This window comes from Streptomyces sp. NPDC012508, assembly GCF_042902595.1.
In the GTDB taxonomy this organism is placed as follows: Bacteria; Actinomycetota; Actinomycetes; order Streptomycetales; family Streptomycetaceae; genus Streptomyces.
Window position 1 is genome coordinate 112,992 of the sequence record NZ_JBIBEO010000011.1, and the last position, 56,695, is coordinate 169,686.

49 protein-coding genes, 1 tRNA gene and 1 pseudogene (1 of these 51 running past the window's edge) are annotated in these 56,695 nt (G+C 72.1%); 14 read left to right on the plus strand and 37 right to left on the minus strand.

Annotation, left to right across the window (positions count from 1 at the left end; all coding sequences use genetic code 11):
• Positions 1–153 precede the first annotated feature (153 nt).
• Positions 154–1,863 (plus strand): FG-GAP repeat domain-containing protein, encoded by a 1,710-nt coding sequence (locus tag ACFY8U_RS32580; RefSeq protein ID WP_389575792.1) that lies wholly within the window; start codon positions 154–156, stop codon positions 1,861–1,863.
• 95 nt (positions 1,864–1,958) lie between these two features.
• Here ACFY8U_RS32580 and ACFY8U_RS32585 read toward each other — a convergent pair whose 3' ends face one another.
• Positions 1,959–2,801 (minus strand): trans-aconitate 2-methyltransferase, encoded by an 843-nt coding sequence (locus tag ACFY8U_RS32585; RefSeq protein WP_361438531.1) that lies wholly within the window; start codon positions 2,799–2,801, stop codon positions 1,959–1,961.
• A 131-nt stretch (positions 2,802–2,932) separates the two neighbouring features.
• On the opposite strand from ACFY8U_RS32585, the gene ACFY8U_RS32590 reads away from it, so the two are divergent.
• Positions 2,933–3,430 carry a MarR family transcriptional regulator gene (locus tag ACFY8U_RS32590; protein WP_361438529.1) on the plus strand — a complete coding sequence of 166 codons (498 nt, stop codon included), beginning with the start codon at positions 2,933–2,935 and terminating at the stop codon, positions 3,428–3,430.
• On the opposite strand, the gene ACFY8U_RS32595 is transcribed toward ACFY8U_RS32590, so the two are convergent.
• The 11 genes from ACFY8U_RS32595 to ACFY8U_RS32645 form a co-directional block, all read right to left on the minus strand.
• A complete protein-coding gene (locus tag ACFY8U_RS32595) occupies positions 3,389–4,162 on the minus strand; it encodes a response regulator transcription factor (RefSeq protein ID WP_361601008.1) in 774 nt (257 codons plus the stop codon). The genes ACFY8U_RS32590 and ACFY8U_RS32595 overlap by 42 nt on opposite strands.
• 311 nt (positions 4,163–4,473) lie before the next feature.
• A complete protein-coding gene (galK, locus tag ACFY8U_RS32600; protein ID WP_389575793.1) occupies positions 4,474–5,634 on the minus strand; it encodes a galactokinase in 1,161 nt (386 codons plus the stop codon).
• Positions 5,631–6,611, minus strand: coding sequence for a UDP-glucose 4-epimerase GalE (gene galE / locus ACFY8U_RS32605; protein WP_389575794.1), 981 nt, complete (start codon positions 6,609–6,611; stop codon positions 5,631–5,633). Before galE ends, galK begins: the two co-directional genes overlap by 4 nt.
• The gene (gene galT / locus ACFY8U_RS32610; RefSeq protein ID WP_389575795.1) at positions 6,608–7,651 is read right to left on the minus strand and encodes a galactose-1-phosphate uridylyltransferase; all 1,044 of its coding nucleotides are present in this window, start codon (positions 7,649–7,651) and stop codon (positions 6,608–6,610) included. Before galT ends, galE begins: the two co-directional genes overlap by 4 nt.
• Before the next feature lie 161 nt (positions 7,652–7,812).
• Entirely contained in the window at positions 7,813–8,502 is a 690-nt protein-coding gene (locus ACFY8U_RS32615) for a LuxR C-terminal-related transcriptional regulator (protein WP_260230064.1), read from the minus strand.
• A gap of 177 nt (positions 8,503–8,679) precedes the next feature.
• Positions 8,680–10,500 carry a PQQ-binding-like beta-propeller repeat protein gene (locus ACFY8U_RS32620; protein ID WP_389575796.1) on the minus strand — a complete coding sequence of 607 codons (1,821 nt, stop codon included), beginning with the start codon at positions 10,498–10,500 and terminating at the stop codon, positions 8,680–8,682.
• Between the two features lie 45 nt (positions 10,501–10,545).
• Entirely contained in the window at positions 10,546–12,120 is a 1,575-nt protein-coding gene (locus ACFY8U_RS32625; protein ID WP_389575797.1) for a PQQ-binding-like beta-propeller repeat protein, read from the minus strand.
• Between the two features lie 16 nt (positions 12,121–12,136).
• Entirely contained in the window at positions 12,137–14,002 is a 1,866-nt protein-coding gene (locus ACFY8U_RS32630; protein ID WP_389575798.1) for a PQQ-binding-like beta-propeller repeat protein, read from the minus strand.
• 135 nt (positions 14,003–14,137) lie between these two features.
• Complete coding sequence (locus tag ACFY8U_RS32635) at positions 14,138–15,946, minus strand: ABC-F family ATP-binding cassette domain-containing protein (protein WP_389575799.1); 1,809 nt, start codon at positions 15,944–15,946, stop codon at positions 14,138–14,140.
• 84 nt (positions 15,947–16,030) lie between these two features.
• Entirely contained in the window at positions 16,031–17,887 is a 1,857-nt protein-coding gene (locus tag ACFY8U_RS32640) for a protein kinase (protein WP_389575800.1), read from the minus strand.
• Positions 17,888–18,045: 158 nt separating this feature from the next.
• Complete coding sequence (locus tag ACFY8U_RS32645) at positions 18,046–19,359, minus strand: acyltransferase (RefSeq protein ID WP_389575801.1); 1,314 nt, start codon at positions 19,357–19,359, stop codon at positions 18,046–18,048.
• Between the two features lie 214 nt (positions 19,360–19,573).
• Between ACFY8U_RS32645 and ACFY8U_RS32650 the strand changes: the two genes are divergently transcribed.
• Positions 19,574–20,545 carry an SMP-30/gluconolactonase/LRE family protein gene (locus ACFY8U_RS32650; RefSeq protein ID WP_389575802.1) on the plus strand — a complete coding sequence of 324 codons (972 nt, stop codon included), beginning with the start codon at positions 19,574–19,576 and terminating at the stop codon, positions 20,543–20,545.
• Positions 20,546–20,564: 19 nt separating this feature from the next.
• Here the strand turns inward: ACFY8U_RS32650 and ACFY8U_RS32655 are convergent, their stop codons facing one another.
• From ACFY8U_RS32655 to rsmI, 6 genes are all read right to left on the minus strand, one after another.
• Positions 20,565–21,533, minus strand: a complete 969-nt coding sequence (locus tag ACFY8U_RS32655; RefSeq protein WP_389575982.1) for a 4-(cytidine 5'-diphospho)-2-C-methyl-D-erythritol kinase — start codon at positions 21,531–21,533, stop codon at positions 20,565–20,567.
• 32 nt (positions 21,534–21,565) lie between these two features.
• A complete protein-coding gene (gene rsmA / locus ACFY8U_RS32660) occupies positions 21,566–22,438 on the minus strand; it encodes a 16S rRNA (adenine(1518)-N(6)/adenine(1519)-N(6))-dimethyltransferase RsmA (RefSeq protein ID WP_389575803.1) in 873 nt (290 codons plus the stop codon).
• Between the two features lie 16 nt (positions 22,439–22,454).
• Positions 22,455–23,717 (minus strand): ubiquitin-like domain-containing protein, encoded by a 1,263-nt coding sequence (locus ACFY8U_RS32665; RefSeq protein ID WP_389575804.1) that lies wholly within the window; start codon positions 23,715–23,717, stop codon positions 22,455–22,457.
• Positions 23,718–23,802: 85 nt separating this feature from the next.
• Positions 23,803–24,672 (minus strand): TatD family hydrolase, encoded by an 870-nt coding sequence (locus tag ACFY8U_RS32670; protein ID WP_361438499.1) that lies wholly within the window; start codon positions 24,670–24,672, stop codon positions 23,803–23,805.
• 51 nt (positions 24,673–24,723) lie between these two features.
• Positions 24,724–25,191, minus strand: coding sequence for a hypothetical protein (locus ACFY8U_RS32675; RefSeq protein ID WP_389575805.1), 468 nt, complete (start codon positions 25,189–25,191; stop codon positions 24,724–24,726).
• A 139-nt stretch (positions 25,192–25,330) separates the two neighbouring features.
• Complete coding sequence (rsmI, locus tag ACFY8U_RS32680) at positions 25,331–26,218, minus strand: 16S rRNA (cytidine(1402)-2'-O)-methyltransferase (RefSeq protein ID WP_389575806.1); 888 nt, start codon at positions 26,216–26,218, stop codon at positions 25,331–25,333.
• Between the two features lie 52 nt (positions 26,219–26,270).
• On the opposite strand from rsmI, the gene ACFY8U_RS32685 reads away from it, so the two are divergent.
• On the plus strand, positions 26,271–28,013 hold the full coding sequence (locus ACFY8U_RS32685) for a dolichyl-phosphate-mannose--protein mannosyltransferase (RefSeq protein ID WP_389575807.1): 1,743 nt from the start codon (positions 26,271–26,273) through the stop codon (positions 28,011–28,013).
• Between the two features lie 72 nt (positions 28,014–28,085).
• Here the strand turns inward: ACFY8U_RS32685 and ACFY8U_RS32690 are convergent, their stop codons facing one another.
• Both ACFY8U_RS32690 and ACFY8U_RS32695 read right to left on the minus strand, forming a co-directional pair.
• Positions 28,086–28,556 (minus strand): hemerythrin domain-containing protein, encoded by a 471-nt coding sequence (locus tag ACFY8U_RS32690; protein ID WP_389575808.1) that lies wholly within the window; start codon positions 28,554–28,556, stop codon positions 28,086–28,088.
• A gap of 126 nt (positions 28,557–28,682) precedes the next feature.
• Positions 28,683–28,976 (minus strand): hypothetical protein, encoded by a 294-nt coding sequence (locus tag ACFY8U_RS32695; RefSeq protein WP_389575809.1) that lies wholly within the window; start codon positions 28,974–28,976, stop codon positions 28,683–28,685.
• Between the two features lie 123 nt (positions 28,977–29,099).
• Between ACFY8U_RS32695 and ACFY8U_RS32700 the strand changes: the two genes are divergently transcribed.
• From ACFY8U_RS32700 to ACFY8U_RS32710, 3 genes are all read left to right on the plus strand, one after another.
• Positions 29,100–30,734: a penicillin-binding transpeptidase domain-containing protein gene (locus ACFY8U_RS32700; protein ID WP_389575810.1), complete on the plus strand. Its 1,635-nt coding sequence runs from the start codon at positions 29,100–29,102 to the stop codon at positions 30,732–30,734.
• A gap of 203 nt (positions 30,735–30,937) precedes the next feature.
• A complete protein-coding gene (locus tag ACFY8U_RS32705) occupies positions 30,938–31,447 on the plus strand; it encodes a YbaK/EbsC family protein (protein ID WP_389575811.1) in 510 nt (169 codons plus the stop codon).
• Positions 31,444–32,295: an EamA family transporter gene (locus ACFY8U_RS32710; protein ID WP_389575812.1), complete on the plus strand. Its 852-nt coding sequence runs from the start codon at positions 31,444–31,446 to the stop codon at positions 32,293–32,295. The genes ACFY8U_RS32705 and ACFY8U_RS32710 overlap by 4 nt, the downstream gene beginning before the upstream one ends.
• A gap of 56 nt (positions 32,296–32,351) precedes the next feature.
• Here the strand turns inward: ACFY8U_RS32710 and ACFY8U_RS32715 are convergent.
• The 6 genes and pseudogenes from ACFY8U_RS32715 to ACFY8U_RS32740 form a co-directional block, all read right to left on the minus strand.
• Positions 32,352–32,923, minus strand: a pseudogene (locus ACFY8U_RS32715) (GNAT family N-acetyltransferase).
• A 126-nt stretch (positions 32,924–33,049) separates the two neighbouring features.
• On the minus strand, positions 33,050–33,820 hold the full coding sequence (locus tag ACFY8U_RS32720) for an SDR family NAD(P)-dependent oxidoreductase (RefSeq protein ID WP_389575813.1): 771 nt from the start codon (positions 33,818–33,820) through the stop codon (positions 33,050–33,052).
• 71 nt (positions 33,821–33,891) lie between these two features.
• Complete coding sequence (locus tag ACFY8U_RS32725) at positions 33,892–35,067, minus strand: serine hydrolase domain-containing protein (RefSeq protein ID WP_389575814.1); 1,176 nt, start codon at positions 35,065–35,067, stop codon at positions 33,892–33,894.
• A gap of 75 nt (positions 35,068–35,142) precedes the next feature.
• Positions 35,143–35,886: an energy-coupling factor ABC transporter ATP-binding protein gene (locus tag ACFY8U_RS32730; protein ID WP_389575815.1), complete on the minus strand. Its 744-nt coding sequence runs from the start codon at positions 35,884–35,886 to the stop codon at positions 35,143–35,145.
• Positions 35,883–36,647 (minus strand): cobalt ECF transporter T component CbiQ, encoded by a 765-nt coding sequence (gene cbiQ / locus ACFY8U_RS32735; protein WP_389575816.1) that lies wholly within the window; start codon positions 36,645–36,647, stop codon positions 35,883–35,885. Before cbiQ ends, ACFY8U_RS32730 begins: the two co-directional genes overlap by 4 nt.
• 1 nt (position 36,648) lies before the next feature.
• Positions 36,649–37,686 (minus strand): energy-coupling factor ABC transporter permease, encoded by a 1,038-nt coding sequence (locus ACFY8U_RS32740; RefSeq protein WP_389575817.1) that lies wholly within the window; start codon positions 37,684–37,686, stop codon positions 36,649–36,651.
• A 132-nt stretch (positions 37,687–37,818) separates the two neighbouring features.
• Here ACFY8U_RS32740 and ACFY8U_RS32745 point away from each other — a divergent pair, with 132 nt between their 5' ends.
• Positions 37,819–38,178 (plus strand): SsgA family sporulation/cell division regulator, encoded by a 360-nt coding sequence (locus ACFY8U_RS32745; RefSeq protein ID WP_389575818.1) that lies wholly within the window; start codon positions 37,819–37,821, stop codon positions 38,176–38,178.
• A gap of 87 nt (positions 38,179–38,265) precedes the next feature.
• Positions 38,266–39,231: an endonuclease/exonuclease/phosphatase family protein gene (locus ACFY8U_RS32750; protein WP_389575819.1), complete on the plus strand. Its 966-nt coding sequence runs from the start codon at positions 38,266–38,268 to the stop codon at positions 39,229–39,231.
• 183 nt (positions 39,232–39,414) lie between these two features.
• Here the strand turns inward: ACFY8U_RS32750 and ACFY8U_RS32755 are convergent, their stop codons facing one another.
• Positions 39,415–41,586, minus strand: coding sequence for an MMPL family transporter (locus ACFY8U_RS32755; RefSeq protein WP_389575820.1), 2,172 nt, complete (start codon positions 41,584–41,586; stop codon positions 39,415–39,417).
• 127 nt (positions 41,587–41,713) lie between these two features.
• Complete coding sequence (locus ACFY8U_RS32760; protein ID WP_389575821.1) at positions 41,714–42,286, minus strand: TetR/AcrR family transcriptional regulator; 573 nt, start codon at positions 42,284–42,286, stop codon at positions 41,714–41,716.
• A gap of 175 nt (positions 42,287–42,461) precedes the next feature.
• Here ACFY8U_RS32760 and ACFY8U_RS32765 point away from each other — a divergent pair, with 175 nt between their 5' ends.
• The gene (locus ACFY8U_RS32765) at positions 42,462–45,740 is read left to right on the plus strand and encodes a S41 family peptidase (protein WP_389575822.1); all 3,279 of its coding nucleotides are present in this window, start codon (positions 42,462–42,464) and stop codon (positions 45,738–45,740) included.
• Positions 45,741–45,992: 252 nt separating this feature from the next.
• Here the strand turns inward: ACFY8U_RS32765 and ACFY8U_RS32770 are convergent, their stop codons facing one another.
• The 4 genes from ACFY8U_RS32770 to ACFY8U_RS32785 all read right to left on the minus strand — a co-directional run bounded on the left by ACFY8U_RS32770 (position 45,993) and on the right by ACFY8U_RS32785 (position 49,660).
• On the minus strand, positions 45,993–46,184 hold the full coding sequence (locus tag ACFY8U_RS32770) for a hypothetical protein (protein WP_389575823.1): 192 nt from the start codon (positions 46,182–46,184) through the stop codon (positions 45,993–45,995).
• A 109-nt stretch (positions 46,185–46,293) separates the two neighbouring features.
• Positions 46,294–47,175 (minus strand): SDR family oxidoreductase, encoded by an 882-nt coding sequence (locus tag ACFY8U_RS32775; protein WP_389575824.1) that lies wholly within the window; start codon positions 47,173–47,175, stop codon positions 46,294–46,296.
• Positions 47,172–48,122, minus strand: a complete 951-nt coding sequence (locus tag ACFY8U_RS32780) for an alpha/beta fold hydrolase (protein WP_389575825.1) — start codon at positions 48,120–48,122, stop codon at positions 47,172–47,174. The genes ACFY8U_RS32775 and ACFY8U_RS32780 overlap by 4 nt, the downstream gene beginning before the upstream one ends.
• On the minus strand, positions 48,119–49,660 hold the full coding sequence (locus tag ACFY8U_RS32785; protein WP_389575826.1) for a flavin-containing monooxygenase: 1,542 nt from the start codon (positions 49,658–49,660) through the stop codon (positions 48,119–48,121). The genes ACFY8U_RS32780 and ACFY8U_RS32785 overlap by 4 nt, the downstream gene beginning before the upstream one ends.
• A gap of 173 nt (positions 49,661–49,833) precedes the next feature.
• Between ACFY8U_RS32785 and ACFY8U_RS32790 the strand changes: the two genes are divergently transcribed.
• The gene (locus tag ACFY8U_RS32790) at positions 49,834–50,454 is read left to right on the plus strand and encodes a MerR family transcriptional regulator (RefSeq protein ID WP_389575983.1); all 621 of its coding nucleotides are present in this window, start codon (positions 49,834–49,836) and stop codon (positions 50,452–50,454) included.
• A gap of 134 nt (positions 50,455–50,588) precedes the next feature.
• On the opposite strand, the gene ACFY8U_RS32795 is transcribed toward ACFY8U_RS32790, so the two are convergent.
• Positions 50,589–51,386, minus strand: coding sequence for an exodeoxyribonuclease III (locus ACFY8U_RS32795; RefSeq protein ID WP_389575827.1), 798 nt, complete (start codon positions 51,384–51,386; stop codon positions 50,589–50,591).
• Positions 51,387–51,437: 51 nt separating this feature from the next.
• On the opposite strand from ACFY8U_RS32795, the gene ACFY8U_RS32800 reads away from it, so the two are divergent.
• The 3 genes from ACFY8U_RS32800 (at position 51,438) to ACFY8U_RS32810 (ending at position 53,438) form a co-directional block, all read left to right on the plus strand.
• Positions 51,438–51,923, plus strand: coding sequence for a GNAT family N-acetyltransferase (locus tag ACFY8U_RS32800; protein ID WP_389575828.1), 486 nt, complete (start codon positions 51,438–51,440; stop codon positions 51,921–51,923).
• Positions 51,924–52,021: 98 nt separating this feature from the next.
• Positions 52,022–52,927, plus strand: coding sequence for a trypsin-like serine peptidase (locus ACFY8U_RS32805; protein WP_389575829.1), 906 nt, complete (start codon positions 52,022–52,024; stop codon positions 52,925–52,927).
• A 172-nt stretch (positions 52,928–53,099) separates the two neighbouring features.
• A complete protein-coding gene (locus tag ACFY8U_RS32810) occupies positions 53,100–53,438 on the plus strand; it encodes a hypothetical protein (protein WP_389575830.1) in 339 nt (112 codons plus the stop codon).
• A gap of 899 nt (positions 53,439–54,337) precedes the next feature.
• Here ACFY8U_RS32810 and ACFY8U_RS32815 read toward each other — a convergent pair.
• The 4 genes from ACFY8U_RS32815 to ACFY8U_RS32830 all read right to left on the minus strand — a co-directional run.
• Positions 54,338–54,411 (minus strand) — tRNA-Ala (locus ACFY8U_RS32815).
• Between the two features lie 96 nt (positions 54,412–54,507).
• Entirely contained in the window at positions 54,508–55,563 is a 1,056-nt protein-coding gene (gene glpR, locus ACFY8U_RS32820) for a gephyrin-like molybdotransferase receptor GlpR (RefSeq protein WP_389575831.1), read from the minus strand.
• 142 nt (positions 55,564–55,705) lie between these two features.
• Positions 55,706–56,329, minus strand: a complete 624-nt coding sequence (locus tag ACFY8U_RS32825) for a GNAT family N-acetyltransferase (RefSeq protein ID WP_389575832.1) — start codon at positions 56,327–56,329, stop codon at positions 55,706–55,708.
• Positions 56,326–56,695, minus strand: the 3' portion of a protein-coding gene (locus tag ACFY8U_RS32830) for a molybdenum cofactor biosynthesis protein B (RefSeq protein WP_389575984.1). It continues 155 nt past the right edge of the window; the window shows 370 of its 525 coding nt (coding positions 156–525); its start codon lies beyond the right edge, outside the window; it ends in the stop codon at positions 56,326–56,328. Before ACFY8U_RS32830 ends, ACFY8U_RS32825 begins: the two co-directional genes overlap by 4 nt.

Sequence of the window (56,695 nt, forward strand, 5' to 3'; positions counted from 1 at the left end):
GGTCCCGTTGTCGGTGATCGGCGGTATGCTCCCCTCCACATCCGGGGGGGTGTTCGCCCTTCGTACGCGCGTGCGCGTCGTACGAAGGCGTCGCGGACCCCTGCGCCCGGTCCATGCGTTTTTCTGATCCCTGGGGGGGATCCCTTGCGTTCTGTGCACTCCACGCGTGCGCGCCTCGCGGCCTGCACCGCTCTCGTCCTCTCCGCGGGCATGCTGCTCGCGACCCCGGCGTCGGCCGATCAGCCCACGCCGCACACCGCCGTCGAGAAGCCGGCCCCCGCCTTCACCCCGCCGACGCTGACGCGTCCCTCGTCCGACGCCGCCCGCGCGGGCGCCGCGGCCGCCGACGGGGCCACCGCCGCCGCACCCCAGCTGTCGGACTTCGACGGCGACGGCATCAGCGACCTGATCTACCGCGCCTGGAGCGGCGACGTCTACACCGCCACGTCCACGGGCGCGGGCGGCCTCGTCACCCTCCACGAGGGGGAGCTGACGAAGGACATCGTCCCGATCGGCAACCAGGGCGGGGACACCAGCGGTCCCGAGGTCCTGATGCTGTCGGAGCAGGGCGTGCTCTCCCTGTACCGGGACATGACGCCCAGCGGTCCGGCGGACGTGCCGTGGCGGGGCACCGGCTGGCAGACGTACAACAAGATCGTCTCGCCCGGTGACGTGAACGCCGACGGCCGCGCCGACCTGCTCGGCCGCGACCACGGCGGCAGCCTGTACCTCTACCTGGGCACCGGCGACGTCACCGCGCCGTTCACCGCGCGCGTCCGGGTCGGCGGCGGCTGGAGCATCTACGACCAGCTCGTCGGCGTCTCCGACAACAACGGCGACGGCAACGCCGACCTGTACGGCCGTGACACGGCGGGCACGCTGTGGTTCTACCCCGGTACGGGCGACCCGGCCGCGCCGTTCGGCTCGCGCGTGAAGGTCGGCAGCGGCTGGAGCATCTACAACCAGATCTTCGCCGTGGGCGACGACAACGGCGACGGCCACACCGAGCTGATCGCCCGCGACACGGCCGGCACCCTCTGGTACTACCTGGGCAGGGGCGACGGCACGCTGGGGGCCCGCTCGCAGTCCAGCGACCCCGGCGGCTGGGACGGCGTCCCCCAGTTCGGCGGCGCGGGCAACATCCCGGTCACGGGCAACAAGGAAGGCGTCCTGGCGCGGGACAAGGCCGGGACGATGTTCTGGTACGGCAGCAGGACCACCGGCAAGCTCGCCTCACGCAGCCAGTTCGGTGACCCGGGCGGCTGGGCGGGCGTCAACTTCACGCACCTGTCATCCCTGAACCCGGACGGCTCGTCCGACATCGCGGAGGTCTTCCAGGGCGACCTCTACATCCAGGGCGACTACATCGGCTCCGGCTGGGGTGTGTACAACACGCTCGTCGGCGCGGGTGACCTCAGCGGCGACGGCAAGGGCGACCTGCTGGCCCGTGACGGCTCCGGCACGCTCTACCTGTACCGGGGCAACGGCCAGGGCACGGCGTTCTCGTCCCGCGTGAAGGTCGGCAGCGGCTGGGGCGTCTACAACAAGATCATCGGCGCGGGCGACTACACCAACGACGGCCGCACGGACATCGTGGCCCGCACCTCGGGCGGCGACCTGTACGTGTACCCGGGCACGGGTGTCGCGGCCACGCCGTTCAAGGCGCGGGTCAAGGTCGGCACCGGCTGGAACACGTACAACAAGCTGGTCGCGCCCGGTGACCTGAACGCCGACGGCAAGGGCGACCTGCTGGGTGTGACGTCGGCGGGCGACCTGTACAGCTACCTGAACACCTCCGCGAGCAAGTTCACCGCGCGGGCCAAGATCGGCCACGGCTTCGGCATCTACAACACGATGTCCTGACGCCCCGAGGGCGGACACGGCACACGAAGGCGCCCCGCACCGGTCTTCCGGTGCGGGGCGCCCGTGCGTCACGACGCCGTTTCACCGCGCCGCCGTCACAACGGCTTCGTCGCCATCGCGAAGATCCGCCGGAACGGAAAGACCGTGCCGCGCGGGCCCGGCGGATAGGCGGCGCGCAGCAGGTCGCGGTACTGGGCGAGGAAGGCGTCCGTCGCCTTCTGGTCGCCCTCCAGGGCCGTCAGGACGGGCCGGAGCGCCGTGCCCTTCACCCAGTCGAGGACGGGGTCCTCGCCCTGGAGGAGTTGTGAGTAGGTGGTCTCCCAGACCTCGGTCACGCAGCCGAGGTCGGTCAGGCGCAGGAGATAGTCGGCCGGGTCGAGGATGTGGACGAAGCGGCGCCCCTCGCCGGCGAGACGGGCGCGCCACTGGGGCATGTCGCAGAGTTCGCCGAGCAGTGCGTGGCTGGGCGCGGTGAAGTTGCCGGGGACCTGGAAGGCGAGCGTTCCGCCGGGCTTGAGGGCGTCGATCCAGGCGGCGAAGGACTCGGGATGGTTGGGGACCCATTGCAGGGCGGCGTTGGAGACGATCAGGTCGTAGGGCTCTTCCGGGGTCCAGTGCGCCGCGTCGGTCGGACGGAAGTCCAGCCAGCCGCCGCCGGCCGTGGTGCCCGCCCAGTCCTTCTCGGCCCGTTCCAGCATGTCGGGAGAGAGGTCGAATCCGGTGATGTGGGCGTCGGGCCAACGGTCGGCGAGGAGCACGGTCACATTGCCGGGACCGCAGCCGAGGTCGGCGATCCTGGCCGGGCTGCCCACGGAGGGAAGACGCGGTATTCGGGAGAGCAAGTCGAGAAACGGACGGGTGCGGTGGCCGGAATGCCGCAGGTACTGCTGCGGATCCCACGTTGGCGCGGCGGAAGCGGAAGATGGTGCGGAATGCATGTTCGAGCCCCCTTGCTGGAACGAGCTGCCGAAGCGGAACTAGGTCCCGGCCCGGTCCTTCCCCATAGTCCATCCGAATATATCTTGACGTCAAGAGACTTTATGTCAACAGACCCTCTACACTGATCGTCATGGAGGACGAGGTCGACCGGTTGGTCGCTGCATGGCGCCGCGAGCGCCCGGACCTCGACGTGGAACCGCTCGAGGTGCTCAGCCGCGTCTCGCGGCTCGCCCGCCATCTCGACCGGGCCCGTCGGCTCGCCTTCGCCGAGCACCAGCTGGAGCCCTGGGAGTTCGACGTCCTCACCTCGCTGCGCCGCGCGGGAGCTCCGTATCAGCTCTCCCCCGGCCAGCTCCTCACCCAGACGCTGGTCACGTCGGGCACCATGACCAACCGCATCGACCGGCTCACCAAGAAGGGCCTCGTGGAGCGGCTTCCCGACCCCAGCGACCGGCGCGGGGTGCTCGTCCGTCTGACGCCCGAGGGGCGCGACCGGGCCGACCAGGCGCTCGCCGGGCTGCTCGCCCAGGAGCGGGCCATCCTCGCGCAGCTCTCCCGCGGCGAGCGCGGCGAACTGGCGGGGCTGCTACGCCAGCTGACCGCCCCGTTCGACAACATCCCCGGATAGCTCGGCGGGCCCGACCCCGGCGCGGCGCGCCAGCGCCACCGCGGCGAGCGTGGAGTGCACGCCCAGCTTCCCGAGCACGTTCTGCATATGCGTACGGACGGTGTGCGGGGAGAGGAAGAGGCGCTCGGCGACCGCCTTGCGGCCCAGCCCGGCCACCATGCAGCGCAGCACCTCGCGCTCGCGCGGGGTCAGCGACTCCACGAGCTGCTCGCTCTCGGTGCGGTGCTTACGGGCCGCCGTCAGCTCCCGCAGCACGCCGGTCAGCAGCGCCGGCGGCAGATGCGTCTCGTCGCGCAGGACCCCGCGGATCACGGCGAGGAGCCGTTGCAGCGAACAGTCCTTGGCCACCCAGCCCGAGGCCCCGGCCTGCAGCGCGAGCGCGGCCCGGTGCGGGTCGTCCTTCTCGGCGAGGACGACCGTGCGGACGGACGGCTGCGTCGAACGGACCCCGGCGACCAGCGAGATGCCGTCGACGACACCCCCGCCGTCGTCCGGTACGGCCTGGGCGACCGTCAGGGAGGCGGCAGGTCCTGCGACCGTGCCCAGGTCGGCGTCGACCAGCATCACGTCGTACCGGCGCCCCTCGGCGACCGCGCGGTCCAGACAGCGCACGGCGGCCGGACCGCTGCCCGCGGCGGACACGTCGACGTCGGGCTCCGCGGCGAGCGCGGCGGCCAGCGACTCGGCGAAGATGCGGTGATCGTCCACCACCAGGACCCGGATACGAGCCACGGACACCCCCAAGTGTCGAGGAACGGACCGGCGCGGGTACGGCTCCGGGGACGAGGGTCCGTCGATCGCGCGGCCGCCGCCGTGCAGTGACAGTTACCCCGTCCCGGGCGCCGTACCCGACTGGTCTCGCCCCCTGATCAGCACCGGCCCCCACCGGCGCTGTGCATCAGAGTACGGGTGGGGGGCCACCGGGGAAGCCGATTGCGAGAAGTGGCCGAACACGATGGGACTGCTGTGCCACTAGGACACCGTCGCGACAGAAGTCGACAATTCCGAAGACGTTCTCACCGTGCGGCTGCCGGTCTCCCTCCCTACGACTCCCGGCGGGCCCCCTCGGAGGGCACGGCGGGGAAGACGCGCGGCGCGGTGAACCCGGCCTCGGCGAAGGCCTTCCCGACCGCCGCGGCCACGGTGTCCGCCCGCTCCTGCGCCACAAGGACGACCGCCGAGCCACCGAAACCGCCGCCCGTCATCCGCGCCCCCAGCGCGCCGGCCGCGTTCGCCGCCTCGACCACGAGGTCCAACTCCGGACAGGAGACGCGCAGATCGTCCCGGAGCGAGACATGGCCCTCGGTGAGGACGGGACCGACGGCCGCCGCGTCCCCGGCGTCGAGGAGGGCGATCGTCCGCTCGACCCGGTGATTGTCCGAAACCACATGCCTGACATAGCGGCGAACCGATTCCTCGCTCAAACGCGCGAGGGCGTCGGGCAGTTGCACGTACGGGACTTCGCGCAGCGCGCGCACGCCGAGCGCCCGCGCGCCTGCTTCACACCCGGCGCGCCGCTCCGCGTACGCGCCGTCCCCGAGCGCGTGCTTCACCCGGGTGTCCACCACGAGGAGCCGCAGTCCCCGCTCGGCGAGGTCGAAGGGCACCTGCCGGTACGAGAGGTCCCGGGTGTCCAGGAAGAGGGCGTGGCCCTCGATCGCGCACGCGGACGCCATCTGGTCCATCACCCCGCACGGGACGCCGACGAAGGCGTTCTCCGCGCGCTGGGCCACGACGGCGAGCTCGGGGCGGGAGAGCCCCAGACCGAAGAGGTCGTTCAGGGCGAGCACGGTCACGACCTCCAGGGCGGCGGAGGACGACAGGCCCGCCCCGGTCGGCACGGTCGACGCGAGGTGGATGTCCGCCCCGGTGACCGGGTGCCCGGCCTCGCGCAGGGCCCACAGAACACCGGCCGGGTAGGCGGCCCAGCTCGCGCCGGAACCGCCCGCGAGCGGGGCGAGCGGTTCCAGCGCGTCCAGGTCGAGCCGGGTGATCCCGCCCTCGACGTCGGCGGAGTGGACCCGCAGCACCCCGTCGTGGCGACGGGAGACGGCGGCGACCGCGGTGTGCGGCAGGGCCAGCGGCATCACGAAGCCGCCGTTGAAGTCGGTGTACTCACCGATCAGGTTGACGCGCCCGGGGGCGGCCCAGACCCCCTCGGGCGCCGCCCCGTACAGCGCTTCGAACTCGCCCGCCACGCTCATCCGCGCTCCCGCTCCCGCTCTCTGGCGAACGCCCAGGCGTCCGAGACGATGTCCGCCAGGTCCGGGCGGGACGGAGTCCAGCCGAGCCGCTCGCGCGCGGCCTCGGCCGAGGCGACGAGGACGGCGGGGTCGCCGGCCCGGCGCGCGGCCATGATCTCGGGCACCGGGTGGCCGGTCACCTTGCGGACGGTCTCGACGACCTCGCGCACGGAGAAGCCGTTGCCGTTGCCGAGGTTGCAGATCAGGTGCTCGCCCGCGGTCATGGCGTCGAGGGCGAGGAGGTGGGCCTCGGCGAGGTCGGCGACGTGGATGTAGTCGCGGACGCAGGTGCCGTCACCGGTCGGATAGTCGTCGCCGTACACGCTGATCGCCTCGCGCCGGCCGAGTGCCACCTCGAGGACGAGCGGGATCAGGTGCGACTCGGGGTCGTGCCGCTCGCCGCAGGCGCCGTACGCTCCGGCCACGTTGAAGTAGCGCAGCGAGACCGCGGCAAGGCCGTGGGCGGCGCACTCGCCGCCGATCATGTGGTCGACGGCCAGCTTGGAGGCGCCGTAGGGGCTCGTCGGGGCGGTCGGCGCGGACTCCGTGATCGGGACGGACTCCGGCTCGCCGTAGGTGGCGGCCGTGGAGGAGAAGACCAGCTTGCCCACCCCCGCGGTGCGCATGGCGGCGAGCAGGGCCATCGTTCCGCCGACGTTGTTCTCCCAGTACTTCTCGGGCCTGGCGACCGATTCGCCCACCTGGGAGAAGGCGGCGAAGTGCAGCACGCCGTCGTAGGAGCCGTCCAGCCACTTCGCGGCGTCCTGGATGCGGCCCTCGACGAACTCCGCGCCGGCCGGGACGCCTTCGGCGAAGCCGGTGGAGAGGTCGTCGAGGACGGTCACCTCGTGGCCCGCCTCGATCAGATGACGCGCGACCGTGCTCCCGACGTATCCCGCGCCGCCGGTCACCAGGTATTTCGATGTCGCAGCCTTCACTTGCCTGCCACCTCTCGGAGTCGTTCGGCCGCCGCCTCCGGCGGTACGTCGTTCATGAACGCGCCCATGCCGGACTCGGTGCCCGCGAGGTACTTCAGTCTGCCGGGCGCCCTGCGGACGGTGAAAAGCTCCAGGTGCAGCCCGAACTCTTCACGGTCCGCGCCGGTGAACGGCGCCTGGTGCCAGGCGGCGATGTACGGCGTGGGCGGCTCGCCGGGTCCGAAGATCCGGTCGAAGCGCCTCAAGAGTTCCAGATAGATCTGTGGGAAGGCTGTGCGGGCCCCCTCGTCGAGCGCCCGCAGGTCGGGCACCCGGCGGGTGGGGTGGAGGTGGACCTCGTACGGCCAGTGCGCGGCGTACGGCACGAAGGCGATCCAGTGCTCGCTCTCCAGGACCACGCGGACCTCGTCCGCCCGCTCACGGGCGACGACGTCGTCGAAGAGGTTGCGTCCGGTGCGGGTGCGGTGTTCGGCGGCCCGGCGCCGCATCAGGGCCGTACGGGGGGTGACGTACGGGAACGCGTAGATCTGGCCGTGGGGGTGGCCGAGGGTGACGCCGATCTCGGCGCCGCGGTTCTCGAAGCAGTAGACCTGCTCGACGCCGGGCCGCTCGGCGAGTTCGGCCGTCCGGTCGGTCCAGGCGTCGAGGACGAGCGCCACCCGCTCGGGGGTGAGGTCGGCGAAGGAGGCGTCGTGGTCGGAGGTGAAGCAGACGACCTCGCACCGGCCGTTCTCGCCGGCGAGCGAGGGGAAGCGGTTCTCGAAGACGGCGACGTCGTAGTCAGGGGCCGGGATCTCGCTCTGCCGGCCGTCGCGGGACGGGCAGAGCGGGCACTCGTCGGCCGGCGGATGGTAGGTCCGGCCCTGGCGGTGCGAGGCGATGGCGACGGAGTCCCCGAGGAGCGCGTCGTACCGGATCTCGGAGGCGGAGGAGACGGGGTCGAGCGGCCGGGAGTCGACGGCGTCCCGGACGGCGTCGTCCCGCGCGTCGTAGTAGATGAGCTCGCGCCCGTCGGCGAGGGTGGTGACGGTCTTCTTCACGGGGTGTCCTCAGCGGGGAACCAAACAGAACCACGCACAAGGAACCACAATCAAACATCACGAGTCAACGGTGAGCGCACATCGCGCAGGTTGACGCGGATGCGTTCAGGCCGCGGACGCGGCAACGGGCAAGGGTGACGGATCCGCGTTACGGATCGTCGTCACGGGTACTCGCTGCGGGCTCCCGGCACCGGGGCGCGGTCCAGCAGCCCCGTGCGTGCGGCCAGCGCCGCCGCCTCGAGACGCGACCCCACACCCAGCTTCATCAGCACCCGCTGCACATGGGTGCGCGCCGTGCTCGGCGCGATCCCCATCCCGGCGGCGATCAGCCGGGTGTCCTCGCCCTCGGCTACCCGGACCAGGACCTCGACCTCGCGCGGCGTCAGCATCCGCAGCAGCCGCTGCCCCTCGTCGTCGGGCTGCGCCGCCGGGTTGAGCAGCTCCGTGAAGGCCCCCTGGAGGAGCTGCGGCGCCACCGCCGACTCCCCCGCCCGCGCCTTGATCAGCGCCCGCTCGACGCCCTCGATGCGCTCGTCGTGCCGTACGTATCCGGAGGCGCCGGCCGCGAAGGCCGCGGCGATCCCGCGCGGCGAGGGCACAGGGCCCAGCACGACCACGGCCACCTGCGGCCGCTCCCGCTTGATCCGTACGATCGGGTCGAAGGCCCCCGGCTCCGCCGGGGCGGCCGTGCCCAGCAGGCACACCTCGGGCGCCCGGCTCACCACCAGTTCCGCGGCGCCCGCGACCGGGGCCGCCGCCGCGAGCACACGGTGCCCGCGCAGTTTCAGTGCCGAGGCCAGCGCCTCGGCGAGCAGTCGGTGGTCGTCGACCACCATGAGCCGCACGCCCATCGAGCAACCCCTCAGTTCCCCCCTGAAGCCGTCCCCCGGCCCCAGTCACTCCGATGACCCGGCAAACTACACGCTTGTCCCCCCAGACTGTCGAATACTCACCCAACAAGGGCCCACGCAAACAGCCCGGCGCGTCGAGTGATTCGACGCGCCGGGCTGTGCTTCCGTGCGGCCGGGTCAGCTGGTGCCGAACGCCAGTGCCAGGTACTCCTTGTCGGTCGTCGAGGACGACTCGCGCGGCTTGCTCAGGTTGACGGCGGAGATGAACATCCGGCCGTTCGCGTAGAGCATCTCGGAGTAGTCCGCCGAGAAGCTGCCCTCGGCGTCCCGCACCGTCTTGTCCGACGGGTTCTCCAGGAGCAGCGTCGACTTCATGGTGCCGCCGTCGATGGAGACGATCTGCCCGCCCTTGTCGTACGGCGGGGCCTTGTACGCGATGATGTTGCCGCCGTCCATGCGCAGCGGGAACAGCGTGTACCGGTCGCCGGCGTCGGCCTTCTCGGGGGCCTGCTTCCCGGTGGTCAGGTCGAACGACAGGATCTCGTTCGTCTCGTCGCCGTACTCACCGGTGGAGCCCTCGTGCTCCTCGGTGGGCAGGTACAGCCGGCCGTTGCCGACGACGATCTTGCTGCAGGTCTCGACCTCGGTGGAGCGGCAACGGCCCGCGAAACGGTCCGCGTTCGCCGCGATCTTGGCCTTCAGCTTGCCGGTCTTCTCGTCGATCGAGAAGAAGTCCGAGATGCCGCTGCCGTCACCGGCGGTGTCGCCGACGTCGGCGGCGACCACGAGCGGCTTGGTCGAGACGACCGCCGCGTACTCCACGCCCGTGGGCATCTTGTACTGGGAGATGGGCTGGCCCGTCGTCGGGTTGAGGTTCTGGATGACGACGTACTGGCTGCCGTACGAACCGCACTTGCGCGCCGCGACGAGGCCCTCGCCGCCGCCGTAGCCCATGTCGTAGCAGTCCTGCGCGTTGGCCTGGGGCTTCCAGCGCGGGTTGCCGTTGGCCAGGTCGAAGGCGGCGCCGCCGTCGGTGCCGCCGGCCGCGACGGTCGTGCCGCTGAGCGTGACCTCGCTGAACTTGGCCTTGCCGTCGCCCGCGTTGCCGCCGGTGACGGAGGTGGACCACACCAGCTTGCCGGCGGTCAGGTCGACGACGCCGACCTCGGTGCACGGCTGGTAGAACTTCGGCCCGACACGCTTGGTCGCCTCGAAGAGGATGGCGGTCTTGTTGTCGGCGGTGGTGTGGCGCGAGGTGCCGCAGACCTGACCGGGCAGGGGCAGGGTCCAGACCGGGGTGCCCTTGTCGAGGTCGTAGCCGACGATCGAGTTGACGCCGGTCTTGACGTACGCCTTGTCGGTGATCCAGGAGCCGCCGACGTCGGTGATGTCCTCGACCTTGGGCTCGGGGAGCTGGAACTTGAGCGTGGCCTGCGTGTTGCCCGGCACCTTCTCCTTGCCGTTGCCGCCGAGGCCGTTGCCGCCCTTGTTCTGCTCCTGGGTCGAGCCGGTGGTGCCGCCCGCGGTGTCGTTCTCCTCGCCGCCGCCGGAGTTGGCGTACCAGATACCGCCGCCGACGATCAGGGCGACGGCGACGACGGCGGCGATGACGATCTGCATCTGCGCGGACAGCTTCTTGCCGCCGGCGGGGGCCATGGGCACTGGCTGCTGCGGATAGCCGTAGGGCTGCTGCTGGGTGGGATACCCGTACGGCTGCTGCGGCTGCTGCGGGTAGCCGTACTGCGGCTGCGTGGGCGGCTGCTCGGGCTGCGGGTAACCGTACTGCGGCTGCGTCGCAGGCTGCTCAGGCTGCGGGTAGCCGTACTGCGGCTGCGTCGCAGGCTGCTGGGGGTAGCCGTACGATGGCTGGTTCGGCGGCGGCGTGGGCGCGCCGAACCCTCCGGGCGGCGGGTCCTGCGGCGCGCCGAACCCGCCCTGCGGCGGCTGGTTCGGTGGCGGGCCCGGGGGCTGGTTGGGCGGTGGCGGCGGCTGCGTCATGGTGTGGATACCTCTGAGGTGTGGGAGGACGGACGGGGGTCGGTGTCACTTGCCGAAGGCCAACAGCGTCTCCCTCTTCATCTCCTCGTCGTCGTTCGCACCCAGGACGAGCTGCTGCACAAGGATGTACCGGCCGTCGACGTACAGCGCCGGCGAATCGTGGAAGCGCGACTCCAGGCGCCCGGTCACGCGCGGCAGGCGGAGCGTCTCGACGGGCTCGGTCGCGCCCGGCGCGACGGTGGCCAGCGAACCCGGCTCGTCGAGCAGCGCGGCCCTGCGGACGACCAGCGAGCCGCCCTCCATCCGCAGCGGCCAGGACCTGCGCCCGTCGAGTCCCTGGATGCGCCGCACGATGGCGCCGGTGTCGAGGTCGAAGGCGGCGATCTCGTTGCCCTTGCCCTCGGGCGCTCCCTCGGGCGCTCCCTCGATCGCGATGTAGACGGTGGTGTCGTCCGCGACGACCTGGCATCGCTGCAGGTTGCCCCGCTGGACGGTGTCGTCGTCGCACCCCTCGGCATAGAAGCCGGGGCCCTTGAGCGACGCGCGCTTCGTGCCGTCCTCGTTGAGGACGACCATGCCGTGGGTGCCCTGGGCGCGGTTGTCGGCCGAGACGACGAGCGGTCGTACGGACAGGACGTGGTCCACCCGGTAGCCGACGGGAAGCCGGTACTTCCAGCGGGACTTCCCGGTCACCGGATCGACCTCGTGGATCTCCTCCTGCGGCTTGTTCACGTCCTTCGTGCAGGAGACCGCCGCCACCAGCTTCGGGCCTCCGGCGTACGCGTACGGCTGACACTCGCTCTTCTCCCACCGGCCGAAGAGCTGCTTGCCGTCGCTGAGCCGGTATCCGGTGGAGTACTGGTCCCGGCCCGCGGTGACGGTGCCGCCGCTGATCGCCAGCGAGAAGTTCGTCCCGAAGTCGAAGTTGCCTTCCTTCACGATCTTCCGCTGCCAGCTGGACCTGCCGGAGCGAAGGTCGATCGCCTGGAGCTGACGGCACTCGTCGACGTCCGCGTGGAGTCGGTCCTTGCGGGCGAGGACGATCTTCCCGTCGGCCGAGGCGTCGTGCGACGCACGGCAGATCTCGGTGTCGAGCATCATCCGCCACTTCACCGTGCCGTCGACGACCGAATGGGCCGTGACCGTGCGGTACATGGCGGTGACCAGGGTGTCGCCGACCAGCCAGGGGCCGAAGACGTCGCCGGTGAGCGTGGTGACGTCGATGTCGTTCTTCCGGACCCACAGGACGGAGGCCTCGCCCGGAGCGCGGCCCGCGTTGTAGCGGGCCGCGTCGGCGGCGTCCGGGGCCGGCGGACCCGAGGGCCCGGCGGACGGGGTCGCCGCGCCGGCGGCGGTGGGGCCCGGCGACGCCTTGGCGTCGTCGGTGCCCCGTGAGCCCTCGTCGCCCCCCAGGGCGTACCAGGCCACGCCACCGGAGGCGAGCAGCAGTGCCACCACCGCCGCGATCACGGCGGTGGTACGGCGGTGCTTCCCGCGGACGGGTGGTGGCGGTGCCTGAGGCGGCACGACGGGGCCGGAGCCCCCGCCGCCGTACGGATTGAGTCGTCCGTACGGCCCGTACGTCGGCGCGGGCGACTCCGGTTTCTGCGGTGTCGTCATCGGATTCGGCCGGGCCTCACTTGCTGAAGGCCATCATCGTCTTGGTCTCCTTCTCCTCCGCGTCGTTCTGGGCGCTGACGCGGCCCGCCGCGACGACGAAGGTGCCGCCCGAGTAGACGTAGGCCGGGTTGTAGTAGTCGTCCTCGATCTCGGCCGTCGCCAGCGGGTGCTGCTGGAGGATCTTCGGGGTGCCGCCGGTCGGGGCGATCGTGGCGACCGCGCCGCCCTTGTCGTACATCGCCTTCATGTAGACGACGACCTCCGAACCCTCCATGCGCAGCGGGGTGATCGAGCGCTCGGCGGGGGCGGCGGCGCGCCACTTCTGCTTGCCGGTGTTCAGGTCGAACGCGACGACGGCGTTGGCCTGGCGGTACTCGGAGTCCGTCGCCATGTAGAAGGTGTTGGCGTCGGCGGCCACGCCCTGGCAGCCCTGGAGGTTGCGGCCGAAGATGACGAACGCGCCGCCGCCGCAGTCGGGGGCGTACTTGTCGGTGCCGCCCTGGATCTGCGAGCGGAGCTTGCCGTCGGGGGTGACGGCGAAGACGGTCCACTTCTTCTCGTCGCGCTGCTGGGCGGAGACGACGAGCGGGTTCACCGAGTAGACCTTGTCGACCTCCCAGTTGGGCTGGAGCTTGAAGGTCCACCGGGGCTTGCCGGTGTTCGGGTCGACCTCGCTGATCTGCTCCTGCTTCTTGTTGACGTCGCTCGTACGGCAGCTGGCGGCGGCGATCAGCTTCGCGCCGCCCGCGAAGGCGTACGGCTGGCACTGGCCGGTGGCCGGCTTGCCGAAGAGCTGCTTGCCGTCGCTGAGCGAGAAGCCCCAGGAGTTGTTGGTGCCGGCCGCCGTCACGGTGCCGCCGCTGATGGCGAGCGTGATGTCGGAGAGCGAGCTGAAGCCGGTGCCCTTGTCGAGGGTCTTCTTCCAGCCCGCCTTGCCCGTCTTCAGGTTGACCTGCTGGAGGACGGTGCAGTCGGCGCGGTCGCCGGCCTTGTCGTTGACGCCGATGACGGTCGTGCCGTCGGCGGCGGGCTCGGGGGCCGCGGCGCACACCTCGAAGGGCAGGTCGAGGTGCCACTTGGAGGCGCCGTCGCCGAGGGCGTAGCCGCTGATGCCCTTGTACATGGCCTTGGCGACGACATCGCCGACGACCCACGGACCGAAGACGTCGGCGCCGTTGCGGGGCAGGTCGACGTTGTTCTTGAGCAGCCAGTTGATCTTGGCCTCGCCGGGCTTGCGGCCGGCGTTGAGGTCGTCCTCGCCGTTGCGGCCCCCGCCGTCACCGTTGCCGTCGCCCTGGTCGATGGACTCGGAGGGCTTCGGGGTGTCGCTGGTGGCGGTCGGCTTGGCGACCGGCTTGTCCTCGCCGTCACCGCTGAGCGCGAACCAGGTGCCACCGCCGATGACGAGCGCGGCGGCCACGGCCGCGGCGACGATGACGGCCGGCTTGCCCTTGAAGGGGTTCTTGCCGCCGGGCGCGGGCGCCGGGGCGGGGTAGCCGCCGCCGTAGGGACCGGGCTGCTGACCGTAGGGACCGGGCTGCTGACCGTACGGGCCGGGCTGCTGGGGGTATCCGTAACCGGCCTGCGGCGGCTGGTTGTACGGGCCCGGCTGCTGCTGGGGGTACCCGTAACCCGGCTGCGGCGGCTGGTTGTACGGACCGGGCGCGGCGGGCGGCGGCGTCTGCGGGGCCGGGGCCTGCGGAGCCTGCGGCGGGACCGGCGGAGCCTGGGGCGGCATCGGCGGGGCCTGCGGCGGCATCGGCGGCGGGCCCTGGGGCGGTCCCTGAGCCGGGTTCTGAGCCGCATTCGGATCCGGATTCTGGTTCGGATCCGGGTTCGGTGCGCCGAAGCCCGGCGGCTGGTTGCTGGGCGGCTGGGTCATCAGCGCGTTCCCCCTTGGTGTGAGCGGGTTTTCTTTCTACCACTCGGGGGATGGCGCAAAAACGACCGGTCCACCCCTTGTTCCCAAGGGAGGACCGGCCCGTGATGCCCTCGTTACGCGTTTCGCACGGCTTCTCTACGCATCCTCCGCCAATTCCAGCCAACGCATCTCCAATTCCTCGCGCTCACCCGCGAGTTCCCGGAGCTCGGCGTCCAACTTCGCGACCTTCTCGAAGTCGGTGGCGTTTTCGGCGATCTGCGTGTGCAGCTTGGCCTCCTTCTCGGAGACCTTGTCCAGCTGGCGCTCGACCTTCTGGAGCTCCTTCTTCGCGGCGCGCGCGTCTGCGGCGGAGAGACCGGGCTTCGTCGGCGCGGACGCGGCGGCGGCCGGGGTGGGCACCGACGCCTCGATCATCTTCTGACGCCGCTCCAGGTACTCGTCGATTCCGCGCGGCAGCATCCGCAGCGTCGCGTCGCCGAGCAGCGCGAACGTGCGGTCGGTGGTGCGCTCGATGAAGAACCGGTCGTGGGAGATGACAACCATGGAGCCCGGCCAGCCGTCGAGGAGGTCCTCGAGCTGGGTCAGGGTCTCGATGTCCAGGTCGTTGGTGGGCTCGTCGAGGAAGAGGACGTTCGGCTCGTCCATCAGCAGACGCAGCAGCTGGAGCCTGCGCCGCTCGCCACCGGAGAGGTCGCCGACCGGCGTCCACTGCTTCTCCTTGGAGAAGCCGAACTGCTCGCACAGCTGACCCGCGGTCATCTCGCGGCCCTTGCCGAGGTCGACCCGGTCGCGGATCTGCTGGACGGCCTCCAGGACGCGCAGCGTCGCGGGCAGCTCGGTGACGTCCTGGGAGAGGTAGGCGAGCCGTACGGTCTTGCCGACGACGATCTTCCCGGCCGCCGGCTGCTGCTCACCCTGGCTGACGGCCGCGTCGGCGAGCGCGCGCAGCAGGGAGGTCTTGCCGGCGCCGTTGACGCCGACCAGGCCGATGCGGTCGCCGGGCCCGAGCTGCCAGGTGAGGTGCTTGAGCAGCGTCTTGGGGCCGGCGGTGACGGTGACGTCCTCCAGGTCGAAGACCGTCTTGCCGAGCCGGGCGTTGGCGAACTTCATCAGCTCGGAGGTGTCGCGCGGCGGCGGCACGTCGGCGATCAGCTCGTTGGCCGCCTCGATGCGGTAGCGGGGCTTGGAGGTACGGGCGGGGGCGCCGCGCCGCAGCCAGGCGAGCTCCTTGCGCATCAGGTTCTGCCGCTTGACCTCCTCCGTCGCCGCGATGCGCTCGCGCTCGGCGCGGGCGAAGACGTAGTCGGAGTAGCCGCCCTCGTACTCGTGCACGTCACCGCGCTGCACGTCCCACATGCGGGTGCAGACCTGGTCGAGGAACCAGCGGTCGTGGGTGACGCAGACGAGCGCGGAACGGCGCTCCTGGAGGTGCTTGGCGAGCCAGGAGATGCCCTCGACGTCGAGGTGGTTGGTGGGCTCGTCGAGGACGATCAGGTCCTGGTCCTCGATGAGGAGCTTGGCGAGCGCGATCCGGCGACGCTCGCCACCGGAGAGCGGGCCGATGACCGTGTCGAGGCCCTGGTCGAAGCCGGGCAGGTCGAGCCCGCCGAAGAGGCCTGTGAGCACGTCGCGGATCTTGGCGCTGCCGGCCCACTCGTGGTCGGCCATGACGCCGATGACCTCGTGCCGGATGGTGGCCTTCGGGTCGAGCGAGTCGTGCTGCGTGAGCACGCCGAGCCGCAGCCCGCCACTGTGCGTGACCCGGCCGGTGTCGGCCTCCTCCAGCTTGGCGAGCATCCGGATGAGGGTGGTCTTGCCGTCGCCGTTGCGGCCCACGACGCCGATCCGGTCACCCTCGGAGACGCCGAGCGAGACGCCGTCGAGCAGGGCACGTGTGCCGTACACCTTGCTGACAGCCTCGACATTGACCAGGTTGACGGCCACTTTGACTCCTGTACGGGGGGATGGATCGACGTCCAAGGGTAGACGCCGGGCCGGTACGGCGACGCCCGCAGGATCCGTGGGGCCCTAGCAGCGGGCGAGGCCGCCGCTCCCCCCGGTGGTTTTGTCGGCGAACACCCATCCCTCGGTCTCGGTGTTCTGGATACGGGCGTAGATCCACTTGTTGCCGTGGGCGTTGGTGACGTAGCAGTGGTAGTAGACCTTCACGCCGTCCTTGACCGCGGTCACCCAGCCGCAGTCCGCGTACGGCCCGGTGTAGAGGTGGGAGTTCTGGGCCAGGTATCCGTAGCCGTCGCTGCGGTTCGCGTGGGCCCAGCCGGTGCACGCCGTGGTGACGGGGGTGGGCTCCTTCGCCGTGGAGCTGGGCGTGGGCTTCGCGGAGGCCGACGGGGACGCGGACGGTTTCCCGGACGGGCGCGCGGACGGCTTGTCGCCGTCGCCTGGCGTCGTCGGGGTGGGACCCGACTCCCCGCCCTCGCCCGGGGCGGAGCCGTCAGGCGTGCCTTCGGGGTTCATGGACGTCAGGTCCCCCGGGGAGGTCGGGCCGTCGCCCGAACCGCCGCTGCCGGACATGTCGCCGTCGGCCGGGGCGCTCGACGTGGGAGGTGCGGCCGCCGAGCCGCCGCCGGCCGGTTCGTTCTCCGTGTTCATCAGCCCGTAGGCGACTCCGCCGCCGACGAGGACGGTGGCGACGGCGGCCGCGACGACCGTACGGCCGCCGCGCCGACGCTCACGGACGGTCGCGGTACGGGTGTCGGCGTGGCTGCCTGGGCCGACGGGCGCACCGGGCTGCGGGGCGGGCTGAAAGTGCGGCTGCGGGGCGGGCTGCATGCCGGGGTGGGGAGGGGGATGCGGGGCGGGATGCATGCCGGGGTGCGGGGTGGCCGGGAGGCCCGGCTGCGGGGCGGGCTGCTGGAACGGTGCCGCGGCCGGACCGAAGGCACCGGGCGGTACCGCGGGACCGGGGGCCTGTGCCTGTACGGGAGCGGGGGCGGGGGCGGGAGCCTGTACGGGCCCCGGTACGGGCCCCGGCGCGGGAGCCTGTACGGGCCCCGGCGCGGGGGTCGGCGTCCTGCCCGCGGCGACCGCCTCCAGCATCTCGCGGGCCTGGGCGGCGTCGGGACGCTGCCGCGGGTCCTTGGCCATCAGCGCCCGCAGTACGGGAGCGAGCGGTCCGGCGCGCACGGGCTCCGGCAGCGGCTCGCCGACGATCGCCGCCAGCGTGGACCAGACCGACGTACGGCGGAAGGCCGAGGCGCCCTCCACGGCCGCGTACAGCGTCATGCCGAGCGCCCAGACGTCCGAGGCGGACCCCGGCTCCTGGCCCTGCGCGCGCTCCGGCGGCAGGTAGTCGAGCGAGCCGACGATCTGGCCGCTCTGGGTCAGCTTGGCCAGGGCCTCGTCACCGGCGGTCTCCATGCTGGCGATGCCGAAGTCGGTGAGGACCACGCGGCCCCCACGTTCGAGGAGCACGTTCCCCGGCTTGACGTCCCGGTGCAGGACGCCGGCCCGGTGCGCCGCGTCCAGCGCGTCCATGAGCTTGGCACCGATCGTGGCCGCCTCGCGCGGGTCCAGCGGGCCGCGCTCCGCGAGGACGTCGTCGAGGGAGGGGCCGTCGACCAGCTCCATGACGATGACGGGCAGCCCCCGCTCCTCGACGACGTCGTGCACGGTGACCACACCGCTGTGCCGGATCCGGGCGGCGGCCTGTGCCTCGCGCTCCATCCGGACCCGCAGATCGGCCAGCTCGGCCGGGGAGGCGTCGGTGTAGGCCCGCAGGACCTTGACGGCGACCTCGCGGTTCAGGACCTGGTCCACGGCCCGCGCGACCACACCCATGCCACCGCGCCCGATCGTGGCGGTCACGCGGTACCGCCCGCCGAGTACCTCGCCGACCAGCTCTCCGCCGTTCGCCCCCGTCACGTGTCACGCTCCGATCCGTCGTACCTCGTCGATGCCGCCCTGTCGCGTGCACCAGCGTAGGCGTACGCGAAAGGGCGCCCTCCGACGCCCTCGTCCGGCCCGGCGAAGGCCGTCACGCCGCGCCGACTTCCGTGACGCACAGTCGATCTGACGTGAGGTCAGCGCGAGCGCTGACCGGGAATCCGCGCGCGGCCCGCCCGTTCGACGAGCAGCCAGCCCACGAGGGCCATCGCGATTGCGGCCGGGGCGGTGACACGGACGGCGACGAGGGTGGCCGCGTGGCCCTCCAGGAGGCCGCCGAAGCCGGTCATCGACAGACCGAGGACGCCGAAGAGGGCGAGGGTGACGCCGACGGCGGCGAGCGGGGCCGAGCCGGCGGGCGGGCGGTGGGCGGCCGGGCGTTCGAAGCGGCGGAAGGCGGCGACCAGCAGGCCGGTGAGAACGGCCGCGGCCGCGATACGGAGGGGTACCTGCGCCCACCAGGCGCCGGTCGCGGGCGCGGGCAGCGTCACGTCGAGCGCGAGGAACGTCCCGTACACGCCGAGCATCGCGGTCAGGTGCCACAGGAACGCGGTCATGGCGATCCCGTTGGCGGCGACGATCTTGTGCCAGACGCCGGCGCGGGCCGCGAACCGGGCGCCCGGTCCCTTCAGCAGCTCCACCGCGCCGACCAGCCAGAGGCCGTGCGCGAGCAGGGCGAGGGTCGGCGGGGCCATGTTGGAGACCTTCTCGCCGGGCATCCCGACCATGGAGAGCGGGTACGGCCCGAGGGCGACGAGGAGGCCCGCGCCGAGCAGACCGCCCGCGGCGAGGACGCCGGGGAGGCGGATCATGCCGTCGGCCCTGAGGAAGCCGAGCTGATGGACGGCCAGCCAGACGAAGGCGAAGTTCAGGAACTCCACGAAGGGCACGTCGAACGCGAACCGCAGCACGTCCACGGCGACCGCCCCGCCCGCGAGCGCGGCGAAGGCGCCCCAGCCCCACCGCTCATGCAGCTTCAGGAGCGGCGGCGTGAACGCCACCATGGCGAGATAGATCCCGATGAACCAGAGCGGCTGGGTGACGAGGCGCAGCGCGACCCCGGTCAGACCTCCGTCCGCGCCGAACAGCTGGATCACAAGCGCGGCGCTCCCCCACACCCCGACGAACACCATCGTCGGGCGCAGGAGCCGCTGGAGCCGGGCACGGAGGAAGGCGGCGTAGGCGGGGCGGGAGCGGTAGGCGAGGGCGTGGGAGAACCCGCCCACGAAGAAGAACACGGGCATGACCTGGAGCAGCCAGGTCACCCCCTGGAGCTCCGGCACGACGGCCAGCAGGTTGCCCACCGACCCGTCGGTGGTCACCGCTGCCATCAGCCAGTGGCCGAGGACCACGACCCCCAGCGAGGCGACCCGCAGCAGGTCGACGTACCGGTCCCGCGTCGCGGGTGTGGCGGCGGCGAGTTCCCGCGCGCTGACTGCGCTGTTTCCCATACGGGTACGGTCCCGCCCGGCTGCGGGCCCCCGGCAGCGCTCGCATACTCAACTCGGTTCTGAGTACGGGCCGACTGGCCCCATGTCGTCGGCCACGCGGGCGACCTCCCGGCCACGGCACACGACTCCCCACCTGACGGTTCGTCATGTTCAAGGGTGTTCACGGCTGCCGCACCGGCACCGTACGACCCGAGTCCCGCCCCAGGAGAAGCCCATGCCCCGGCTCCCACGCCTGGCGGTCGCCGCCACGGCCGCCCTCGCCCTCGCCCTGCTCGCCTCCGCCCCCACCTCCGCCGGAGAGCCGACCGTCACCGACCCGCGCGTCGTCGCCCACTTCGACTTCGCCGCCGGACAGGCCCCGGAGAACATCGCTCTCGAACCCGACGGTTCCGCGAACGTGACCTTCGCCTTCGCGCGGCAGGTCGCCCGCGTCGCCAAGAACGGGGACACCCGGATCCTCGCGACCCTGCCCGCCGTCGAGAACCCGAGCACCCCCGTCATCGGGGTGGCCGCCGCCCTGGGCATCACCCGCGCCCACGACGGCACCCTCTACGTCACGTACGCGACCGGGACGAGCGAGACCGGTGTCTGGCGCGTCGACCCCGACGGCGGCGCGCCCGTGCAGATCGCCCAGCTGCCGGCCGACGGGTTCCCGAACGCCCTCGCCCTCGACGAGAAGTGCCGCACGCTGTACGTCGCCGACTCGGTCCACGGCACCGTGTGGAGCGTCCCGCAGGAGGGCGGTACGCCCACGGCCTGGGCCACCGGGACGGCGCTCCAGCCCATCGCCCCGCCCGCCGGCGCCGGCGTCGGCGCCAACGGCCTCAAGTTCCACAACGGCGCCGTGTGGGTGTCCAACACCGACCGCCGGACGCTGCTGCGCATCCCCGTACGCGCCGACAAGAGCGCCGGCCCGATCGAGACCCGGGCGACCGGGCTCGCCTGGATCGACGACTTCGACTTCACCGGGAAGGGGGACACGGTCCTCGCCGCGCTGATCATGACCGACGACGTCGCCCTCGTACGCCCCGACGGGACGCACACGATCGTGCTCACGGAGCAGGACGGACTGTCCAACCCGACATCCGTGGCGGTGCGCGGCAAGACCGTCTACGTCACCAGCGCGTCCTTCTTCAAGGAGGTGCCGGACCCGAACCTGCTCCTGGCCACGCTGAAGAAGGGCTAGCGGACAGCCCCTGGCGGGGCTACAGGACCGTCGCGCCCGGCGCCGGAGACGTGGCCACGCGGGCCGTGCGGCAGGTGCCGGAGGCGATCAGGGCGTCGGCGACCGCCCGGGCCGCGTCCTCGTCCTTCACCAGGAACGCGGTCGTCGGCCCGGAGCCCGAGACGAGGGCCGCCAGGGCGCCGGCGGCCGTACCGGCCTCCAGCGTGGCGTTCAGGGCGGGCCGCAGGGAGACGGCGGCCGGCTGGAGGTCGTTGGCCAGCGCACCGGCCAGGGTGGTCACGTCGCCGGTGCGCAGGGCGTCCAGGAGCGCCGGGGAGGCGGCCGGTTCGGGCACGGTGACGCCCTCGGTGAGGCGGTCGAACTCGCCGAACACCACGGGCGTCGAGAGCCCGCCGTCGGCGACGGCGAAGACCCAGTGGAACGTGCCGCCCACCGGAAGCTCCGTCAGCTTCTCGCCGCGGCCGACACCGAGGGCCGCACCGCCGACCAGGCTGAACGGCACGTCGCTGCCGAGCTCGGCGCAGATCTCCAGGAGTTCGGCGCGCGAGGAGTTCAGGCCCCACAGCGCGTCGCACGCGAGGAGCGCGCCCGCTCCGTCCGCGCTGCCGCCCGCCATGCCGCCGGCGACGGGGATGTCCTTGGCGATGTGCAGGTGTACGTCCGGGGAGATCCCGTGCCGGGCGGCAAGCAGCTCCGCGGCGCGCGCGGCCAGGTTGGTCCGGTCTAGCGGCACCTTGTCGGCGTCGGGACCCTCGCAGGTGACCGTCAGCTCGTCGGCGGGCGTCGCGGTCACGTCGTCGTACAGGGAGACGGCGAGGAAGACGTTGGCCAGGTCGTGGAACCCGTCGGGCCGCGCCGCGCCGACGGCGAGCTGGACGTTGACCTTGGCGGGCACCCGCACGGTGACACCCGGCGCGGCGGCGGAACGCACGCCTTCCACCCCTGGCGCGGCGGCGGAACGCACTCCGTCCACACCCTGCCCCGACATCGCGCCCTGCCCCGTGCCCGGACCCGTGCCGCTCACGACTTCGCCTCCGCGATCCTCGCGAACTCCTCCACCGTCAGGGCCTCTCCCCGGGCCTGCGGGGAGATGCCCGCCTTGACCAGGGCCTCCTCCGCCGCCGCGGGCGAGCCCGCCCAGCCGGCGAGCGCGGCCCGCAGGGTCTTGCGGCGCTGCGCGAACGCCGCGTCGACGACCGCGAAGACCTCCGTCTTCGACGCGGTCGTGGCGACCGGCTCCGTACGCCGGACCAGGGAGACGAGGCCCGAGTCGACGTTCGGCGCCGGCCAGAAGACGTTGCGGCCGATCGAGCCCGCCCGCTTCACCTCGGCGTACCAGTTCGCCTTCACCGACGGCACGCCGTACACCTTGTTGCCGGGCTTGGCCGCCAGCCGGTCCGCGACCTCCGCCTGGACCATCACGAGCGTGCGCTCGATCGTCGGGAAGCGGTCGAGCATGTGCAGCAGGACCGGCACGGCCACGTTGTACGGCAGGTTCGCGACGAGCGCCGTCGGCGCCGGGCCCGGCAGCTCCTGGACGTCCATCGCGTCGGAGTGGACCAGCGCGAAGTGGTCCTTCTTCGCCGGCAGCCGGGCGGCGATGGTCGCCGGCAGCGCACCCGCCAGGATGTCGTCGATCTCGACGGCCGTCACCCGGTCCGCGGCCTCCAGGAGCGCCAGAGTCAGCGAGCCGAGCCCGGGGCCCACCTCGACGACCACGTCGTCGGGGCGCACCTCGGCCGTGCGGACGATCCGCCGCACGGTGTTGGCGTCGATGACGAAGTTCTGGCCCTTCTGCTTCGTGGGGCGCACGCCGAGGGCGGCGGCCAGTTCACGGATGTCGGCGGGGCCGAGGAGGGCGTCGGGGCCGTCGGGGCCGGTGGTGGTGCTCACCGGTACAGCCTACGGCTCACCGGGTGAGCCTTCGGCCGCAGTGCGGCCAGGGGCTCGCGCCGCGCTGCACGTAGAGCTTCTTCGCCCGGTACGTCTGCTCCGAGGCGGACGCGTTCTGGGCGACCCCGGTGCCGCCCAGCGACCGCCAGGTGCCGGGGTCGAACTGGTAGAGCCCGCCGTACGTCCCCGAGGGGTCGACCGCGTTCGGCCGGCCGCCGGACTCACAGGCGGCGAGCGCGCCCCAGTCGAGCCCGTCCGCGCCCGCGACCGACGTGGGCAGCGGCCGGGTGCCGACCCTCACCTTCCGGCTGACGGGCTCGCGGACGATCTCCTCGCCGGTCTTCCTCGGCTTCTGCCGGACGCCGTTGACGGTCCGAAGGGTGTAGGTGACGCGGCGCACGCCTTGGGCGCCCTGCCGCTCCACGACCTCCGTGCCCGCGAAGAGCTCGGGGTCGCGGGTCCGCTCGACCGCGTACGGGATCGGCTCCTCGCGGATCTCCTGGGTGCCGGTGATCCGCAGCACGGTGATCGTCTGGCCGTCGCGCGGGAAGGAGCCGGGCGGTACGGAGGTGGTGTCCTGGCCGGAGAGGGTGATCCCGGCCTCCTCGACGGCCTCGCGGACGGTGGCGGCGTTGGTGCGCAGGGTCCGCTCGCGGCCGTCGGCGAGGAGGGTGACGGTCCGTTCGGTGCGGACGTCGAGGGAGAGGCCCCGGCGGGAGATGGGGGCGTTGCGGGAGACGGAGAGGAACGCGCCCTCGGCCCGTACACCGAGCTGGCGCAGGGCGCCGTCGACGGTCCTGGCGGTGGTCCACACCTGGCGGCGCCGGCCGTCGAGGGTGAGGGCGACGGGCCGCCCGTAGCGGACGACGACCTCGTCGCCGCTGGTCAGGGCCGCGCCGGGGGCGGGAGCCACGATGTCGTGCGAGCCGACGGCGAGGCCCTCGTCCGCGAGCAGCTCGTCGACGTCGTCGGCGAAGGTGTGCAGGGTGCGCGGGACGCCGTCGACGGAGAGCCGGATCGCCTTGTCGTTGGCGACGAAGGCGCTCGTGCCGCCGGCCAGGAAGGCGACGACGAGGGCCTGCGGGACGATGCGCCGCAGGCTGTCGCCGGGGCGCGGCCTGGCCTTGCGACGGCGGGCGGCGCGCCGGGCCTCGGCGCGGGAGCCCTGGCCCGGCACGAGGACGGCCTCCTGCGTCGGCTGCTCGTGGACGGGCACGGGCGGCGGCACGGTCGGCGCCGACCGCCGCCCGGCTCGGTGACTGCCCTGGGAAGTGCTCACGAGGCCGGGACCCTAGCCCCGGCGACGATCACTCTCCAAAACGACTCGACTACAACACGTAACCGTTATGCATCGGTAATCGAAGTCAGTAGTCGAAGGCACGGGCCGTGTTCACGGCGAGCGCCTCGCAGAGCTCCTCCTCCGCGATCCCGCGCACGGCGGCCATCGCACGGACGGTGACCGGGATGAGGTACGGGGCGTTCGGCCGGCCGCGGTACGGCGCCGGGGTCAGGAACGGGGCGTCCGTCTCGACCAGGACGAGCTCCAGCGGGGCGACGGCGAGGGCGTCGCGCAGCGGCTGCGCGTTCTTGAAGGTCATGTTGCCGGCGAAGGACATGTAGTAGCCCTTCGCGGCGCAGATCTCCGCCATCTCCGCGTCGCCGGAGTAGCAGTGGAAGACGGTCCGCTCCGGCGCGCCCTCCTCGTCCAGGACCCGCAGGACGTCGGCGTGGGCCTCGCGGTCATGGATCACCAGCCCCTTGCCGTGCCGCTTGGCGATCTCGATGTGGGCGCGGAAGGAGCGCTCCTGGGCGGCCATGCCCTCGGGGCCGGTACGGAAGAAGTCGAGCCCGGTCTCACCGACGGCGCGGACGTACGGCAGGGCGGCGAGGCGGTCGATCTCGGCGAGGGCGTCGTCCAGGGCCGCGTCCCCGCCCGCCTCGCGGGCGCCCTGGCGGGACCAGCCGTCCGGGTCGCCGAGCACGATCCGGGGCGCCTCGTTGGGGTGCAGGGCGACGGCGGCGTGCACGTTCTCGTGCGCGGCGGCGGTCTCGGCGGCCCACTGGGAGCCCTTGATGTCACAGCCCACCTGGACGACGGTGGTGACTCCGACGGCGGCGGCCTTGGTGAGGGCCTCCTCGACGGTGCCGGACTGCATGTCCAGGTGCGTGTGGGAATCCGCCACCGGGACCAGGAGCGGTTCGGGCAGCGGCGGTGGGGCGTCCTTCGAACTCATGGCCCCGATCGTACGAGGGGCCATGGGTTCGCTCGCGATGGGCGTACGTGGCTAGGGCGCCGGCGGTTTGCGGTGGAACAGGTCCGACAGGCGGCGCCGGGACTCCTGTACGTGCACGGGGCCGGGGGCGTCTCCCTCCGGTGCGGCCGGGCCCTCGTCCCGCTCCAGGTCCTGCCCGATCGGCCCCGCCAGACCGATCGGCCCGGCCGGGGTGACCGGCCGGTGCGGCGTCCCCGCCACGTTCCGGTGATAGGCCTGTTCCCACGAGTCCAGGACCGAGGAAACCTGCCCCGCGCGCATGATGCGGACGACGTGGCCGCCGCAGTTCATGCAGGTCGGACTGGACAGCGGTGAGGGAACCCGCTCACCACCGGCCTTGTAGACGACGAATTCCTGGCCGGCGGCGTCGACGTGGTGCTCGATGTCGTACGCCTGCTCCCAGCCGTATCCGCAGCGCATGCAGGCGAAGGCGTACGCCTCATGGGCGACGGATATGCCGGTGCCGGTGATCTCACTCATGCCAGCTCCTCTCCACCGACCAGTGGACGCCTTTTAGGGCCGGAGCGCATCAGCGCCGGACGAACCATGGAACGTCCTTGGGCGTTCCCTTGCCCTCAGGCCCTCAGGAGGCCCGCCGCGCGGGGTTTGGCTTTGCTTTTCACGATAGCCCTTTACCTTTTCCGGGGCCTGTCACAGCCGCGTTCTTTGCCGCGACGACGGCATCGAACACCTCACGCTTGGGCAGGCCCGCGTCGGCGGCGACCGCCGCGATGGCCTCCTTGCGCCGCTCCCCCGCCTCCTCGCGCACCCGCACCCTGCGCACCAGCTCCTCCGCGTCGAGCTCGGCGGGCGCGGCCTCGGGGGCGCCTTCGACGACGACGGTGATCTCGCCGCGTACGCCCTCGGCGGCCCACGCCGCGAGCTCGCCGAGACCGCCGCGCTTGACCTCCTCGTACGTCTTGGTCAGCTCGCGGCAGACGGCGGCGCGGCGCTCGGCGCCGAAGACCTCGGCCATCGCGGCGAGCGTGTCGTCGAGCCGGTGCGGGGCCTCGAAGTAGACGAGGGTCCTGCGCTCGCCGGCGACCTCGCGGAGCCGGCCGAGCCGCTCGCCGGCCTTGCGGGGCAGGAAGCCCTCGAAGCAGAAGCGGTCCACGGGCAGCCCGGACAGGGCGAGCGCGGTCAGCACGGCGGAGGGGCCGGGGACGGCGGTGACCTTGATGTCCTGCTCGACGGCGGCGGCGACCAGGCGGTAGCCGGGGTCGGAGACGGACGGCATCCCTGCGTCGGTGACCAGGAGCACGCGCGCGCCGCCGGCGAGCGCCTCGACCAGCTCCGGCGTACGGGCGGACTCGTTGCCCTCGAAGTACGAGACGACCCGGCCCGAGGTGTGCACGCCGAGGGCGCGGGTCAGGCCGCGCAGCCGCCGGGTGTCCTCCGCCGCGACGATGTCGGCGGTCTCCAGCTCGGCCGCGAGCCGCGGCGGGGCGTCCGCGATGTCCCCGATGGGAGTCCCTGCAAGTACCAGCGTTCCTGTCACATGGGTCATCCTCGCAGGGCGGAGAGGCGACGCGCACAGGCGCGTTCCCTACGATGGCGCGGTGACCAGTACCGCACCCGAGACCCTGCAGGGTCAGCGCGCCGTGGAAAAGCCCCCGTCGTGGCAGCAGCGTCTGCGGCGCTTCGGCTACACGCCCCCCGCGGGGCGCGCCGCCGGACCGGGGCTGCGGGAGCGGCTCGTACCGCCGTACACCCGGCCCTCGCAGCGGATGTGGTCGCTGCTCGGGCTCTCGCCGGGCTCCGGCGACCGGGTGTGGCGACTGGCCGCCTGGGGCGGTCCGCTGCTCGTCGCGCTGCTCGCGGGGGTCCTGCGGTTCTGGAACCTGGGCAAGCCGCACGCGGTGATATTCGACGAGACGTACTACGCCAAGGACTCCTGGGCGCTGATCAACCAGGGGTACGAGGGGGCGTGGCCGAAGGACGTCGACAAGTCGATCCTGGCCAACCCCGACGCGGTCGCGATCCCCACCGACCCGGGCTATGTGGTCCACCCGCCGATGGGCAAGTGGGTCATCGGCCTCGGCGAGAAGATCTTCGACTTCACACCGTTCGGCTGGCGCTTCATGGTGGCGCTGCTCGGCACGCTGTCCGTGCTGATGCTGTGCCGGATCGGACGTCGGCTGTTCCGCTCGACGTTCCTGGGGTGTCTGGCCGGCCTGCTGCTCGCGGTGGACGGCCTGCACTTCGTGATGAGCCGGACGGCGCTGCTCGACCAGGTGCTGATGTTCTTCGTGCTCGCGTCCTTCGGCTGTCTGGTGGTGGACCGCGACTGGGCACGGCGGAAGCTGGCGGGCGCCCTGCCGGTGGACGCGGAGGGGGTCCTGCGGCCGGACGCGGTGGTGGCGGAGACGCTGCGGCTCGGCTGGCGGCCGTGGCGGCTCGCGGCGGGGGTGTCGCTGGGGCTCGCGGCGGCGACCAAGTGGAACGGCCTGTACGTGATGGTCGCCTTCGGGCTCCTCACGGTGCTGTGGGACGTCGGCGGCCGGCGTACGGCGGGCGCGTTCCGCCCGTACGCGGCGGTGCTGAGGCGTGACCTGATCCCGGCGTTCGTCTCGGTGGTGCCGGTCGCGATCGTCACGTACCTGGTCACTTGGACGGGCTGGATCGTCACGGACAAGGGGTACTTCCGCAACTGGGCGGCGGAGCAGGACAAGGTGAACGGCGGCGGCTTCTGGTCGTGGCTGCCGGACTGGCTGCGGAGCCTGTGGCACTACGAGAGCGAGGTCTACACGTTCCACGTGGGCCTGAACTCGCCGCACACGTACGAGTCGAACCCGTGGAGCTGGATCGTCCTGGGCCGCCCTGTCTCGTACTTCTACGAGTCCCCGGCCCCCGGCCAGGCGGGCTGCCCGACGACGGCGACGGAGAAGTGCGCCCAGGAGGTCCTGGCCCTGGGAACGCCCCTGCTGTGGTGGGCGGCCTGCTTCGCGATCCTGTACGTCCTGTGGCGCTGGTTCTTCCGCCGTGACTGGCGGGCGGGCGCCATCGCGTGCGGCATCGCGGCGGGCTGGCTGCCGTGGTTCCTCTACCAGGAACGCACGATCTTCCTTTTCTACGCGGTGGTCTTCGTCCCGTTCCTCTGTCTCGCGGTGACGATGATGATCGGCGCGATGATCGGCCCGGCGGGCTCCTCGGAAAGGCGCCGGACGTTCGGGGCGGTGGCGGCGGGAGTTCTCGTTCTCCTCATCGTGTGGAACTTCATCTACTTCTGGCCGCTGTACACGGGAACGTCGATTCCGCTCGATCAATGGCGCAATCGGATGTGGCTCGACACGTGGGTTTAGCGGGGCGGGTGTGAGGAAGGGCGCGGCCGGTCGGCCGCGCCCTCCACCACGACACCGCTGTCGGGCCCGGGATCAGAGCGGGCCCAGCACCTCCCGGGGTGCGGCTTCGAGCTCGAGGGTCTCGAGCACGGTGAGCAGTTGGCGCTCCTCGTAGCGGAAGTGGCTCTCCATGATCGCGGCGATGCCTTCGAGATGGAGCTCGAGCTCCTCGGGCGGCGCCGCCCGGTCGACCGCGGCGCGGAGGCTGCCGATCAGGTGGGCGATCATCGAGTGATCCTGCTCCAGCAGGCGCAGCACCGGCCGAAGCTCCGGATGCGCGGCCGCGATGGCCGGGAACAGGGTGCGGTCCTCGCCCTGATGGTGGCCGTCGAGCGCCGCGCAGAAACCGTGGCAGTACAGCAGCAGTTCACGGGTGGCCGCTTCACCGGGGGTGCCGTCGGCAAGGGAGGCGCGGGTCACGGACAGCGCTTCCCGCAGGCGGACGTGCACCCGACGGAGTTCTTGGCTCCAGGCGACGAGCCTGGTCGTCTCGCGCTCAGTCACGCGAGAGCGAAGGGTGCGACACGTTCATCGTCGACCTCCTTCGATCCGGCGCCTCCATGCCTGACACGGTCTGCCAGCGGCACGCGACGCTTCCGACACCCTACAGCGCCCGATGTCCCCTGCCGCCTACTCGGAGTGTGCCCATTGGACGGCGGTGCCGTAGGCGACGTACATGCGGTGGCTGACGACGATGATCGACGCGCCCAGCACCCCGTCGGCGCCGATTTCACGCGCCCGACGCTGCATGCTCAGCACCGCTTCCATCGGGGTCGCCCTCGTGTCTCCGGCGGCTATGCCCAGGACGGTGTGGGGGTGAGGCGGTGCGTCGACCGTCGCCGTGTAGAAGCCGATGCTGGCGTCACCGGCGGCCAGGTCCCTCCGGTCGAGTTCGTCGAGTTCTTTCCTGATCTTTCGGTCCATCGGGCCATCTTCTCGCGGCACGAACGCGCGAGCGACGGATGTCGGGTGACAGCGACCGTGGCGGGTGCTTCACTGTTTGGGCTCTGGGGACCCTGGGGCTTCTGGGGAGGGGGAACCACAGAGATGCGCAGTGGAGCCAGAGTCGCGATCGTCGGCGGTGTCTTCGTCGTCGTGGCCGGTGGGGTGGCCTACGGGGGCTACAACCTCTGGCAGGGCATCAGCGGCGGCGCTGGCGGGGGCGTTTCCGCGGCCGCGCCGGAGACGAAGCGTTCCGGGCCCGTGACCTCGGACGAGGTCACCAACACCGCCGAGGAGTTCCTCGCCGCGTGGGCGGCGGGTGAGCCTGAACGGGCCGGGCAGCTGACCAACAACCCCGTCGACGCCGGGCCGGTCGTGGCCGACTTCGGCGTGGGCGCGAAGGTCACCAAGGCCGAGATCACCGCGGGCACGCCGGTCGGCCCGAAGGTGCCGTTCACGGTGAAGGCGACCGTCACGTACGAGGGGCAGTCGAAGCCCTGGACGTACGACTCCGAACTGACCGTCGTGCGCGGACTCTCCACCGGGCGGGCGCTTGTCGACTGGAAGCCGGCGGTCGTCCACCCGAAGCTCACCAAGGGCGCGACCCTGCACACCGGCGCCGCGGAGGTCGGCGAGATCAAGGCCGTCGACCGTAAGGGCGTGGAGCTGACGGCGGAGAAGTACCCCTCCCTCGGCCCGATCCTGGCGCAGCTGCGCGAGAAGTACGGGGCGAAGGTCGGCGGGCAGCCCGGGGTCGAGACCTGGATCGAGTCAGGCCCGGAAGGCACCGCGAGCACCACGCTCGTGACCCACGTGAAGGGCCGGCCCGGGCGCCTGGAGACGACCATCGACGCGCAGGCGCAGGCGGCGGCCGAACAGGCGGTGAAGCAGTACGGCCAGGCGTCGGTGGTGGCGGTCAAGCCGTCCACGGGCGAGATCCGGGCGGTCGCCAACAGCCCTTCAGGCGGCTTCAACGCGGCCTTCGAGGGCCGGCAGGCGCCGGGCTCGACCCTGAAGATCGTCACGGCCGCGATGCTCCTGGAGAAGGGGCTCGTCACGGCGAACGGGGTCGCCCCCTGCCCGAAGGAGGTCCGGTACTACACCCGGACCTTCCACAATCTCGAGTACTTCGAGCTCGGGAACGTCCCGTTCTCGCGGAGCTTCGCCAAGTCCTGCAACACCGCCTTCATCAAGCTGATCGACGACGTGGACGACGACTCGGCGCTCGGCAAGGAGGCCCAGGACGTCTTCGGGATCGGCCTCGACTGGAAGACGGGCGTCCAGTCCGTCGACGGGTCCGTCCCGCCGGCGGTGGAGGGCGAGGCGGCGGCGCAGTACATCGGGCAGGGCACGGTGCAGATGAACGCCCTCAACATCGCCTCGATCACCGCCACCGCGAAGTACGGGACCTTCAAGCAGCCGTTCCTGGTCTCCCGGAAGCTCGACGGCCGGACGTTCGCCGAGGCCTCGCGCTCCCTGCCGGACTCGGTCTCCCGCCAGCTGCGCGCGATGATGCGGGCGGCGGCCACCGGAGAAGGCACCGGCGCGAAGGCGATGGCGTCGGTCGGCGGGGACAAGGGCGCGAAGACGGGCTCGGCGGAGGTCGACCACCAGGCCACGTCCAACAGCTGGTTCGCCGCCTTCTCCGACGACCTCGCCGCGGCGGCGGTCGTCGGCGAGGGCGGCCACGGCGGAGACTCGGCGGGCAAGGTCGTGGCAAGCGTGCTGCGGGCGGGGTAAGGCGGGGGCGCGGCGGCCCGGCGCGGGCCCGGTGCGCGGGCCTGGCGCAGGGGCCCGGCGCGGCGGCGCGGCGCGGCCGGCGCGGTGGCCCGGTGCTGGTCCTCGCTCACGGCAGTGTGCGCAAGGGCCGGCTCACGCGGGGGGGCGGTGCGCGGTGGGAATCGAGTCGCGTGGCCCGTACACGGAACGCTAGCGTGCGGGCCATGACGTCTCCCTCCTCTCCCCCGTCCCCCGGCTCCCCCGCGCACCCCCAGTTCGCCGCCGCCCTGCGGGAGCTGGGCCTCGATGTCGAGATCCGCAGCTTCCCGGACGAGACCCGTACGGCCGCCCAGGCCGCCGAGGCCATCGGCTGCGAGGTGTCCGAGATCGTCAAGTCGCTGATCTTCGCGGCGGACGGCGTCCCGGTCCTCGTGCTGATGGACGGCTCCTCGCGGGTGGACCTGGAGCGGGTGCGCGCTGAGCTGGGCGCCGAGGCGGTGACGCGGGCCGACGCGAAGGTCGTACGGGAGACGACCGGGTACGCGATCGGCGGCGTCCCGCCGTTCGGGCACCGCACCCGGACGCGGGTCCTCGCCGACCGCGGGCTGCTCGACCACGCCGTGGTGTGGGCGGCCGCGGGCACCCCGCACACGGTCTTCGCGCTGGACCCCAAGTCCCTGATCGCCCACGCGGGCGGGGCACTTGTGGACGTCCGCGAACGGCCGGCCGCGTGACGCCGCTGGTCGTGGCGGCCGTCCTGCTCGCCGCGGTGACGCACGCCGCCTGGAACGCGATGGCCCACACCATCCGCGACCAGCTGCTCTCCTTCACGCTGATATCCGGCGGCGGTGCGCTGATCGGTGGTGTCGCGGCCCTCTTCGTACCGCTGCCGGCGGCCGCTGCGTGGCCGTACCTGATCGCCTCCGCCGTGCTGCACGTGGGCTACATGGTCCTGCTCATGCGGTCGTTCACGCTGGGCGACTTCGGGCAGATGTACCCGATCGCCCGCGGTACGGCCCCGCTGGCGGTGACCCTGCTCGCGGCGGTCTTCGTCGACGAGATCCCCGACTCGTGGCAGCTCATGGGGGTGGCCGTCGCCTGCGCGGGCCTGACGGGCCTGGCCCTGTGGGGCATCCGGGGCTCGGGCAGGCGCCCGGACTGGGCGGCGCTGCTCGCGGCCGGGGCGACGGGCCTGGCCATCGCCGCGTACACCGTCGTCGACGGCGTCGGAGTGCGCGCCTCCGGCACGCCGCTCGGCTACATCGCGTATCTGATGATCCTGGAGGGCCTGGCCATCCCGGTGTACGCCCTGTGGACCCGCCGCGCCGCCCTGCTCCCGCAGCTCCGCCCGTACGCCGCACGCGGGCTCCTCGGCGCGGGCCTGTCGGTCGCCGCGTACGGACTGGTCCTGTGGGCGCAGACGAAGGCGCCGCTCGCCCCGATCGCGGCGCTGCGCGAGTCCTCGATCATCGTGGGGGCGGCGATCGGCGCGCTGTTCTTCAGGGAGCGCTTCGGGGGCCCGAGGATCGCGGCGGCGGGGCTGATGGTGGTGGGCATCGGGCTGATGCTGACCACGGCGTGACCGGCCGGCGGCCGGGCGTACGGCCCAGGGAGCCGGGCCCGTCGTCCGCGCGGATGTCAGCCCAGGTCGAGCCGCATCAGGACCCGGGGGTGACCGGCCAGCACCGAGGTGGTGTCGGCGGCGTGGACGAACCCGGCCCGCTCGAAGTTCGTGCGCAGTCCGGCGTACGCATGGTCAGGTCGACCTTGGCGTCGCCGTTGTCGAGGGGGTACGCCTCGACGGCCGGTGCGCCGTGGGAGCGGGCGAAGTCGACCGCGCCGGCGATGAGGGCGTGCGAGATCCCCTTCTTCCGGTGACCGGGACGCACCCGCACGCACCAGAGCGACCAGACCGGCAGATCGTCGACGTGCGGAATCTTCCGGCTGCGCGCGAAGGAGGTGTCCGCCCGCGGCGCCACGGCGGCCCAGCCGACCGGCTCGTCGCCGTCGTAGGCGATGACCCCGGGCGGGAGCCGGCCCCGGCACAGCTCGGCGACGTACTCGCCGCGCGCGGGCCCACGGAGCTCGTTGTTGAGCTTCGACGGGATCCGGTAGCTCAGACACCAGCAGACGTTGGCCCCCGGCGACTTCGGGCCGAGCAGGGTCCGGACGTCCTCGAAGACGGACGCCGGACGAACCTCGATGGTCATACCTCCACGATGGCACGGCCCCCGCCCGCCGGGCGGCTCACGTCACTCCCCGCCCGGGCGGCTCACGTCACTCCCCGCCCGCCGGGTCCGCTCACGTCACTCCCCGAGCACCGCGGCGACCTCACGTCACTCCCCGAGCACCTCGGCGAAGTGGGAGTTCACCGCAAGCAGCCCGCCGTCCACGCGAATCGTCGTGCCGGTGATCCAGGCCGCGTCCCTGGAGGCGAGGAAGGCGACCGCGGCGGCCACGTCCTCGGGGGTGCCGACGCGGCCCAGGGGGTAGACGCGGTCGGCGAGGGCCGCCAGGCGGTCCTCGCGGGACTCCCAGCCGCGCGTGGCGATCGTGCCCGGGGTGACCTGGTTGACACGTACGCCGTGCGGGGCCGCGTCCCCCGCGAGGGTACGGGTGAAGGAGGCGATCCCCGCCTTGGCCGCGCTGTAGGCGTGGTTGCCGAAGTCCGCCTCGGCGTTGACGGACCCGATGTTGACGATCGCCCCGCGCCCGCCCGCCGCGAGCAGCGGAAGCGCGGCCCGGGCGCACCGCACGGCGCCCATCAGCGTGACGTCGAACTGCTGCCGCCAGCCGTCCTCGGGTTCGTCCTCGAAGGGTTCGACGTCCGGCCGGTCCCGGGCGAAGGCGTTGTTGACCAGCACATCGAGCCCGCCGAACGTCTCCGCCGCGTACGCGACGGCCGCCGCCACGGACTCCGGATCCCCCACGTCGCATCGCACGGCCCGGGCGCCGGGCAGCGCATCGGCCGTCTCCCGGGCCACGTTCTCGTCCACGTCGGCGACCAGGACCCGCGCGCCCTCCTCGGCCAGCCTCCGCGCGCTGGCGGCCCCGATGCCCCGTGCCCCACCGGTGACCAGTGCCGCGTACCCCTCGAATCTGTCCATGCCCCGATCACACACCGCCCGCGCGGCCCGCACCAGAGGGACGACGGCTCCGGCCCCTGGTCGAGGGCGGCTCAGGCCCCCTGGTCGAGGGCGGCTCGGACCGCGCGGACCAGGGACTGGGCCCGGGGATCCGCGGTCACCGTCTTGCGCATGCCGTTCGTGACGTAGCCGAACGCGAGGGACGACTCCGGGTCCGCGAAGGCCAGGGAGCCGCCTCGGCCCGGGTGGCCGAAGGAGGTGGGGCCGAGGAGGGGGGAGGCAGGGCCGTGGAGCATGTGGCCCAGGCCGAAGCGGGTGCCCACCATCAGGACGCGGTCCGGGCCCGCGGACTCCTCGGTGCGGGCGAGGGTGAGGGTCGCCGGGGCGAAGAGGCGGGGGCCTCCGTCGACCGGGCCGAGGGTCGAGGCGTAGAAGCGGGCAAGGGCACGGGCCGTGGAGACACCGGCCGAGCCGGGCAGTTCGGCCGCGCGGTACGCCGCGTCGTTCTCGTCGGGCTTGGGGTCGATCGCCCCGAAGGCGCGCCGGGTGAGGGAGTCGGGGTTGCTGTAGGCCTCGGTGACCGAGCGCTTGGGGCGGAGCTTCAGGGCGCCGCTGTCGGCGGGCTCACGTTCCTCCACCGGGCCCAGGCGGCCGACCCGCGCGGCTTCGTCGGCCGGAAGGCCTATCCAGAGGTCGAGGCCGAGCGGGCGGGCGATCTCCTCGGCGACCCAGCGGCCGATGGTGCGGCCGGTGACCCGGTGGACGAGGCCGGAGAGCAGCCAGCTGAAGGTGTGCGCGTGGTAGCCGTGGGCCGTGCCCGGCTCCCAGACCGGGGCCTGGGCGGCGATCGCCGCCTGGGCGGTCGCCGGGTCGATGGCCTCCGCGAGCGTCAGCGGACGGTCCAGGACCGGCACGCCCGCACGGTGCGCGAGGAGCTGCCGTACGCTCACCCGCTCCTTGCCCGCCGCCTTGAACTCCGGCCAGTACGTGCCGACCGGCGCGTCCAGGTCGAGCTGGCCGCGCTGGTGGAGCAGCAGCGGTACGGCGACGGCGACGCCCTTGGTGGCCGAGCGGACGACCTGCGCGGTGTCGATGGCCCAGGGGGTCTCGCCGTCGACGTCGCGGGTGCCCGCCCACAGGTCGACGACCTTGACGCCGTCGCGGTAGACGGCGACCGCCGCGCCCCGCTCGCCGCGCTGCTCGAAGTTGCGCAGGAACGCGTCCCTGACCGGCTCGAATCCCGCCGCCACCGTGCCCCGGACGTCCACGTCCCACACTCCTTCTCGCTCGTACCCCCATGGTGCAACGTCGGTCCGGGACCGCCGATTCCGGGGTCGGAACGGTCAGCTGACGGGGCGGGGGACGAAGCCGTACGGGAGTTCCAGGCGGTTGCGCCTCATCAGCTCCTCGTCGGCGAGGACATCGGCCGTGGGGCCGTCCCCGGCGATCACGCCCTCGCTGAGGATCACCGAGCGCGGGCAGAGCTCCAGGGCGTACGGAAGGTCGTGGGTGACCATGAGGACGGTGACGTCCAGCGAGCGCAGGACGTCCGCGAGCTCGCGGCGGGACGCCGGGTCGAGGTTGGAGGACGGCTCGTCCAGGACCAGGATCTCCGGCTCCATCGCGAGGACGGTCGCGACCGCCACCCGCCGCCGCTGCCCGAACGACAGGTGGTGCGGCGGCCGGTCAGCGTACTCCGCCATGCCGACGCGCTCCAGGGCCCGGTGGACGACCGCCTCGAGCTCCGCGCCCCGGAGCCCCGCCGACGCCGGGCCGAACGCGACGTCCTCGCGGACGGTCGGCATGAAGAGCTGGTCGTCCGGGTCCTGGAAGACGATCCCCACCCGGCGCCGGATCTCGGCCAGGTTCCGCTTCTCGACCGGCAGCCCGGCGACGGCGACCGTGCCCGCGCCGCCGGTGAGGATGCCGTTGAGGTGGAGGACGAGGGTCGTCTTGCCCGCGCCGTTGGGGCCGAGCAGCGCGACCCGCTCGCCGCGTGCGACGGTCAGGTCGACGCCGAAGAGGGCCTGGTGGCCGTCGGGGTAGGCGTACGCCAGGCCGCGCACGTCGAGAGAAGGAGAGGTCATCGGAAGGTCCATCCCAGGAGGCAGATCAGCAGTGCGGCGAGCGGCAGGGCGGCGGCACGCGCCCACTGCGCCCGGGTCGCGGTCACCTCGTCGATGACCGGTACGGATCCCGCGTACCCCCGGCTGACCATCGCGAGATGGACGCGCTCGCCTCGCTCGTAGGAGCGGATGAAGAGCGCGCCCGCGGACTTGGCGAGGACGCCCCACGCTCGCACGCCCTTCGCCTCGAAGCCGCGCGAGCGGCGGGCGATGGACATCCGGCGCATCTCGTCCGTGATCACATCGCCGTACCGGATCATGAAGGAGGCGATCTGGACGAGGAGCGGCGGAAGCCTGAGCCGCTGGAGGCCGAGGAGCAGCTCGCGCAGTTCGGTGGTGGCGGCGAGCAGCACGGAGGCGGCGACGCCGAGAGTGCCCTTGGCGAGGACGTTCCAGGCGCCCCACAGGCCGGAGACGGAGACGGAGATCCCGAGGACCTCCGTCTGCTCGCCCGGGACCACGAAGGGCATCAGGAAGGCGAAGGCCACGAACGGGATCTCGATCAGCAGCCGTCGCAGCAGGAACCCGGCCGGGACGCGGGCCGCCGCCGCGACGGCGCCGAGCAGCACGGCGTAGAGGGCGAAGGCCCAGACCGCCTCGCGGGGTGTGGAGGCCACGACCACCACGAAGGCGAGGACGGCGGCGAGTTTGGTGTGCGGGGGCAGCTCGTGCACCGGCGAGGTGCCCCGCCGGTACAGCTTGTGCGTGTGCCCCGCTCCCATGTCAGACCTGGGCGCCGGTCGACTCCGCACGGCGCCGGCGGACGAGCCAGAAGGCACCCGTGCCGACGGCGAGCGTCGCTCCGACGCCGATCACGCCCGCGAGGCCGCCCGAGAGCCGGGCGGTCTCGATGCCCTTGACGCCGTAGTCGGCGAGCGGGGAGCCGGCGGCGTCGTGCTCCTCGACGTTCTTGTCGAAGCCCTTGTCGGCCGCGACCTTCTCCAGGCCGTCCGGGCTCGCGGAGGCGTAGAAGGAGACGAAGCCGGCGAGGACCAGCGCGGCGGCCAGGCCGCCGAGCCAGAACTTCCTCGGGGAGCGGGCGGCGACGGGCGCGAAGTCGCGGGCCGGCGCCGCGTCGACGAGCTCGCCGTCGACCCTCAGCTTGAGCGGGGCGGTGAGCCCGCGGGCGCCGTACACGAGGTCGGGGCGGACGGCGACGACCGCGCCGACGGTCAGCATCGTGATGGCCGCCTCACCGATGCCGATGAGGGTGTGCACGCCGACCATCGCGGTGAAGACCTTGCCCAGCGGTACGGCGGTGGTGCCGCCGATCGCGTAGACAAGGGTGAAGGCGGCGGCCGACGCGGGTACGGAGACGAGCGCGGCCACGAAGGAGGCGACGGTCACCGAGCGGCGGGTGCGCGGCAGGACGAGGACGAGGCCGCGGAAGAGCGCGTACGCGACGACGACCGTGACCACGCCCATGACGGTGATGTTCACGCCGAGCGCGGTGAGTCCGCCGTCCGCGAAGAGGATGCCCTGCATCAGCAGGACCACGGCGATACAGAGCACGCCTGTGTACGGCCCGACGAGGATCGCGGCGAGCGCGCCTCCGAGCAGATGTCCGCTGGTCCCAGCGGCGACCGGGAAGTTCAGCATCTGCACGGCGAAGATGAACGCCGCGACGAGACCGGCGAGCGGAGCCGCCCGTTCGTCCAGCTCACGGCGTGCTCCGCGCAGGCTGACGGCGACGGCGCCGGCGGCGGCGACACCGGCGACTGCCGATACGGGGGCGTTGATGAATCCGTCAGGTACATGCACGTCCCGAATGATGAGCGCTCCTGCAAAGTCCTTGCAAGAGCGCACAGGTCACAGAAAGGCGGCTCCCCCGCGCGGACGCCTCAGAATATGGGACATTAGGGTGTAAATAAGACGAGTGTGAGGAGTGGCTCGATGTCCCCCACCGCGGAAGGCCATGAGATCCAGGACCACGCCAAAGGCCGGATCATCAGCGACGCCCCTCTCTCCCGTCCCGTCCCGGTCGCCCTGCGCTACGACCCCGGATTCGACCCCGCCACCGTGCGCTTCGTCTTCCCCGGCAACATCGAGTGGTCCTTCCCGCGCGAGCTCCTCGAAACCGGGATGCGGGCTCCGGCCCGCATAGGCGACATCGGCGTCTGGCCCTGCGGCCGGGTGCAGACGGTGGTCGAGTTCCACACGGCCGACGGGGTCGCGGTCGTCCAGTTCGACACCACGGCCCTGCTGCGCTTCCTGAAGCACACCTACGCCGTCACCGCGTCGATGGCCCCGTAGGCCCGTAGGCCCCGTAGACCCCGCCGGCACCACGTCGCTCGCCCCGTAGAGTTCCGGTCGTCAGTAAGACGATCATGGGGGATCCACGTGAAGAAGCGACTGTGGGGCGCGCTCGGCGCTGCCCTGCTCGCCCTGTCCGGGGCATCGGTCTCCGGCGCGTCGGCGCAGGCCACGGAGGTACCGCCGGCGCCGAAGGCGACATCGGCGGCAGGGTGGGCGTCAGTGGCGGCGACACCGCCGCCGGGGACGAACCTGCAGGTCATGAGCTGGAACATGTGCGGCGTCGAGCGGTGGGGCTGCACGGGCACCGGCACGGCGGCGGAGAAGGCCGACGTGGTCAAGCAGTACGTGCAGAGCCACTACGTGCAGGCCGTCCTGCTCCAGGAGGTCTGTGCGAGCGGCCTCGACGACCTGATGACCAAGCTCGGCGCGGGCTGGAGCAAGAGCTTCGCGCCGTACCACTGGTCGCAGAAGGGCGTACGGACCGCGAGCCCCTGCGCTACCGGCGCCGGGTCCGACCCGAACGACCTGGTGGGCACCGCGATCGTGGTCAAGGCCGGCCTCGCGGACGCGCAGCAGTACCCGACGACGCAGCCGTGGACCGGTCTCAATCCGCCCTTCCAGTGCGCGACGGCGACGTACTTCGGCGTACGGCTCTGCAATGTGCACGTGTCGACGAAGAACGCGAACCCCGAGCACCCGGACTGGGACTACCGCGACGACCAGCTCGCGGAGATCCAGCGGGTGGTGTCCGGCTTCCCGAAGGTCGCCTTCGCCGGCGACTTCAACGCGAGTCCGCCGGACCGGGCGGGCAACCCCGACGCCTGGATCTGGCCGGCCGGGCTCTACTCCCAGGGCCCGGGCACCCCCGGCTACCAGGAGTGCGACCAGCAGGGAGCGGTCCGCAACGGCCGGGACACCCATGACGGCGGATGGAAGCTGGACTATCTGTTCAGCAGCGAGGCGCGGCGCTGGTGCCTGGTCGCCGACACCCCGCGCTCGGACCATCACGTCCTCGTCGAGAGCGTGACGATCACTCCCCCGGCGGCCTGACCGCTCCAGAAAGGCCCCGAACGCGACCGCGCCGTCACCGTGTCGGACTCGACACGATGACGGCGCGGTGCCGCGTCGGCTCCCCGTCCCCACAGGTTCCGGCGCGATCCGGGGCCTACTCCTCCGCTCAAGGAGCGGCCCCGGAGTTCATCGGGGGCTCGGACCAACGAGCCGCCCAGGGGCTCAGACCTTCACGAGCTCGCGCTCCGGGTCCTGGGGCCCTTCGGCGTCCTTCGCCGCCAGGCCCTCGCCCTCCACGTCCACGTTCGGCAGCGCCCTGTCCAGCCACTTCGGCAGCCACCACGCCTTGTGGCCGAGCAGCGCGAGCACCGCGGGGACGATCGCCATGCGGACCACGAAGGCGTCGAAGAGAACGGCGACGGCGAGACCGAAGCCGATCATCTTGATCATCTGGTCGGTCATGCCGATGAAGCCGGAGAAGACCGCGATCATGATCACCGCGGCGGCGGTGACGACCCGGGCGCTGTGCCGGAAGCCGGTCACGATCGTCTCGCCGGGCCGCTCCCCGTGGACGTACGCCTCGCGCATCCGGGTGACGAGGAAGACCTCGTAGTCCATGGCGAGACCGAAGACCACACCGACCATGAAGATCGGCATCATCGACATGATCGGGCCGGTCTGCTCGACCCCGAACAGCGAGCCGAGCCAGCCCCACTGGAAGACCGCGACGACCGCGCCGAGGGCGGCGACCACCGAGAGCAGGAAGCCGAGGGCCGCCTTCAGCGGAACGAGGATCGAGCGGAAGACCACCATGAGGAGCAGGAAGGCGAGTCCGACGACCAGCGCCAGGTAGGGCACGAGCGCGTCGTTCATCTTCTGCGAGAAGTCGACGTTCATCGCGGTGGCGCCGGTGACCAGGACGTCGTCGCCGGTCGTGTCCCGGATGTCGTGGACCAGGGTCTCGGTCTCGACCGAGGAGGGGCGGTCCTTCGGGATGACGGTGATCATCGAGGTGTCGCCGGCCTTGTTGGGCGTCGGCTTCGTTACCGCCACGACCCCGTCCAGGCCCTCGATCTTCTTCACGGTGGACTCGGCCGCGGCCTTGTCACCGTCGACGACGACCATCAGCGGCCCGTTGAACCCGGGACCGAACCCGTCCGAGAGCAGGTCGTACGCCCGGCGCTCGGTGGCGGAGGCGGGCTTCGCGCCGTCGTCCGGCAGACCCATCTCCAGGGAGGCGGCCGGCAGGGCTATCGCGCCGAGGCCGAGGACACCGACGAGCAGGACCATGATCGGGCGGCGGATGACGAACCGGGCCCAGCGGGTGCCCATGTTGGGCTTCGCCTGCTCGTCGTCGGTCTTCTTCAGCCCCTTGCGCTCCTTGCGGCCCACGACCTTGGCGCCGGCGAAGCCGAGCAGGGCCGGGATCAGGGTGAGCGCGATCAGGACCGCGATCACGACCGTGCCGGCCGCGGCGAAGCCCATCTTCGTCAGCATCGGGATGTTGACGACGGCGAGGCCGACCAGGGCGATGACCACGGTGAGACCGGCGAAGACGACGGCCGAGCCGGCCGTGCCGACCGCGCGGCCCGCGGCGTCCTCGCGCTCCCGGCCCTCGGCGAGCTCCGCGCGGTAGCGGGAGACGATGAAGAGGGCGTAGTCGATGCCGACCGCGAGGCCGATCATCATCGCGAGGGTGGAGGTGGTGGAGCCGAGGTCGAGCACGTTCGCGAGCGCCGTGATCGAGGAGACGCCGATCCCGACGCCGATGATCGCGGTGAGCAGCGGCAGCCCCGCGGCGACCAGCGAACCGAAGGTGATGACGAGCACGATGCCGGCGATGACCACGCCGACGATCTCGCCCGCGCCGGTCTCCGGCATGGTCTGGAGCGCGTCACCGCCGATCTCGACGGTCAGCCCCTGTCCCTGTGCGTCGTGCCCGGTCTTCTGCAGCGCCTCGCGCGTCGCGTCGCTCAGCTCCATGCCGGAGACCTTGTAGCTGACGGAGACGTAGGCGGTCGAGCCGTCCTTGGAGACCGCCTGGGCGGTGTACGGGTCGGCGACCGAGGCGACCTCGTCGGAGCCGGACTTCAGCTCGGCGACGACGTCCTGGACCTTGGCCTTGTTGGCCGCGTCGGTCATCTTCTGGCCCTCGGGGGCCTTGAAGACGACACGGGCGGTGGCCCCGTCGGCGTTGCCGCCGGGGAAGCGCTGCTCAAGGAGGTCGAAGGCCTTCTGGGCCTCGGTGCCGGGGATCGAGAAGGAGCTGGAGGTCGCGGCGGGCGCGGTGGCCGCGCCGACTCCGGCGAGCGCGAGCAGCGCCACCCAGAGCAGGGCGACGAGCCGTCGGCGCCGGAAGGCGGAGCGACCCAGCTTGTAGAGGAACGTGGCCACGGGGGCTTACTCCCATTTCGTGGTGGGACAGGGCATGGGGAGCCGGCCCGACGGCGTGAGCGGTGCGCAGCGTCAGGGGGTGCGGGTGAGGACGTATCGGTGGTACCGGCCGGGGAGCCGGTGCCGGTCAGACGCCGAGTGAGGGGAGCACGACGGCGTTGACGTAGTCGTTGATGAAGGCGCGGTCGATCGGCTGGTCCTCGATCAGCGGACGGGCGACGAACGCCCCGATGATCATGTGCGGGACGAACTTCAGCGCCGGGTTGCCGGCACTGATCTCGCCCCGTTCCACCGCTCGCTCCAGGGTGACGCGCAGGTTGCTCATCTCGGGTTCGATGAGCAGTTCGCGCAGCGCCTGGTGCAGGTCGGGGTTGGCGTGGACCGCCTGGGCGAGGCCGCGCATCAGCGCGGTGTCCTTCTCCATCTGGCAGTCGTCGGTCAGCTCCATGATCGCCTGGAAGTCGCCGCGCAAGGTGCCCGTGTCGATCTCGGCGAGCTTGATGGGCTTGTTGTCGCGCAGTGCCGTGGCGACCAGCTCGGGCTTGCTCCCCCACTGGCGGTAGAGGGTGGCCTTGCTGGAGTGGGTGCGGGCGGCGACGGCGTCCATGGTGAGGGCGTCGTAGCCGACCTCGCGCAGGAGGTCGAGCACGGCGCCGTACAGCTCGGACTCACGCTCTGGGGTGAGCCTGCTGCGTGCCATGACCGGACTCCATCCGAACGAAACCGTTTCGTACACCTCGAAGGTACCCCCGCCGCCAACGAAACGAAACCGTTTCGTACGTGTCGTGGGCCACACCCGCCCGCCCGCGGCGCACGGCCGGGCACGAAAACCCGTACGAGTTGCCGCACCCCATCAGGGTGGAAAGCATTGGGGGGTGAGTGACGACGCCGCGTATCTCCGCTACCCGCACCTCCACGACGACCTGCTGTGCTTCGCGGCCGAGGACGACCTCTGGGTCGCACCCCTCGTGCCCGACGGCCACCACCCCGGCCGCGCCTGGCGGATCACCGTCGACCGGACCCGGGTCGGCCACCCCCGCTTCTCGCCCGACGGCCGCCACATCGCGTACACGACCTGGCGCAGCCTCGACCCCGAGATCCATCTCGCGCCGGTCGAGGGCGGCCCCTCCCGGCGGCTCACCTACTGGGGCTCGACCGACACCCGGGTCTGCTCCTGGTCCCCGGACGGCGACATCCTCGCCGTCTCCTCGCACGGCCAGCCCTTCTCGTACTTCTCGTGGGCCTACACCGTCCCCACCGACGGCTCGCCCGGCGGCCGGATGCCCTGGGGCCCGGTCTCCGACATCGCCGTGGCCGACCTCGACGGAGAGCGCCGCACGCTCCTCCTCACCGGAAAGCCCCCGCACGAACCGGCCGCCTGGAAGCGCTACCGCGGCGGGGCCACCGGACGGCTCTGGCTGCACGGCGAGCAACTGCTGCCGGACATCGGCGGCCATCTCGACGCGCCCATGTTCGTGGCCGGCCGGATCGCGTTCCTCTCCGACCACGAGGGCGTCGGCAACCTCTACTCGTGCCGGCCCGACGGCACCGATCTGCGCCGCCACACCGACCACGACGCCTTCTACGCCCGGCACGCCTCCAGCGACGGCCGACGGGTGGTCTACCAGTGCGCGGGCGACCTGTGGATCGTCGACGACCTGACCCTCCCCGACTCCGCCCCGCGCAAGCTGGAGGTACGGCTCGGCGGCCCGCGCGCCGGACGGCGGCACTACCAGGTCCCGGCCGCCAACCACGTGGACGCGCTCTCGGTCGACGAGACGGGCCGGGCGAGCGCGGTCTCGGTGCGCGGCAGCCTGTACTGGCTCACCCACCGCGACGGCCCGGCCCGCACGATCACGGACACCCCGGGCGTACGGGTCCGGCTGCCGGAGATGCTGGGCAGCGGCGGCCAGGTCGCCTACGTCACCGACGCCGAGGGCGAGGACGCCATCGAGGTCGCGTACCTGCCGCGCGCGAGCGGGGACCGGGAGCCGCGCCGACTGGCCACGGGCGAGCTCGGCCGGGTGGAGGAGATGATCGCCGACCCGGACGGCGAGCGCCTCGCGATCGCCTCCAACGACGGCCGGCTACTGCTCCTCGACGCCACGGAGGAGTCCACCGGCGAGACCACCGAGCTGATCCGCTCCCTCAACGGGCCGGTGCGCGACCTGGCGTTCTCCCCCGACGGGACCTGGCTGACCTGGGCACACCCGGGTATCGGCCGTTCGCTGCGGCAGATCAAGATGGCCCGGATCGCCGGCCCGGGCGCCCGGACGATCGTCGATGTCACCAACGGCCGCTTCGAGGACGAGAATCCGGTCTTCACCCGCGACGGCCGCTATCTCGCCTTCCTCTCCTGGCGGGGCTTCGACCCGGTGTACGACGTGCACACCGGCGACCTGTCCTTCCCGCTGGGCTGCCGCCCCTATCTCGTACCGCTCTCCTCCGCCACGCCCTCCCCCTTCGCCCTGCTGCCGGACGGACGGCCGGCGGCGGGCGGGCTCGACCCGGCCGAGGCGGAGAGCGAGGCCGCGGGCGGGGAGGGCACCACGATCGTGGAGGTGGAGGGGCTCGCGGACCGGGTCACCCCCTTCCCGGTCTCCGCGTCCAAGTACTCGGCGCTGTATCCGGTCAGCGGCGGCGGGCTGGTCTGGCTGCGCTGGCCGATCTCCGGCGCGCTCGGCGAGACCTTCGCCAACCCGGCCGACACGACGGGCCGGCCGACGCTGGAGTACTTCAACATCACCAAGGCCCGCAAGACCGAACTGGTACAGCACCTGGACTGGTTCGCGGTCAGCGGCGACGGGTCACGGCTCGTCGTGGTCGACGAGGGCGAGCTGCGGGCGGTGCCGGCGACGGAGCTCGGGGACGGCGACTCGACCGTCTACATCGACCTGCGGCGGATCCTGCACGAGGTCGACCCGGAGGCGGAGTGGCGGGGCGCCTACGACGAGGCGGGCCGGATCGTCCGGGCCTACTTCTGGGACCCGAACATGTGCGGGGTGGACTGGCCTGCCGTCCTCGACCAGTACCGTCCCCTCGTCGAACGGGTCGCGTCCCCCGACGACTTCGCCGATCTGCTGCGCGAGGTGATGGGCGAGCTGGGCACCTCGCACGCGTACGTGACGCCCGCACGGCGCAACGAGGGACCGCCGCACTACGAGCGGCCGATGGGCCTGCTCGGCGCCAACCTCGTTCCCCGGGACGGGGGGTGGATGGTCAAGCGGATCCTGCCGGGTGACTCCTCGGACTCCAAGGCGCGCTCGCCGCTCGCGGGCACGGGAATCCGGGAGGGCGCGGTCCTCACCCATGTGGACGGCCGCCCGGTGGACCCGGTGACGGGACCGTACCCACTGCTGTCCTCCTCCGGCGGTACGACGGTCGAGCTGACCTTCCAGCCGGCGGAGGGCGAGGGGCGCGCGCGCCGGGTGGCGATCGTGCCGCTGATCGACGAACGGCCGCTGCGCTACCAGGACTGGGTGGCCAAGCGGCGTGCGGTGGTACGGGAGGTCAGCGGCGGAAAGTGCGGCTATCTGCACATCCCCGACATGGGCGGCTCCGGCTGGGCGCAGTTCAACCGCGACCTGCGGATGGAGGTCTCCCGGCCCGCCCTGATCGTGGACGTGCGCGGCAACGCGGGCGGCCACATCAGCGAACTCGTCGTGGAGAAGCTCACCCGCAAGATCCTCGGCTGGGACCTCACCCGCAACGCGCAGCCGGTGTCGTACGCCTCCAACGCCCCGCGCGGTCCGGTCGTGGCGCTCGCGGACGAGGCGACGTCCTCGGACGGCGACATGATCACCGCCGCGTTCAAGCTGCTCGGGCTCGGGCCGGTGATCGGGCAGCGGACGTGGGGAGGAGTGGTCGGCATGACGGGCCGGCACCGGCTGGGCGACGGCACGCAGATCACGGTGCCGATGAACGCGGCCTGGTTCCCCGAGTACGGCTGGTCGGTCGAGAACCAGGGCGTGGCCCCGGACCTGGCGATCCTCCGGACCCCGCTGGACTGGGCCGAGGGCCGGCACGCCCAGTTGGACGACGCGGTCGAGGTGGCGCTCTCGCTGCTGGCGGAGACCCCGGCGGCGGCCCCGCCCGGCTACGCCGACGTCCCGGACCGCTCCCGCCCGAAGCTCCCCCCGAGGTCCAGCACATAGCCGGCGCCGGGCTGCCCGTCGAGGACGAGGTCCCCGGCGGGCACGAACCCGCTGCGCGTACGCCTCGCCGGCCGGCCCGGCTCCCGTACCCCGGCCGTGGCCAGGCCGCGCCCGGCCGCCTGCCCGGCGACCCGGCTTCCCGACGCGGCCGCGCCGTCGGCCACATCGACGAGGCCGGACCGCCCGAGGATCCCGCCGACACAACACGAAAGGCGCACCCGGCGTCCCGGGTGCGCCTTCGGAGGACAGACGTCAGGCGTCGTAGTCCCTGTCGAGGCGGTCCTGGCCCTCGTCATGGTGGGCCCGGCGCTGCTCCTCCTCGGAGGGGCGGCCCTTGGCCCGGGAGGCGCGCTCGGACGCTTCGTCCTTCGCCCTGCCCATCTTCTGCTTCGCCTGGTCGGCGGCCTGCTTCGCCTTGTCCTCGAACTGGTCTCGCATGCCCATGAAGGTTCACTCCTAGAAGGGTGTGAGGGGAACGGGGCGGCTCGCCCCTTGGGCCTCGACCAGCGTGGCATGACGTCACATTCCGCGCATTTCGATCAGTTACGGACCGTCACACACGCCCGGCCCGGGCCTGTTCGTCCGCCTCGCCTCCCGCCCCCACGAGGCCCTTGGAGACTCCGGCCAGGCGGGGTTCGAAGCGCTTCATCTCGCGCTGCCCGACCGCGGCGATGATGCCGGGCAGGTAGCCGCGCGCGGACTGCATCCCGCGCAGCCACCACTGGGCGTAGACATGCGCCGAACGCCGCTCGATGCCCGCCACGATCCGGTCCACGGCCGGGCCCAGCGGATACGTACGGTTCGACGGCCAGGGCAGCCGCTGCCGCAGCTCCTTCATCACGTCGTCCTGGTCCGCGCCCCGGACCATGTCCGTGTCGGTCCAGGAGAGGTAGCCGACGCCGACCTTCACGCCCTTGTACCCGACCTCGGCGCGCAGGCTGTGGGCGAAGGCCTCGACGCCGGACTTGGACGCGCAGTACGCCGTCATCATCGGCGCCGGGGTCATCGCCGCGAGCGAGGCGATCTGCAGGAAGTAGCCGCGCGACTCCATCAGGACGGGCAGGAACGCCCGCCCGGTCACGGCCCCGCCGATCAGGTTGACCTCGATGACCCGCCGCCAGGCGACCGGGTCGGAGTCCACGAACGGCCCGCCGGCCGCGACGCCCGCGTTGGCGACGACGATGTCGACCTTGCCGAAGCGCTCCTTGACCTCGGCCGCCACCGTGGCCATCGCCTCGTGGTCGGTGACGTCCGCGTGCCACCAGTCGGCCTCGGTGTGCAGCCGGCCCGCGACCTGCTTCAGCTCCTCGGGCTCCAGACCGACCAGCGCGATCTTCGCGCCTCGCGCGGAGAGCTTGCGGGCGAGGAGCTCGCCGACACCCCGGGCCGCTCCGGTGACGACGGCGACCTGACCCTCCAGACCGACCCTGCTCATGCCGCTCCCTCCTTCTGTTCCTGCTGCACCTGAACGCGCGCCTGCGCTTCTCCGTACGTGGTGACGAGTTCCCGGATCCGGGCCGTCACCGCCTCCGGCGCCTCCACCGGCGTCATGTGGCCCATCCCGGCCAGCTCGTCGAACCCCACGCACCGCGGCAGCGCGGCGGCCAGGGCGCGGGAGTGCACGGGCGGCGTGAGCCGGTCGGCCGTGCCGGCGATCACGGCGACGGGCAGCTCCATCTCCCGTACGCCCGCGCCGAGATCGAGCTCCGCGAGGACCCGCGACCAGGCCACCCGCGGGCGGCGCGGGCAGGCGTGCACGATCCGGGCACAGGTGTCGACCCGCTCGGGCGCGGAACCAGGGCCCATCGTCGCGTACTTGAGGATCTTCCGGGAGACCGGAGTGACCGGGCCGAGCGGCGCCTTCGCTCCCAGGATCGCCCTCGTCAGCCAGGTCCGCAGCCCACCGGCGCGCAGCGGTACGACGAGGGACTCGGCCACGAGCCGGGACGGCCCGGTCGAGCAGAGCAGGGCCGCGGCCGCGTGCTCCCGGAAGGCGGGGCGCGCGGCGGCCGCCATCAGTGTCATGCCGCCCATGGAGTGCCCGGCGAGGACCGCACGCTCGCCGGGACGGAGCGTCGCGCCGAGCACGGCCTCCAGGTCGTCGGCGAGGGCCCGCGTCGAGTAGCCGGACGGACCGGCCGGGGCGGGGGTGCGCCCGTGGCCGCGCTGGTCGTAGGCGATGACCTTGTGGTCCCGGGCGAGGTCCCGTATCTGTTCGGCCCAGAAGCCGATCGAGCAGGTCCAGCCGTGGGCCAGGACGACGGCCGGGGCGTCCTCGGGGCCGTAGACCTCGGCATGGACGCGGGAGCCGTCGGCGGAGACGGCGATGACCTCGCGCGGGTGCGGCAGCGATCCCGTACGGGACCCGAGGAGACGGCTCACTTGACCGTCTCCTTCTTGCGGGACGCGGAGGCGGAGGCGCCACGCGCCGTCGCCGCCTTCTCCGCGACCGCCGGCCTCAGCACCTCGTACTCCGCGAGGTCCACCCGTCGCGTCTCGCGCCGGAACTCACTCGTCGTGCCCGGCCAGAGCGTCGTGTTGCGGCCGTTGGCGTCCAGGTACCAGCTGTCGCACCCGCCCGACTTCCAGACGGTCCGCTCCATCCGGTCCTGCACCTTGCGGTTCCAGGCGCCGACGGCGGAGGGCCGGGCGGCGAGGGCGGCGCGGCCTCCGAGGACGTCGAGCTGGCGGAGGTAGTCCGCCATGTAGTTCAGCTGGGACTCGATCATGAGGATCATGGAGGAGTTCCCGAGACCCGTGTTGGGCCCGATGATCGTCATCCAGTTGGGGAAGCCGTCGACGGTCGCGCCGCGCAGCGACTGCACCCCGCCCTTCCACGCGTCGGAGAGCCGGACGCCGTCCGCCCCGACCACGCGGTCCGCGATCGGCATGTCGGTGACGTGGAATCCCGTACCGAAGACGATCGCGTCGACCTCGGTCTCCGTCCCGTCCGCGGCCACGACGGTCGAGCCGCGCACCTCGCGCAGCCCCGAGGCGACCACGTCCACATTGGGCTCGGCCAGCGCCGGGTAGTACGCGTTGGAGAGCAGGATGCGCTTGCAGCCGATGCGGTACGAGGGGGTCAGCTTGGCCCGCAGCGCCGGGTCCTTGATCGCCTTGGCCATGTTGGCCTTGGCGAGCGACTCGACGAGGCCGAGCTCGCCCGGGCGCTTGGTGAACGCGCTCACCTGGAGCTCCCGGATGCCCCACAGCAGCCCCCGGCGCGCGGTGCCGGTGAAGGGGAGCGTGCGGTGGAGCCAGCGTTCGGCGCCCGTGATGGCGCGGTCCATGCGGGGCATGACCCACGGAGGGGTGCGCTGGAAGAGCGTCAGCTTCCCGACCTGGGGCTGGATCGCGGGCACGATCTGGATCGCGGAGGCGCCGGTGCCGACCATGGCGACGCGCTTGCCGGTGAGGTCGTAGTCGTGGTCCCACTGCGCCGAGTGGAAGACCTTGCCGGGGAAGTCGGCGAGCCCCGGGATGTCGGGGATCTTCGGGTCGGAGAGCGGGCCGGTCGCCGAGACGATCACATCGGCGGTGAAGGTGCCCTCGTTGGTCTCGATCTCCCAGCGCAGCTCGTCGGCGTCCCACCGCATCAGCGTCACCTCGTGGTTCAGCCGCAGGTGCGGGCGGAGCCGGAAGGTGTCGGTGACGTGCTCCAGGTAGGCGCGGATGTGGCGCTGCCCGGAGAAGGTGCGGGGCCAGTCGGGGTTGGGAGCGAAGGAGAAGGAGTACAGGTGGGAGGGGACGTCGCAGGCGCAGCCGGGATAGCTGTTGTCCCGCCAGGTGCCGCCCACCGAGTCGGCCCGCTCCAGGACGACGAAGTCGGTGATCCCCTCGCGGCGCAGCCGGACGGCCGCCCCGAGACCGCCGAACCCCGATCCGATCACCACCACGCGTACGTGCTCGTGCTTCGCCATGCCGCCTCCCACGCGCCACAATCCCGCCAGCAATCACTGGCACAGTCGGGACTGTAGAGCAGCGGCATACCGAGCGGTAGGGGGCGGACGAGGGAAAGTTACCGGCGGTACAACATAGGCTGGCGGGCGTGGCAGACCGATCGGAAGACGTGAAGGGCGTACGCGAGTACCGCATGGACGAGCTCGCGGCGGCGGCCGGCATCACCGTGCGCACCCTGCGCTTCTACCGCGAGCGCGGGCTGATCGCCCCGCCCCGCCGCGAGGGCCGGATCGCCTGGTACGACGACCATCACCTGGCCAAACTCCGTACGATCGCCGCCCTGCTCGAACGCGGCCACACCCTCAACGGCATCGCCGACCTCAACACCGCCTTCGAGAGCGGCAAGGACGTCAGCGAGGTCCTCGGCCTCGGCGAACCGACCGAGGAGGAGCCGATCCGGCTCACCCCCCAGGAGCTGGCCGACTACTTCGCGGACGAGGTCACACCCGAGAACCTGCTGGCCGCCCTCGACCTCGGCTATCTCGCCACCGACGGCGACGCCATCGTCCACATCAGCCGCCGGCTGCTCGACGTCTCCGCGGCCCTGGTGAAGGAGGGCATCCCGCTCGCCGCCGTCCTGGAGGCGGGGCGGGCGGTCCGCGAACACGCGGACGCGCTGGCCGGACTCTTCACCGAACTCCTGCGCGAGCACGCGGAGGAGAAGGACATCCAGCGGCTGCGCCCGCTCGCCAAGAGCGTGGTGGAGGCGGAACTGTCGATGGCGATGGACCGCCGACTGCGCGAACCGTCATGAGATGACGGCGGACCTCAAGGGGACGCGGACCCCATGAGGTGACGGCGCGGACCCCATGAGGTGACGACGCGAGGCCGCCAGGAACCGGCTCCGCCTCCGCGCGCCCTTATGAGCCGTGTCCGCGCCGCCCGCGTCTACAGCTCGTAGACCGCCGTCACGGGCGCGTGGTCGCTCCACCGTTCCGCGTGCGTGGCGGCCCGCTCGACGTACGCCTTCACGGCCTTGCCGGCGAGCCGCGGGGTGGCCACCTGGTAGTCGATGCGCCAGCCGGAGTCGTTGTCGAAGGCGCGCCCGCGATACGACCACCAGGAGTACGGCCCGTCCTGGTCGGGATGGAGAGCGCGGACGACGTCGACGTACTCCGCCTCGTCGAAGACGCGGCTCAGCCACGCCCGCTCCTCGGGGAGGAAGCCGGCGTTCTTCTGGTTGGCCTTCCAGTTCTTGAGGTCGGCCTCACGGTGGGCGATGTTCCAGTCGCCGCAGACGACGACCTCGCGGCCGTCGGCGGCGGCGCGCTCCTTGAGCTCCTTCAGATACGGCAGGAACTCGCCCATGAAGCGGATCTTCTCGTCCTGCCGCTCGGTGCCGACCTCACCGGAGGGGAGGTAGAGGCTGGCGACGGTGACACCGGGCAGGTCGGCCTCGATGTACCGGCCGCTGCCGTCGAACTCGCTCGACCCGAAGCCGACGCGCACGGCGTCGGGCTCGCGCCGGGTGTAGAGGGAGACACCGGCGCGCCCCTTGGCGGCGGCCGGCGCGTGTGCGGTGAACCAGCCCTCGGGCGCGCGGACCTCGACGGGAAGCTGGGCCTCCTCGGCGCGTACCTCCTGGAGGCAGACGGCATCGGCGGATGCGCCGGCGAGCCACTCCACGAAGCCCTTCTTGGCCGCGGCCCGGAGTCCATTGACATTGACGGACGTGACAGTGAGCATCCGGGGAGGATACCGACACCCGCAAGGCCGCATACACATACAATGTCTCACATGACTATACGACCCGTGCCGTACGACCACCCCGATGCGGCCAAGCTCGACGCCGCCGTCCAGCTGGAGTACGCCGCCCGCTACGGCGAGGGTGACGACACCCCGCTCGACCCCGGGATGTTCGTACCGCCCCGCGGTCTCTACCTCCTCGCGTACGACACCGAGGACCGCCCCGTCGCGTCCGGCGGCTGGCGCACCCAGGACAAGAACGACATGGGGTACGCGGACGGCGACGCCGAGCTCAAGCGCATGTTCGTGGCGCCCGAGGCGCGCGGCCTGGGCCTCGCCCGCCGCATCCTGGCCGCCCTGGAGGCGGATGCCCGGGCCGCCGGCCGGACGCGGATGGTCCTGGAGACGGGCACGGCGCAGCCCGAGGCGATGGCGCTCTACACCTCCAGCGGATACGAGCTGTGCGTGAAGTTCGGCTACTACCGGGAGTACGAGAGCAGCCGCTGCTACGCGAAGCCGCTGACCGAAAATCTCTGACGCGCCCCTGACATTCTCCGCACCTTCTGGCACGCTGCCCACGCACGTCGATCCGCACCGTTCTCATCCCCCACCTGCCTCGGCAGAAGGAGACATGCGTGAGACGCCATCGCACAGTCGCAGCGGTCCTGTTGTCCGTCGGAGCCCTGCTGACCGGAGCCCTGACCGCGACCACGGCGCAAGCGGCGGAGAAGCCCGCCTTCTGGACCGCGGAGCGGATGCGCTCGGCGGTCCCGCTGGATCTTGAGGTCACCCCCGGGGCCCTCAAGACCCTCAAGCGGGTCGCCGGCTCGTCCACCCCCACCACGATCGCCCCGACGGCCTTCCCGCAGCCGGGCGGCCCCTGGACGGGCGGCGGCGCCGTCGTGAAGACCTCCGGCCGGGTCTTCTTCACCTTCCAGGGCCGTACGGCCTCCTGCTCCGGCAACGCCGTCACCAGCCAGAACCAGAGCACGGTGATCACGGCCGGGCACTGCGTGAAGTACCAGGGCTCGTGGCACACCAACTGGGTCTTCGTCCCTGCCTACGACAACGGCAACGCGCCGTACGGCCAGTGGACGGCGACGAAGACGCTCACCACCCCGCAGTGGGAGGCGAGCGAGGACATCAACTACGACGTGGGCGCGGCGGTCGTGGCCCCGCTGAACGGCAAGACCCTCACCTCGGTCACGGGCGCCCAGGGCCTCCAGTTCAACGGCGGCTACAACAAGCCGATGTACGCCTTCGGCTTCCCGGCGGCGTCCCCGTACAACGGCTCGAAGCTCATCCACTGCGCGGGCAACTCCTCGAAGGACTTCCTGTTCTCCCAGGACCACAGCCTCGCCTGCAACATGACGGGCGGCTCCAGCGGTGGCCCCTGGTTCTCCGGCTTCAGCGAGGCCACGGGCACGGGCCTCCAGGTCTCGGTGAACAGCTTCGGGTACACGTTCCTCCCGAACCGCATGTTCGGGCCGTACTTCGGCAACGACGCGAAGGCGTTGTACGACCGGGCTCAGGCGTCCTGACGTTCGGCCCGTCCGCCCGTCCGCCCGTTCGCGGCCCCGGCAGCCCGGGGGCGCGGACGGGCGTCCGACGAGCCGCGATGCGGCATTCGGGTGGAGATGTGCTCGCGGCGCAACTGCTCCCGGCCTTCGCGTTGTCCTCCCCGGCAGTGGCAGGACAACTGAGGAGGCACTCATGACTGAGCTCCAGTCTTTCCCCACGGCCCCGACCGCGCTGGCGGACTACGATCCCTACCGGTTCCCCGCCGTGTACATGGACGATTTTCCCGAGGAGCCGCCGGTCGCCTACGGCCTGTCGGACGCCCTCGACTACCCCCTGCCCCCACCGGCTCCGGCCACCCGCCTGTCCGTCCCCCTGGAGCCGGCGGACCGCCGCCGCCTGGAACTGCACGCCGCCCTCACCACGGCAGGCATCGCCCCTCTACCGGGCGACCTCGCCGCCATCGAGGCCCTGTGCACCCTGGACGACACCACCCACATCGCCCTCCAGCACTGGATCACCCGCACGCCATGACCCCGGCCCGACGGGAATGAGCATGACGAGACGGAGAGCCGGACGCATCTGATGAACTGTCCGAGGGCAACGTCTTCGACGAGCCCGAGACAACGGATGGCACAGGGGGACTTCCCCCCGGCCTGACTACGCCGAAGCCACGAACCGCCACAGCGCCTCATTAGCGACGACTCCGGCTGCGGCGCAGGAACTCCAACGCGGCTCCGACAGCTGGTCCGTCGGCTCCACCGGCTCCACCGGCTCTGGGGAGTCTGCTCCATTCACGTCATCGGGGCGACTCCGAGAGGTGACGTCACCCGGTTCTACCGGATCCAATTCCTCCGGCCCGTTTTCCAGATCAGTCGATGCGTCTTGATCGACAGCGCCCCAATCCGGGGCATCAGGTTCCTCTGGAAAGTCGGCATCGCCTTCCGGACCATCCAGAAAGTCCCCGGATTCCGGCTCGAGGGGTTCCAACGGCTGATCATCGAAACCGGCAGCCGGTGGCGCGTCGTGAGCCAGAACGCCCTGCGCACCGCTTGCCCCGGGCCGGCAGTCGGCGGCCCGGCCAGGTGCCGAAAGGCTGGACAACGAGGCGCGGGGTGCCGCGTCTCCGGCCTGAGCCGGGTCGCGTTCGCCAGTACGGTCGGCACAGTCCGCCACCCCCGTGGATTGATCGTGTGGCAACACCCTCGCTCTGACTTCTTTGTGATGATCCACCAGATCCAGGGCCCCGCAGCCCTGGCCTGGGTTCGGGAGGGCGTCTCACCGGAAAGCCCACGATCACCGTCCGGCCCGGCGACCTCGGCAAGATCGACAAGTACCGACCGTCCTGCTCGCCGGCACCCCGTCGTCCAGAGCCCGGAAAAGCGAAGATCCCGCCCGATCTTTCGATCGGACGGGATCTCCGTCTGCGCTTGTGGACCTGTGGGGATTTGAACCCCAGACCCCCTCGATGCGAACGAGGTGCGCTACCAGACTGCGCCACAGGCCCTTGCGACGTGTGAAACATTAGCATCCCGATCGGGGTGCAGTGAAATCCGTTCCCCCGCAGGTCAGCCGAGGGCTCCGGGGAGCCCCCGGCCGGGGGTCATTCGTTGGCCGCGCGCGGGCGGTCGTCGTCCGCGTACTGGTCGAAGAGCGGGGTGCGGCCGTGGTCGCGGCGGGCGCCGCGGGGCGGGGCCGTGCGCTGGCGCGGCGCCGGGTCCGGGGCGGCGGGCGGGGCCGGCTCCGGGGCCGCCGTGGAGGAGCGGGCCGAACTCCAGGTCTCCGGGTCCGTGATGTCGATGCCGCTCGTGGCGCGCGGGGCCACCGGGGCGGTGACGTACGTGGGGAGCGGGACCGGGACCGGCTCCCAGCTGTCGCCGCGGGCCGGGCCACGCTCGCGCTGCTGGTCCACCCACTCCGCGTGGTCCGTCTGCTCGACGAGCGCACGGCGGCCGGCCTCCTGCGGGGAGACCGCGGGGGCCGGTTCGGGCTCGGGTCGGGCCGGCTGCTCCTCCTCCGGCTCGGCGGGCGCGGCCGGACGGCGCGGGCGGCTCTCGCGCAGCCGTGCCGCCGCTGCCTCGGCGCGCCGACGGTCCATCACGTACACGAAGCGCCGGCGCTCCGTCGTCCGCAGATGCACGATGTACGCGCTCAGCAGCACCGCGGGGGCGGCCGGCGCCCACAGGAACGCCAGGCCGCCGACGGCGGCGACGACCGCGCCGAGGGTGAAGGCGAGGAAGAGGACGACCGTCGTCCGCCGGCGCCGGGCGAGGACCTTGCCCCGGCGGGCGCGCTCGGCGGCCGCCTTCGAGGGCCGTCGAACGGGAGCCGGTTCGCGCTTGCGGTCCGGGCCGTGGTCCTGTTCCGGGACCTCCAGACGGGCTTCCGTCCTGGCCGCGGGCGCGGAGAAGGCCCGGACGTCGACCGAGCTCAAATGCTCCGTCTCCACGTCCGGGTCCACGTCGGGCTCCCGGTCCTTCAGCTCCTTGGCGTACCGGCGCTCCATTCCCGCCCGTCCGGACAGCAGCCGGATGGCGGTGCTGAAGCGTTCCGTCGGGCGGGCCTCGTTGAGCTCGTCCTGCCTGCGGAGCCACATCGGCACCAAGTAGGCGGCCCAGGCCCCGACGATGACTGCGTAGATGAGGCCGCTGCTGCTCACGCCTCACACCGTAGAGGGGTTCCGTTACGGGCATCGGCCAATTGGCCCGGTGTGTCGCACGATCTGGCTGATATCACTGAACTTTTTTGTGATTGTTCAGATCGATTGGCGATCAACTGCTGATTGAATTCGAACATTTATTTCATTGGGCGGGATGGGCGGGACGCGCCTGGTGCCAGCGCCTCAGCAGCCCGTGGGGGACTTCCTCCGCCGTGAGAGCGAAGACGAGGTGGTCCCGCCACGCCCCGTCGATGTGGAGGTAGCGCGGCCGCAGCCCCTCCTCCCGGAATCCCAGTTTCTCGACGACCCGGCGCGAGGGGCCGTTCTCCGGCCGAATACAGACCTCGAGCCGGTGCAGACCGACCGTACGGAAGCAGTGGTCGGCCACGAGCGCGACCGCCGTCGGCATCACGCCCCGGCCCGCCACCGCGCTGTCCACCCAGTACCCGACATGGCCCGAGCACATCGAGCCCCAGGTGATCCCCGCCACCGTCAGCTGACCGACCAGCTCACCCCGGTACTCGATCACGAACGGCAGCATCCGGCCCGCGTTCGCCTCGGCCCGCAGATGCCGGACCATCTGGCGATACGTCGGCCGCTGCGCGACCGGGCCACCGGGCGCCGGGGGCGGGATCGTCGCCTCCCAGGGGCGCAGCCAGTCCCGGTTGCGCCGGTTCACCTCACGCCAGGCCCGCTGGTCGCGCATCTTTATGGGGCGCAGCACCACATCGCCGTCGGCGAGGACCACGGGCCAGGTCGGAATCATGACGGTCTCGGGTGGTCGCCGCCACGCATCTGGTCGACCGCGTGCACGAGCAGGGGTTCCAGGACGGCGAGGCCGTCGCGGACCCCGCCCGCGGAGCCCGGCAGGTTCACGATCAGCGTCCCGCGCGCGACCCCGGCGAGGCCACGGGAGAGCGCCGCGGTGGGCACCTTCTCCCGGCCGTACGCGCGGATCGCCTCGGCGATGCCGGGGATCTCGTGGTCGATGACCCGGCGGGTGGCCTCGGGCGTGGCGTCGGTCGGCGAGATGCCCGTCCCGCCGGTGGTGAGGATGACGTCGTACCCGGCCTCGACCCCGGCCCGCAGCGCCGCCTCGACGGGAGCGCCGTCCGGCACGACCTGCGGGCCG

Coding starts and splice junctions, on each gene's coding strand:
- ACFY8U_RS32760 (WP_389575821.1), bottom strand. CDS start 42,286: ATGGCACGCAGCAGGCTCACCCCAGAGCGTGAGTCCGAGCTGTACGGC.
- ACFY8U_RS32630 (WP_389575798.1), bottom strand. CDS start 14,002: ATGACCCAGCCGCCCAGCAACCAGCCGCCGGGCTTCGGCGCACCGAAC.
- ACFY8U_RS32675 (WP_389575805.1), bottom strand. CDS start 25,191: ATGAGTGAGATCACCGGCACCGGCATATCCGTCGCCCATGAGGCGTAC.
- ACFY8U_RS32625 (WP_389575797.1), bottom strand. CDS start 12,120: ATGACGACACCGCAGAAACCGGAGTCGCCCGCGCCGACGTACGGGCCG.
- rsmI (WP_389575806.1), bottom strand. CDS start 26,218: ATGACCCATGTGACAGGAACGCTGGTACTTGCAGGGACTCCCATCGGG.
- ACFY8U_RS32825 (WP_389575832.1), bottom strand. CDS start 56,329: ATGATTCCGACCTGGCCCGTGGTCCTCGCCGACGGCGATGTGGTGCTG.
- ACFY8U_RS32730 (WP_389575815.1), bottom strand. CDS start 35,886: ATGACCTCTCCTTCTCTCGACGTGCGCGGCCTGGCGTACGCCTACCCC.
- ACFY8U_RS32650 (WP_389575802.1), top strand. CDS start 19,574: ATGCCCCGGCTCCCACGCCTGGCGGTCGCCGCCACGGCCGCCCTCGCC.
- ACFY8U_RS32795 (WP_389575827.1), bottom strand. CDS start 51,386: ATGCTCACTGTCACGTCCGTCAATGTCAATGGACTCCGGGCCGCGGCC.
- ACFY8U_RS32585 (WP_361438531.1), bottom strand. CDS start 2,801: ATGCATTCCGCACCATCTTCCGCTTCCGCCGCGCCAACGTGGGATCCG.
- ACFY8U_RS32670 (WP_361438499.1), bottom strand. CDS start 24,672: ATGAGTTCGAAGGACGCCCCACCGCCGCTGCCCGAACCGCTCCTGGTC.
- ACFY8U_RS32695 (WP_389575809.1), bottom strand. CDS start 28,976: ATGGACCGAAAGATCAGGAAAGAACTCGACGAACTCGACCGGAGGGAC.
- ACFY8U_RS32615 (WP_260230064.1), bottom strand. CDS start 8,502: ATGGGCGTGCGGCTCATGGTGGTCGACGACCACCGACTGCTCGCCGAG.
- ACFY8U_RS32800 (WP_389575828.1), top strand. CDS start 51,438: ATGACTATACGACCCGTGCCGTACGACCACCCCGATGCGGCCAAGCTC.
- galK (WP_389575793.1), bottom strand. CDS start 5,634: ATGAGCGTGGCGGGCGAGTTCGAAGCGCTGTACGGGGCGGCGCCCGAG.
- ACFY8U_RS32790 (WP_389575983.1), top strand. CDS start 49,834: ATGGACGAGCTCGCGGCGGCGGCCGGCATCACCGTGCGCACCCTGCGC.
- cbiQ (WP_389575816.1), bottom strand. CDS start 36,647: ATGGGAGCGGGGCACACGCACAAGCTGTACCGGCGGGGCACCTCGCCG.
- ACFY8U_RS32745 (WP_389575818.1), top strand. CDS start 37,819: ATGTCCCCCACCGCGGAAGGCCATGAGATCCAGGACCACGCCAAAGGC.
- ACFY8U_RS32810 (WP_389575830.1), top strand. CDS start 53,100: ATGACTGAGCTCCAGTCTTTCCCCACGGCCCCGACCGCGCTGGCGGAC.
- ACFY8U_RS32590 (WP_361438529.1), top strand. CDS start 2,933: ATGGAGGACGAGGTCGACCGGTTGGTCGCTGCATGGCGCCGCGAGCGC.
- ACFY8U_RS32620 (WP_389575796.1), bottom strand. CDS start 10,500: ATGACGCAGCCGCCGCCACCGCCCAACCAGCCCCCGGGCCCGCCACCG.
- ACFY8U_RS32720 (WP_389575813.1), bottom strand. CDS start 33,820: ATGGACAGATTCGAGGGGTACGCGGCACTGGTCACCGGTGGGGCACGG.
- ACFY8U_RS32655 (WP_389575982.1), bottom strand. CDS start 21,533: ATGTCGGGGCAGGGTGTGGACGGAGTGCGTTCCGCCGCCGCGCCAGGG.
- ACFY8U_RS32700 (WP_389575810.1), top strand. CDS start 29,100: ATGCGCAGTGGAGCCAGAGTCGCGATCGTCGGCGGTGTCTTCGTCGTC.
- ACFY8U_RS32645 (WP_389575801.1), bottom strand. CDS start 19,359: ATGGGAAACAGCGCAGTCAGCGCGCGGGAACTCGCCGCCGCCACACCC.
- ACFY8U_RS32785 (WP_389575826.1), bottom strand. CDS start 49,660: ATGGCGAAGCACGAGCACGTACGCGTGGTGGTGATCGGATCGGGGTTC.
- ACFY8U_RS32775 (WP_389575824.1), bottom strand. CDS start 47,175: ATGAGCAGGGTCGGTCTGGAGGGTCAGGTCGCCGTCGTCACCGGAGCG.
- ACFY8U_RS32770 (WP_389575823.1), bottom strand. CDS start 46,184: ATGGGCATGCGAGACCAGTTCGAGGACAAGGCGAAGCAGGCCGCCGAC.
- ACFY8U_RS32705 (WP_389575811.1), top strand. CDS start 30,938: ATGACGTCTCCCTCCTCTCCCCCGTCCCCCGGCTCCCCCGCGCACCCC.